The sequence below is a fragment of the Delftia sp. S65 genome, assembly GCF_016516495.1.
Lineage (GTDB): Bacteria > Pseudomonadota > Gammaproteobacteria > Burkholderiales > Burkholderiaceae_C > Comamonas > Comamonas acidovorans.
Window position 1 is genome coordinate 1 of the sequence record NZ_JACVUR010000023.1, and the last position, 56157, is coordinate 56157.

A 56157-nucleotide genomic window follows, 5' to 3' on the forward strand; every position below is an offset into this window, starting at 1 on the left:
CCCCTCTGCCGCCTCCCCTGCCGCCTGCCCTGCCCCGTCCGCGCTGCGCCTGCCTGCCGTGGACAAGGTGCTGCTGAGCGCCGACATGCTCGCGCTGCGCGAGCGCCACGGCCTCGATGCCTGCACCCAGGCCGTGCGCGAATCCCTGGCGCAGATGCGAGCCGATGCGCAGGAGCGGCTGCGGTCCGGCGAGCCCGATGCAGGCGCGCCCGGCATCACTGAGGTGGTCCAGGCGGCCGGCCTGCGCCTGGCGAGGCGCTTTGCGCCCCGGCTGCGCACGGTCTTCAACCTCACGGGCACGGTGCTGCACACCAACCTGGGCCGCGCCCTGCTGCCGCAGGAGGCGGTGGACGCCGTGGTGGCCGCCATGACGGCGCCGGCCAACCTGGAGTACGACCTGGAAGACGGCGGCCGTGGCGACCGCGACGACCTGATCGAATCCCTGGTCTGCGAACTCACGGGCGCCGAGGCCTGCACCGTCGTCAACAACAACGCCGCCGCCGTGCTGCTGACCCTGGCCACGCTGGCGGCCGGGCGCGAGGTCATCGTCTCGCGCGGCGAGCTGGTGGAGATCGGCGGGGCCTTCCGCATTCCCGACGTGATGACGCGCGCAGGCGCCACTCTGGTCGAGGTGGGCACCACCAACCGAACCCATGCGCGCGACTACGAAGGCGCTGTCGGCGAACACACCGGCCTGCTCATGAAGGTGCATTGCAGCAACTACGCCATCACCGGCTTCACCAAGGCCGTGAGCGACGCGGAGGTGGCATCCATTGCCCATGCGCACGGCCTGCAGATGGTGGTGGACCTGGGCAGCGGCACCCTGGTCGATCTGCGCGAATGGGGCCTGCCCTACGAGGTCACGGTGCGCGAGACCATCGAGTCAGGCGCCGACATCGTCACCTTCAGCGGCGACAAGCTGCTGGGCGGCCCGCAGGCCGGCCTGATCGTGGGCCGCAAGGACCTGATCGCCCGCATCAAGAAACACCCGCTCAAGCGCGCACTGCGCGTGAGCAAGCTCACCCTGGCCGCGCTGGAGCCCACGCTGCGCCTGTACCTGCATCCCGAAAAGCTGGCCGAGCGCCTGACCACGCTGCGCCTGTTCACGCGCCCCCAGGCCGACATGCAGGCACGCGCGCAGGCCCTGCAGCCGCTGGTGCAGCAGGCGCTGGGCAGCCGCTATGTGGTGGAAACCGCCGAGATGAACAGCCAGATCGGCAGCGGCGCCCTGCCCGTGGAAAACCTGCCCAGCTGGGGCCTGCGCCTGCATCCGGCCGACGGTCGCCAGGCCGGCCGCCAGCTCACCCAGCTGGAGGCCGGCCTGCGCAGCCTGCCCCGCCCCGTCATCGGCCGGCTGCATGACGACGCTCTGTGGCTGGACCTGCGCTGCCTGGAAGCGGCCGACGAGCCTGCCTTCACCGAACAGCTGCCGCTGCTGCACATCGCCTGAGGACGAACGCATGATCATCGGCACCGCCGGCCACATCGACCACGGCAAGACCACCCTGGTGCGCGCGCTCACGGGCGTGGACACCGACCGCCTCAAGGAAGAGAAGGCGCGCGGCATCTCCATCGAGCTGGGCTATGCCTACACGCCGCTGCCCAATGGCGAGGTGCTGGGCATCATCGACGTGCCCGGCCACGAAAAATTCGTGCACACCATGGCCGCAGGCGCCGTGGGCATAGACCACGCCCTGCTGGTGGTGGCGGCCGACGACGGCGTCATGCCGCAGACGCGCGAGCACCTGGACATCCTGCAGCTGCTGGGCGTGCGCGAAGCCACCGTGGCCCTGACCAAGGCCGACCGCGCCACGCCCGAGCGGCTGCAGCAGGTGCGGGCCGAGATCGGGGCCCTGCTGGCCCCCACGCCACTGGCAGGCGCGCCGGTCTTCCCTACCGCGGCAGCCCTGCCTGACGACGCAGGCGTGGCGCAGTTGCGCGATCACCTCATGGCGCGCGCCCAGTCCATTCCCGCGCGGGCCAGCGACGGGCTGTTCCGCCTGGCCGTGGACCGCAGCTTCACGCTGCCGGGCCAGGGCACCGTGGTCACGGGCACCGTGTTCGGCGGGCAGGTGAAGGTGGGCGACACGCTGGTGCACTCGGCCTCGGGCACCGAGGTGCGCGTGCGCAGCCTGCATGCCCAGAACCAGGCCAGCGAACAGGGCCTGGCCGGCCAGCGCTGCGCGCTCAACCTGTCGGGCATTGCCAAGGAAGCCATCACGCGCGGCGACTGGATCGCCGACGCACGGCTGCTGCAGGCCAGCGACCGGATCGACGTGCGCCTGCAACTGCTGGCCGATGCGCCATCACTGGCCCAATGGACGCCTGTGCATGTGCACATCGGTACGGCGCGCTGCACGGCCCACGTGGCCCTGCTGCAGGACCAGCCGCTGGGCCCGGGCGAACAGGCCATCGTCCAACTGGTGCTGGACATGCCCGTACATGCCCAACCCGGCGACCGGCTCATCGTGCGCAATGCCCAGGCCAGCCGCACCATTGCCGGCGGCAGCGTCATCGACCCCTTTGCACCCGCACGCAAGCGCCGCAGCCCCGAGCGCACGGCCTATCTGCAGGCGCTGGAATCGCTGATTGCCACCGGGGACGCCAGCGCGCTGGTGCAAGGCGCGGCGCACGGCATTGCCACTTCGCAGCTCATGCGCCTGACGGGCCGCGCATCGGTGGCCACGGATGCCCGCCTGCACCGCCTCCCCCTGGCCGAGGGCGATACGCTGCTGCTGGGCGAGGCACGCTTGCAGCAGCTGCGCAACCAGGTGCTGGACAGCATGGCGCGCTTCCACGACAAAAGCCCCGACGAGCCCGGCGTGAACGCCGCACGCCTGCGCCGCATGGCACTGTCGGGCCTGGTACATGCAGGGCATGACGCGCTGTGGAAGGGCCTGCTGCAAGCCCTGCTGCAGGACGGCAGCCTGGCCGCCAGCGGCGCCTGGCTGCACCTGCCCGGCCACAGCGTGCAGCTGTCGGACAGTGAAAAGCAGATCGCCCAGAAACTGCTGCCCGCCATCGAGGCCGGCCGCTACGACCCGCCCTGGGTGCGCGACCTGGCCCGCGACAGCGCCACCGGAGAGGAAACCGTGCGCCAGCTGCTGCGCAAGCTCGCACGCCAGGGCCAATTGTTCCAAGTCACAAAGGACCTGTTCTACACGGCAGCCCGCATGGACGAACTCGCGGCCCTGGTCCGCGAGTTGGCCTCCTCCACCCCCAACGCCGAAATCCAGGCCCACGCCTTCCGCGACGCCACCGGCCTGGGCCGCAAACGCGCCATCCAGATCCTCGAATTCTTCGACCGCATCGGCTACACCCGCCGCCTGCGCGACGCCCACCTGCTGCGCCCCGATGTGCAGTGGACCACTGGTGCCACAGCAAGAATCTGAGGCAAGGGGCCGCTACAATGGCGAGCTTTGCTTCGCCACGGCGCCAGCAACCGGCGCGGCCCAAGGCGAGAGACACCGAGCAAGGGCCGCCCCGCCGCAAGGGTGTCGTCCCCCTCCCCCGCGAAGCGGGTAGAGAGGGGGAAGCGGCGTAAGCCGCTCAGGGGGAGCTTCAAGCCAGAAGGAAAGCATACGCACCCGGTGGTGCGCCCGGGCTTCAAACCCGGTCAGGGGCGTCAGCCGCTCCTGGGTAGGTTCGACTCCTGCTGCTTTCCGCCAATCCCCCGACTCTGATTCCAGCCAGGTTACGGCTATTGCAAGGGCACGACGATGGCCACGCGGCGGTTCTCCGCCGCATCGCTGGGCACCACGGGCATGGCGCGGCCCAGGCCCTTGACCTCGATATCCTGGCGCGCCAGGCCAGCTTCGGCCAGCACATCGGCCACGGCCTCTGCGCGGCGCAGCGACAGGCGCATGTTGTAGGCATCGCTGCCGCGATCGTCCGTATGGCCTTCCACGCGCAGCCGCTCGATGCCCACGCCCTTGAGGGCACGGCCCAGCTCCAGCACCTTGGTGCGCGCCTGGGCGCCGACTTCGGCCGAATCAAAGCCGAACAGCAGCTTGCCCGACATCTGCAGCTCCCAGCCCTGGTCTGCCTGCGCAAAACCCTGGCTGCGCAGCAACTGCTGCTGTTCTTCGGTCAGCCCCGGCGCCTTGGCCGGCGCCTGCGGCACCGTCTGGCAACCTGCCAGCGCAAGGGCCAGCACTGCGGCCGCACCTGCGCCGCACATCCGGATCCAGCTCCGTCGTTTCAACATGTCATCCTCCTGTGATTCGTTCGGCCTGGCGCATGGCCTTGGCCTGGTACATGGCCTGGTCTGCATGGCGCATCAGCGTCTCCATGCTCTGGCCATGCTTGGGAAAAAGGGCGACGCCCGCGCTGACCGAAGGCTGCAGCACCACGCCGTCGCCAACGACCAGAGGCTCGCGCATGGCGGCCTCTATCTTGTCCTGCACCATCTGCGCGTCGCCACCGCCGCCGATGGGATAGAGCAGGATGGCGAATTCGTCGCCACCCAGGCGGGCGACCAGGTCGGTCTCGCGCACCTGCGAGCGCAGCCGGGCGCCCACCGCCTTGAGCAGCACATCGCCCACGGCATGGCCGTAGGCATCGTTGACCTGCTTGAAGCGGTCGTTGTCCAGAAACAGCACGGCCAACTTCTGCCCGCTCTCCGCCGCACTGTCCAGCGCCTGCTGCAGTCGCTGCTCGAAATGCAGGCGGTTGGCCAGCCCCGTGAGGCTGTCGCGCGAAGCCTGCCGCTCCAGGGCCGAATTTTGCTGCTGCAGCCGCTCATGGCGCGTCTGCAGCTCGGCCAGCAGGGCGTTGAAGTTGTCGCCCAACTCGCGCAGCTCGGCAATGCGCGCCAGCGGCACGCGCTGGTCCATGGATCGGTCATGGCGCACAGCCCGGGCCACGCGCGCCAGCTGCTGCAGCGGCTCGGCAATGTCGCGCAGCATGCGGCGCGACTGGCGCAGGCCCACATAGCCGCTGACACCCACGCACAGCACCAGCACGATGAAACCTGCGCCCAGGAAGCGGACCAGGCCCACGCCATCGCTGGCCAGCTGCACACTGCCGACCAGCCTGCCGTCCTGGCGCACATCGGCCTCGGCGCGCGGCAGGCCAATGCCCACGGCCAGCAGCTCCCCGATGCTGGACAGCGCCGAGCCACCATGGCCCGACCACCGCACGAACGGGCGGCCCTCGGCATCGAAGACCTCGGCGTGGGCCACGCCTTCTCCGCGCAGCAGCTGGTCCAGCACGCGGGCGGCCTCGTCGCGGTCCCCGAAGACCAGCGATGCCTCGACCGTATAGGCCAGCGAACGGGCCACCAGATGCAGGTTGTTGGACAGGTACAGGCGCAGGGTGGCCACGCCGACGATGAGCAGCAGCGCCCCCGCCAGCGCGATTGCCACCGCCGCCATGCGCAGGTGCGCGCGGCGGATCACGTTGCGCAGGGAGGCATTGCCGGACAGGGACAACTTCATGGCAAGGTCCTGTGGCGCGCCAGTTGCAGCACCTTGGGATTGACACGCAGGCCGCTGCGGGCCACGGAGTCGAGGCTGACCTCGAAGCCCGCGCCCTCGCCACGGCGGCGCAGGCAGAACATGGCGCCGATGCGGCACAGCTCGCCCCGCTCGCTGATGGTCAGCAGCGGCCGCCCCGCCAGTTGCTCCATGAGCTTGCGCCAGGCAGCCTCATCGAGCTGGCCGGCATAGATGCCCTCGCATTCGACCAGGGCGCGCGCATCGACGGGCACCACGCGCCGCACTTCCAGCCGCTGGCTGCCCACGGTCTGCGGGGCGCCATTGAGCAGGTCGTCGGCATATTCGGTGGAGCCCACCACGCACAGCCGCAGCACGGGGCTTTCCGTGGGCCAGCGCGTGTAGCCCAGGATGCCTACGACGGTGCGGGTCACCCCCAGCTCATGCTCATCGGCCGCCGGCTCCGCATGTGCCGGCCCCACCAGCCCGGCCTGCAAGGCCAGCAGACCCACGACCAGCCAGGCCCCGGCAGACAGGCCTTTGATCCTGCAATCCATGCCCCACCTGCGGTGTGTTTGATGTATGCGATGTGTGCGAGCTGCCAACCAAGGCTCCTTGAACGGAATATCCATGCATTGCGCCACGCTGGCGCACTGAAGCATTTTTTCACATATCGACCCCATCGGGCCGCCGGGACTGTCACGCCGGGGCGCCCGTGATGGGCCAATGCGGCAACACATCAAAGCGCAGAGGCAGGCAGCCGGTAGTGATAGCCGTAGAGTGCCTGAAAGCCCAGGCTTTCATACAGCCCGCGCGCCACCATGTTGGGCGCACGCACCTGCAGTTCGGCCCATTGCGCTCCCTGTGTCTGCCCCCAGTCCATCAGGCCATGCACCAACGCCCGGCCCAGTCCCTGGCCGCGCAGCGCAGGCGTGATGACGATGTCATACAGGCCCACGCAGCCGCGCTCCACGACGGCCAGGCCAAACCCGGCCACCTCGCCGCCCACCTCGCCGCCCACTCCACCGCCCACTTGCAGCGAAGCAAATGCGGCGGGCCAGGCAATGGACTGCAGCATATGGTGGTGCGCCTGCCTGTGCTGCTCCGGCACGGCGCCGGCCTCGGCAAAGCCCTGCAGCCAGGCCATGCCAGGCTGGGCTTGAATGGCAAGGGTCCAGCCCTGGTCGTTCGCTGGCGGCGCCATGTCCGTCAATGCGGCACGCATCACCAGGGAAGGGTCGGCCAGCAGGTAGCCGGCCTGCGCCAACTGCGCATCTGCATCGGGACTTGCCAGGGGCGAGAGGCGAAAGATGGCAGGCAGGCCCTGGCGCTCGTAGAAGGCCTCGATCTGCGGCAGCAAGGCGCCAAGACGGGCGCCGGGCTGCTGGGCATTGGCCGAGTTGGCGCGCTTGGTATGGCCCTGCGCAGCGCGCAGCAGCCAGTCGCCGCAGAGCACGGTGCGCTGGGCTGGCCAGGCGTTGAAGCCGCGCTGCTCCACGCCCACCACCGTCTCGGGATCGCATTCCACGGATGCGCGGTCATGAGTGAAAGACTTGGACATGCCCGCTTGTACCATGGCCGCCCGCCGTGCCCGCCCATAATATGGCGCGCTGCCGCGCTGGCGGCAGGCACTCTTTCCCACTACTGCGATCGCCGCCGATCGCCGGATTGCTCCATGACCACAGACACCTCCCAAGCCCCCCGACTCACCTCGCTGTCCCATGGCGGCGGCTGCGGCTGCAAGATCGCGCCGGGCCTGCTGGCGGAGCTGATCGGCAAGAGCGCGCTGCCCAAGCAGTTCTTCCCGGACTTGCTGGTGGGCACGGAGACCGCCGACGACGCCGCCGTCTACCGCATCAACGACGAGCAGGCCATCGTGGCGACCACGGACTTCTTCATGCCCATCGTGGACGACCCGTATGACTTCGGCCGCATCGCCGCGACGAATGCGCTGTCCGACATCTACGCCATGGGCGGCCAGCCCCTGATGGCCCTGGCCATCGTGGGCATGCCCATCAATGTGCTGCCGCACGACACCATTGCCAAGATCCTGGAAGGTGGCGAATCGGTCTGCCGCGATGCCGGCATTCCGCTGGCCGGGGGCCACTCCATCGACTCGGTCGAGCCCATCTACGGCCTGGTCGGCATCGGCATCGTCAACCCCCGCCAGATGAAGCGCAATGCCGACGCCAGGGCCGGCGACGTGCTGATCCTGGGCAAGCCGCTGGGCGTGGGCATTCTGTCGGCCGCACTCAAGAAGAACCTGCTGGACGGGGCCGGCTACCGCGCCATGGTGGAAGCAACCACCCTGCTCAACCGCCCCGGCACGGCGCTGGGCAAGATGGACGGCGTGCACGCGCTGACCGATGTGACGGGCTTCGGCCTGCTGGGCCACGGCCTGGAACTGGCACGCGGCGCGGGCCTGACGGCACGCATCGACAGCCGCAGCCTGCCCGTGCTGCCCACGGTGCAGGGCTTTGCCGAGCAGGGCGTCATCACGGGCGCCTCGGGCCGCAACTGGGCCTCTTATGGCGCGCAGATTGCGCTGGGCGCCGGCATCACCGATGCGCAGCGCGCGCTGCTGACCGATCCGCAGACCTCGGGCGGCCTGCTCGTGTCCTGCGCGCCGGATGTTGCCGATCAGGTGCTTGCACTGTTTGCCGAGCAGGGCTTTGGCAGTGCCGCCATCGTCGGCCGCATGGAGGCGGGCGAGCCGCGCGTCATCGTGGACTGACGGCCAGCGCATTCCAAAAGCAACGGGGGCCTCGGCCCCCGTCGCTTTTTGCACTCCCGGCGAGCCGCCAGCGAACCGGCGGCCCGTCACCGGGTCACAGGTTGCTTCACTCGCTCACGGTCTGCGTCTTGTAGGCCGGGCTGGCCTGGATGGCGCTGTCGGTGAACGGCAGCTTGAGCCATTGGCGCGCGCCGTAGGCCTTGGTGTAGTCCACGTAGTGGGCCGAGGCCGGGTCGTCCGACAGCGAGAAGGTCAGGAAGGTATGGGCCTCCACACCGGCTGACGGGAAGCTCACCACCTGCATGTAGCTGTTGCCGTGCGGCTGGCCATCCATGCTGTAGCCGCCCTGCTCTATCTTGTTTTCCGAGCAGGTGATGGTGAAGTAGCCCACCTCGCCGCAGCCGCCATACAGCGCGATCTTCTCGCCGCCGCGCTGCGAGAACAGCACGGTGCCGCGCGCCGCATCCATGGCAAAGCCGCTGGCCTGCACGGCCTTCACTGCTTCGGCGAACGCCTTTTGCAGCGCCGCCTTGGCAGTGGGCTTGATGCCACGCGGCGTGTTGACGGGGTCGGCCGCATCAAAGGGCACGGCATACAGGTCGGCCGATTTGATCTGGCTGGCCACGCGCTTCCAGAACTCATCCCAGACATGGGAGCCCCTGGATGCCGCCGTGCCCGTGCCGTCCCAGGCCTGCAGCGCCGTGCAGGCAGCCGATACGTCCACCGTTTCACCCGCCGAGGACACGGGGCCTGGACAGACCTGGGCCAATGCCTCGTCCTTGAAGCGCGCGCTGTAGACACGGCTGTCCAGCACCATCTGGCGCACGATGTCGCTGGTGGCCAGCTTGCCCGGGTAGCCGTCCGTGCCCGCCAGCCGCTGCAGCGCCATGGTGTGGCCCAGGCGCGTGCGCAGGCTCTGGGCAGAAGAGGTGGAGCCGAAGATGGCCGGATAGCCGGTCAGCGGCGCCGAGGCATTGGACAGCCAGTAGCTGTCATTCATGTTGCCCACGTAGTCGCTGCGCAGCAAATTGGGCATACGTGCGGGGCCGATGGCGCCCGCCTGCACCGAATCCGCATCCGAACTCCAGTCGCACTGGCTGCTGCCACCGGCCAGCACCGGCACCTGGGGCAGCGCCGCGTTGATGGCGGCCGAGGCGGGCGTGGCACAGGCCTGCAATTGCGCGGGCGGCACGTTGGGCACGGCGCCTATGTCGGCATACCAGACCTGGGCATTGCCGCGCCCTGCGGCCACGGTGTTGACCCAGGGAATGGCCGACTCCTCCTTCTGGATGCGGATGAACTCGTCCAGCGACTTGGCCTGGTTCCAGCGCAGCCAGTTGCGGAAGGTGCGGTAGTTGTAGGCGTTGATGTCGCGGATGGCGAACACGCTCTGCGTGGTCCAGCCCAGCGCCGGGTCCATGGCGCCCAGGTTGACCACCGGGCCGTGCACGGTCTTGTACAGCGTGCGCGTGACCTGGTCCTGCCCGCCGGAGGCATTGCGCACGCTCACGGTGATCTTGCTGGCCTGCATGGCCTCGGTCTTGCCGTCACGCACATAGCGGGTCGGATCATTGGGCGCCAGCTGGTACATGAACAGGCCGAAGCGCCGCGCCGTGGACACGGTGTGGCTCCAGGCCACGTCGTTGTTGAAGCCGATCAGCACCATCGGGATGCCCAGAAAGCTTGCGCCACTGACATCGATCTCGCCGGGGATCGTGAGCTGCGATTGATAGAAGCGGTCCGGCCCCTTCCAGTACCAGTGCGGATTGCCGAACAGCACGCTGCTGCCGCCGCCCGTGGCCTGCTGGCCAAAGCCGTACATGTTGCTGCCGATGCCCGTGGTGCCGCCCACCTGGAACGATGGCGCCACCACCTGCCCCGGCTTGAGCGCGGCCAGCTGTGTCGCGGCCGGCCGGGCCTTCGCCGGCCTGGCCGAGGCAGTTGCTGCCGCAGCCGCTGCAGGCGGCACGGCATTGGCGATCTGGGCGACGAAGTTGCTGTAGCCGCCGGCCAGATTGGCCGTGTACATGCGCCGCCAGATGTCCTGCGCGGTGATAGCCTGCACCCACGGCTGGCCCGCGCAGGCCGCATTGGTCTTGGCCCCGGCCGGGGTCTCGCGCACCACGCGGTTGTAGCCGGCCACGAAGCCATCGACCAGTTGCTTGAGCTTGTCCGGCTGGGCCTGGATCATGGCGGCCACGGCGTCATCGGAGACGACATGGCGGAAGAAGAAGTCCGAGTCGAGATTGCGCGGCCGGTCGATGGTGCTGTCGTAGACGGCCTGGGCATCGCCGCCAAGGTAGCGCGAGCGCTCCCCGCGGTACGTCAGGAAGGAGTCGGCCATGGTGCACAGGTTGTCCTGCGCCTGGGCATAGCCGGCGCCATAGCCCAGGCCCGTCCAGTCCTTGGCCTTGATGTGCGGAATGCCCATTTCCGTGCGGCGGATCTCCGCGCTGTACTTGCTGCTGGAGCCGTCGCCCGAACCGCCGCAGGCCGCCAAGGCGGCCAGGCAAATCAATGACAGGGGCTTCCATCCACTGCGAACCGCTGGGTACATGCTTTGTCTCCTGGTGTTATGCGTACACAAAGAAAGGCCCCTATTTGTACGGGGGCCCACAACAGCATAGGAGGGCCGCAAGGGACTGCCTACCCGGCAGTTTCACTAGCAGATGTCAGAGACCCGACAGTGGTTGCAAGGGCTGCAGCGCGCCCGTCAGGCAGCGGATTCGCCCGGCTGGCTCAGGGCCGCCGTCGTGCGCCGGTCGATCTTGCGGCTGAGCACCACCGAGGTATAGGTCTGCTGAATGCCGTCGATCAGGCCGATGCGGTCCAGCAGCGCATCGAGCTTTTCATTGCTCTCGCAGCGCACGAACACCATGTAGTCGTACTGGCCGCTGACGGCAGAGACCTCCTCGACCTCGGTGAAGCGGTTGAGCGCCTGCATGACCAACGTGGCCGTCTTGGGCTGCACGCGGATGCCGCAATACGCCCGCACGGCAGACTGCTCCACGCGTGCGCCCAGGCGCACGCCGTAGCCAGCGATCACGCCCTCTTGCTCCAGCCTGGCAATGCGCGCCACCACCGTGGTGCGCGCCAGATTCATCTGCCGAGCCAGATGTGCGGTGGAAGCCCGTGCATTGGTCTGCAGCAGACGCAGCAGCTGGCGGTCGGTTTCATCAAGACGGTATTCCATGCGGTTCCCTGGATTTCAACGGCAAGCACCCATGGAGGCTGCCCGGATGTGGTTCCACATTTCGGCAGAGATCTCCCCCAATCCGGCGATTTTATGCGTTGCGCATCGTCGTTCTATCGACAGGAGTTGCACTTTTCCTGGTACCGCGGCGGCTGGAACGCCTCTCCAACCCTCGCCAGACGGCAGCCGCCCCAGCTGGCACCACCAGCTCTTGGGATATTCATCAGAAACAAAAGTAACTAATTACAAATTCTTGATGCAATAGGACGCAGGGACCACGCAGGGACTTGACTACGGAACCGCATGAATCATTAGCATGCACCCCATCTTTCCTTCACAAAAGCTGCTCCAGGCGCACCGCTGCCACTTGAGGCAGCGCTGATCGGGCGTACCGGCGCCTGCGAAACGCTTTCATAGCTGCCGTATGCAAGATGGATCAGTACTTGCAAATACATGCATTTCCGCTAGATTGGCCCCACAGGCGTAAATTTTGTGTACTCAAGTTACCCCGCACCTCTTGTCTGATCTGCCCCGAGGAGGATTTCCTGTTCCCGCTGCCCGCCGGGCCGCTCGTTCACCACCATGACAAGGGCATGGCCGCCATGCCCGACGAACGCGCGCAGAGTCCGGTGCCTCCATTCGGTCTCCACAGGGGAGACATATGTCACATCGCGCCGCATCCGGAGATCCGTGGAGCCTTCCACAAGCTGCAACGCCCTGGCGGGACAGCTTTGTGCTGGGCGGGGTGCTGTTCCTGTGCTCGGCCGTGGCGCTGGGCCTGCGCTCTCCGGGGCATCTGTCGTCCCTGTGGCTGTCCAACGCCCTGCTCCTGGGCTGGATGCTTCGCAGCCCTGCCTACAGCCATAGACACGGCTGGACGGCTGCCGCCATTGCCATGGCGCTGGCCGAATGGCTTTCCGGCAGTCCGCTGGACCAGACCCTGTGGCTGACCTTTGCCGACCTGGCCGCTGTGGCCTGCGGCTGGGTGATGATGCGGCGCCTGCCGCAGCGGGTGCAGCAGATGCGCTCCCCTTCCTCGGTGCTGCACCTGGTGATGTGCAGCCTGCTGGTGAGCGTGGTCGGAGCCGTGCTGGGCTCGGCGGGCATGCACCATCTCATGCATTGGCCCTGGCAGCCCATGATGGCCATGTGGTTCAGCAGCGAGTTGATGCACATGACCCTGTTGCTACCTGTGCTGCTGAGCCTTCCGGCAAAGCTGGAGCCGCTGTCCTGGCGCAGCCAGCCATTCAAACAAACGGCGCAGGCCTTGCTGCCGCTGCTTGCCCTGGCGATTTCCGAATCCATTGCCATCTACCTGGGCGGACCAGGCGCGCTGTCGCTCACCATGCCGGCCATGCTGCTGTGCGCCATGCGCTATCGGCTGTTCGTGGTCGCCCTGCTCAACCTGGTCAGCTGTGCCATCAAGCTGGCCACGTTTTCCCATGTGTTGTTCAGCTCGCCCGGCACCGAACTGGAGACGACGTTCTCCTTCCGCCTGGGTCTGGCCATGCTGTCGATCGGCCCGCTGGCCGTGGCCTGCACGCTCATGGCTTTCAAGGACATGCTCAGCAAGCTGCGCCATGCAGTGAACCACGATGCGCTGACCGGACTGCTGGCACGCACCAGCTTTCTGGAGCGCGCACAGCGCACGCTGGAGCGCCTGCAGCGCGAGCGCCAGTCAGGCGCCATGCTGATGCTCGACCTGGACCACTTCAAGCACATCAACGACCGCCATGGCCATGCCGCCGGCGACCGGGTGCTGCAGGAAGTCTCGGCCCGCCTGTCGCAGGCGCTGCGCCCGCATGAACTCATAGGCCGCCTGGGCGGCGAGGAGTTTGCGGTGCTGCTGCCCGGTGCCGACTGCGTCACGGCCAGAGCCGTGGCCCAGCGGCTGTGCGAGGCCACGCGCGAAATTCGCATCGACATGAACGATGGCGCAGCCATCTGCCCCACGCTGAGCATTGGCATAGGCTGCACGAACATGGCCTACCCACCGCTGGGTTTGAGTGCCTTGCTGCGCATGGCCGATACCGCGCTGTACCAGGCCAAGGCCAGCGGCCGCGACCGCTACTTCGTGGCCGGCGAGCAGCCGGGCGAGGCCGACTCACCGGCCTTTGCCTGCGAGCATTCCGGGGGCGCCAAAGCGGCCTGACACCAGGCACCGCCTCGGCGTTTTGCCAGCGCTCAGCGCAGGCGGCGGGCGCCGTTTCCTTCGTCGAGCTTGAAGCCCGCCACGGCCTGCGCCAGCTGCACCGCCTGCTGCTGCAGCGACTGCGCTGCGGCCGTGACCTCTTCCACCAGGGCAGCGTTCTGCTGCGTGACCTGGTCCATCTGGCCGATGGCGCTGCCCACCTCGGCAATGCCACGGCTTTGCTCCTGGCTGGCGTTGCTGATCTCGGCCACCAGCGTGCTGAGCTTGCGCACGCCGTCCACGGCCTGGTCGATGGTGGTGCCCGCATTGCGCACCAGGCGGCTGCCCGTGTCGATCTGGCCCACGGAATCATCGATCAGCGCCTTGATCTCCCTGGCCGCCGTGGCGCTGCGTTGCGCCAGCGTGCGCACCTCGCTGGCGACCACGGCAAAGCCCCGACCCTGCTCGCCGGCGCGCGCCGCTTCCACCGCCGCGTTCAGCGCGAGGATGTTGGTCTGGAAGGCAATGGAGTCGATCACGCCGATGATGCTTTCGATCTTGCGTGCGGAGGCCTCGATGCCGCCCATGGTCTGCACCACCTGGCCGACGGCCTCTCCGCCCTGGGTGGCGATCTGCGAGGCGCTGGTGGCCAGCTCGCTGGCCTGGCGGGCATTGGCCGCGTTCTGCTGCACGGTTGCCGTGATCTGCTCCATGGCGGCTGCCGTCTGCTCCAGCGAGCTGGCCTGCTGCTCGGTGCGTGACGACAGGTCCTGGTTGCCACCCGCAATCTCTGCCGACGCCATGCGCACCGATTCCGACGACTCGCGAATGCGCAGCAGCACCGTGGCGATCTTGTCCACGAACTGGTTGAAGGACTGGCCGATCTGCGCCAGCTCATCGCGGCCGGCAGAGGTGAGGCGGCGGGTCAGATCGCCTTCGCCCGAGGCGATGTCCTGCAGCGCATCGCGTGCCACGGCCAGGCGGTTGAGCATGCGGCGCAGCGCCACGGTCAGCAGCACCGCCGCGCCCAGCACGGACAGCACGGTGATGAGGGCGGCCACCTGCAGCAGCGCCCGCACCGAATCCGTGGCCTGTGCGCGGTCGATCACCACGGCCAGCGTCCAGGGCGTGCCCTCGACCTTGGCGGCGTAGAGCATCTGCGGCTCGCCATCGAGCACCAGATCGGCGCGGCCGCCCTGCTCGGCCAGGCGCTTGATCAGCGCGGCATCGAGTTCAGGGGCAATCGCGGAAGCGGGCTTGAGCGCCAGCTCGGGCTTGGCGTAGGCCAGCAGGCGGCCTTCGCCATCAATCAGAAAGGCAAAGCTTTTTTCCTGGGGACGGATGGCGGCCACTTTCCTGGACATGGCGGCCAACCGCACATCAGTGCCGACAACGGCCGTGATGGCGCCCGAGCTGCCGACCGGATCGACAAAGCTGATGGTCAGCTCGCCGGTGCTGGCATCGACATAGGCCGGCGTCACGCCTGGCCGGCCTTCGCGCACGGCCTGCTTGAACCAGTCGCGCTGGGTTCCGTCGTAGTTCTCCGGCATGGGATGGGTGAACACGGCGCGCTTGTCGGCATGGACGAAATAGGCGTCATCGAAGCCGCCAGCCTGCTGGCCGGCCAGCAGGAAGGGGATGGGGTCCGTCTGGTCCACCGCCTTCTTCAATGAGCCGGTGATGCGCTGCTTGTCCTGAACCCAGTCGGTCAGTGTGGATGCATGGGCCCGCGTGAGCTGGCCGATGTTTTCGTCGATATCGGACAGCGTGCTGCTGCGCGCCGTCCAGAAGGTGGCCATGGACAGCGCGAACAGCGCGGCCACGGTGATTGCTACGCAGATGAGGATCAGGCGGGCACGAAGTGTTTGAAACATGATGCGTAGTGAAGGCAAAACGAGGGCTGTGAATGCCCACCGAGCCTATCCGAGACGCATCGGCCGCCAGAGCTCGAAGAGTGCGTACTTGCCCTTGTAATTGCCTGCTTCTGGCGTGCGAAGAAGCCATCTGGCTAGCCCCTTAGCGCAGGCACTGCATTGCTGGCAGCGCCGCCCAAGCCGCAGTCGTCAGCCTTTTGCAAGAACCAGTCACAAGCTTGAAGGATGCGTGCTATAGTGTCAATTTGTAACACAGACACTTGCCGCCCTGGCTGCGGGATTTTTCTGTCGCAAACGCCAGCGCCTTGATTCCAGGACCCTGCCGTTTGCGCCGCGCACCCTGTGTTTTTCCCTCCCTCATATTTTTGGGGTGCACCACGCGGCCTTTTCTTCCCTTGCATGGACTGCCATTGATCGAGAGTGGCTTCCCATCGGGGCCGGCAGGGAGCCGGGCAAGAAAGTGTTTCACCTTGATACAAAAATGCCGATAAGAAGGCAGATCTGTCATTCAAGGGAAGAGAAACATGAAGCGATGCATCATCAAAGTGGCCGGCGCCTGCTACACAGCCCTGTTCCCCAGCACCTGCGCCGCTGTGGCAGACGCGATGGCCCGGTTTCCATACGCTACAAAAATCAGCGTCCGACTCGCCTAGACTCGGGCAAGATGGGAATCCGTTCTCAGACAGGTTCCAGGCAATACGCCTGTCGTCGTCCGGGTGTTGTGCGGCAGTGTAGGCTCACTTTGCCAAAAGTCTCCTAAGATTCCTTTATATTGGCAGATCAACATTCATTGATATACATGACTACCGACTACAAGACACTGCTGCAGCAGAAAGCCCATCTCGAAGCCCAGATCGCCGAAGTGCTCAAGACCGAGAAGTCCGGAGCCATTGCCCAGGTGCGCACCATCATCGACCAATACGGATTGACCGAGGCCGACGTCTTCCCTTCGTCCAAAGCCAAGGCTGGTGGCGGTTTCCGCGTGGTCGGCGTCCCCAAGTACCGCGACCCGGCCACGGGCGCGACCTGGACCGGCCGCGGCAAGCAGCCCCGCTGGATCGAAGGCAAGGACCGCACTCCCTTCGCCATATGAGGTCCGGCGCAGCCCGCCCCCTGGCAGCCGCCAAGCTGCGACAGAGCCCGCCAAGTGCGGGCTTTTTGCTGCAAGAAGCAACGGGTTAACCCTATTGCTCAGAAGTTACAAATTCTTCAATGTAGTGCAGATGCGTGAACCGATGGGTGCCGGCATGTTTCGGTACCCAAGCAATCACAACAAGGGAAACAGCAGGTATCACACAGGGAACTGTCCTACAGCCCTACTCTCCAAAATCATGTTGGCCATGCCTTAGCACAAGCGCAAGCCATGTGGATGCAACCACGCAGCGGCAAAGTCCAGGCGGCCACTGGATCGATCCGCAGCCACCACGAACCATTTTCCAGCCGGGCCAGGGAGACTATCTCCTCCCTCCCCTCTCACTGACTTACCCTGGCAGGCCCGCAAGGGCACCGGCTTTTCTCTTCAAGGACCGCCCTCAGGCGGTCCTTTTTTCTGCGTGTGTTATTGCGCCTTGGTGCTGGTCAGCGCAAGGCTGGCACGGCATGGCCCACCTTGAACACGGCCACCATGCCCGACAGGCGCTGCGCCTGGTCGCTGAGGGCGGCGGCCGCCGCTGCGGACTCCTCCACGAGAGCCGCGTTTTGCTGCGTCATCTGGTCCAGCTGGCTGACTGCCTGGTTGACCTGGCCAATGCCGTCGCGCTGCTCCGTGGAAGATGCCGTGATCTCGCCGATCATGTCCGAGACCTTGCGCACGCTGCCCACGATGTCATCCATCACCTGGCCGGCCTGGGCCACCTGGGCCGAGCCTTCCTGCGCGGCATCGACCGAGGTGCTGATCAGCACCTTGATCTCCTTGGCGGCCTCGGCGCTGCGATGTGCCAGGGCCCGCACTTCACCGGCCACCACGGCAAAGCCGCGGCCCTGCTCGCCTGCGCGGGCCGCTTCCACGGCAGCGTTCAGCGCCAGGATGTTGGTCTGGAAGGCAATGGAGTCGATGACACCGATGATGTCGGAGATGCGGCGTGCGCTGTCGCCGATGCGATCCATGCTGGCCACCACATGACCCACCACGGCGCCGCCGCGCTCGGCGGCCTGGGCGGCGCTGCCGGCCAGATGATTGGCCTGGCGCGCGGTGTCGGCCGCCTGGCCCACGGTGGCGGTCAGTTGCTCCATGCTGGCGGCCGTTTCCTCCAGATTGGACGCCGTCTGCTCGGTGCGCGAAGACAGGTTGTGATTGCCCGCGGCAATCTCGGTGGATGCGGTGGAGATGGAATGCACGCTGTCACGCACCTCCGTCACCAGCCCGCGCAGCCGCGCCGCCATGCCCGAGACCGAGCGCAGCAGGTGGCCGAACTCGTCCTTGCGGCTGTCATCGGCCGACACCGTGAGGTCGCCCTGGGCGATGGCGTCCGTCAGCTGAACGGCGCGTTCCAGGGGGCGGGTGATGGCCCGCGTCAGCGCCAAGGCCAGGGCCAGACCCGCCAGAAGGACCACGCCCTGGACGATCCAGGCCAGCACGCTGGCCTGCTGCCGGGCGGCCTGGGCCTGCTCGCGGGCTGCATCGCGCTGGCTGCGCTGCAGCTGCACGAAGACTTCCAGCGAGTCCACGTAGCGGCCAATAGCGCCCAGGTACTGCTGCTGGACGAACTCGCGGAATGCCGCTGCATCGCCGGTCAACTTGATCTCGCGCGCCCGCTTGTTCAGTGCCAGCACCTCGGTGCGGATGGCGGCAATGCGCTCCAGCGCCGCCTTGTCGGCCTCGCTGGCGCCCTTGACGATCTCGGCCTGCAGCTTGGTGATCAGTGCCGAGCCTTCCTTGACCCGGCCGTCGAGCAGGCGGGTCAGTTCCTCATCGGTGGAGGCATTGCTGGCCAGCACCCGCTCGCCCGTGGTCTCCGTTGCGCCCTTCCATTGAATGGCCAGGCTGATGCGGCTCTCGTACTCGGACAGCGTCTGCATGCCGTGGTCCATGGCGCGAGCCGCCGCAAACTGTGCCCAAAGCGATACCGCAAGCATCATCGCCAGCAAGCCGCCCAGCGTGCCCCAAAGCTTGGCGGACACGCTCCATTGATCAAATTTCATTCGTAGCACTCTCGTCGGAAAAACCGAATACAGGAAAGGTGAAACAACAGGCCGCGCACATCAGCGGCGACCGTTTTCCGGCGCAACGCCTTGCCATATCGGCATAGGCCACCAATCCGGAAAAGATGACCTGCTCTTTCGTCACAAATGCCCGGGACTTGAGGCCGCTGCACGGGTAGGCCCGATATCGCCAGCCGTGCACAACGCGGAACATGCGCCCATGCGGCCGCAAGCGCCGTGGCAACGGATGCAAAATGGACCGGCGCTTCGGAATGCAGCACCATTCAATGCCGCAATCGCGAAGCTGTCGCCACCCGCACCTGCAAGTGCATAACACGCTGTGGATGTGTCACTCGATACCGATCGCCTCTATGTATTGATTGCGCCGCTGAGCATTTTGCTGCTCAGTTGCACGCTGGCCGTGTGCTGGCTGGTGCAGCGGCGCCAGCGCTACCTGCTGTGGATTGCGGGCGGATACGCCCTGGTTTCTCTGGCGCTGGCCTGGCAAAGCCTTGCACCCCGGGAAGAACTGCACCACTGGGCCGTGTTCACGGGCGCCATGTATCTGTTCGGCACCTGGTGCTTCGCGCGCTGCATGGCGGGGCGCTATGGCGTCTCGGCCCATCCCTTGCTGGGGCTGCTCATAGGCGCCGTCGTCCTGGCTGCGCTGTACTACTACAGCCGGGTCCAGGTCGATCTGTGGGTGCGCGTGCACTGGCTCAACACCGGCCTGGGCCTGCTGCAGATGCTGCCGGCGCCCGCCATGCTGCGGCGCCGGCCACCTCAGGATTGGCTGGAGAGAATGCTCTACTGGTCCTACGTGGTGTTTGCCGGCTATACCGCTGCCCGGCCGCTGCTGGTGCTGGCCCTTGGCAGCACCGATCTCAACGAGATTGCACGCTCCACCTACTGGCTGGTGACCCTGGTCAGCACGCTGTCGTTTGCGCTGCTGTTCACCCTCATGCTGCTGGCCTGCACGGTGCGCGATGTCTTCACCGCGCTGCGCGAGGAGCGCAACCACGACTCGCTGACCAACCTGCTCAACCGCCGCGCCTTCCAGGAGGCTGCCGAACTGCGCCTGGCCGATCCGCACATGGCCCCGATCTCCGTGCTGGTAGGCGACATAGACCACTTCAAGCGCATCAATGACAGCTGGGGACATGACTGCGGAGACCGTGTATTGCAGGCCGTGGCCCAGACCCTGCAGCAACACGTGCGCAACGACGATCTGGTGTCACGCTTTGGCGGCGAGGAATTCGTGCTGCTGCTGATGCGCACCACGCCCCAGGAGGCCGAGCGCGTGGCCCAGCGCATACGCGCCCAGCTCAGCGCGGACGGCTATGTGCTGGCGGCCGGCCAGCGGGTGACCATCAGCTTCGGCATCGCACCCGTGGCCGCCAACACCGCCTTGACCGATGCGCTGACACGCGCCGATGGCCTGCTGTATGCCGCCAAGCAGGCGGGCCGCGACCGCGTGCATGTGGCCACGGACCCTGGCCGCAGGGTGCCGCAGGCCGTCTGAAACAGGAAGCGCGCAGCGCCTTCTTCGCACGCCCATTCATCAAAATCCGTGGAAAAGAAAAAGCCCGCCAGGGTGTGGCGGGCTTGTTCGCAAAGGCAGGGTGAATGCCTTATTTTTTCGCGTCCTTCAAGACTTCCTTCACATCACCCAGCTTCTTCTGGGCCGTGCCTTCGACCTGCTTGGCAATGCCCTTGGCCTGTTGCTCGGGGCTGTCGATCAACTCGCCAGCCTTTTGCTGCACCTTGCCTGCGGCATCCTTGAGCGTGCCCTTGATCTGATCCGTGTTCATAGTTGCGTCCTTTGCTGCAAGAGCCTTCAAAAAGGGATAGGTTGTTTAACACCCAACGCAACGATACGCGTGGCAAACCGGGGCGCGCGACAGCGCGCTGCAACGATACGCGTGGTCTGAGGCCTACAGCCTTAGGTCTTCTTGCTGGTGCGACGGGCCTGGACGCTGTCCCCCGTGGCCTTGGGCAAAGACGCGGCCTCACCCGCTTCGGAGCGCAGGCGCTTGAGTGCTTCGGTCACCACGGCCTCCTTGTGCGCCTCGAACAGGCCTGCAGCGGCGTCCTTGTGTTCTTGCAGCAAGCGGCACAGGCGCGCGATTTCCTTTTTCAACTCCGACACATCCAGGTCCGGGCCGGCCTGGTCCATGTCGCCGGCTTCATCCAATTCGAAGCTGCGCCGTATGCGGGCAACGATTTCGGCATTCATGGAACGGTGGCCTGCCTTTGCCACTTCCGAGATGCGATCGCGCATTCCATCCGGGAAACGGACGATGAAGCGCTCCTGGGTTTCGCTGGGAAAGGGTTTTCGTTGCATTGGGCGATGGTACCTGCCAGATGCAAATTCAGATTCATGCCTAGTTGACATGATTCCAAGTTGGCATAACATTTGAATCGGCCCGACCGAGGACCTGGCAAGCCAGCACCCAGGCCTATGCCCGTGCCGATGCTCGTGCGTACGAGCACTGAACCCCAGACCTATTGCGCAAGAACAGAACCATGCCGGACACAGACATGCACGCCTGCGCGCGCCTTGCGCAGGCCCTCGCCAGAGCGCCCGATCCGGAGAGCCTGGCGACCGATGCGCTATGCCACATCAGCGCGGCGCTGAGCGTGCTGGAAATGCATGTGGAAAGATCCAACCGCGCCATGGTGGTCGGTGTCCACGACCTGCTGCGCAGCTACCACCTCAAGGCAGACCGTGCCGCTGCAGAGCAGCCGGTCGAGGCGCTGGCCAGCAGCGTGCTGCCGCAGATGTCGGCCGACCTTCAAGGCCTGCTGGAAATCATTGACCGCGTGAACGACGACGAGATGGACGACCCCATCCTCTATGCCGTGAGCTACCTGCTCAGGGCGGCCAAGAGATTTTCGGATGCGGCGCCGCAGGCATAGCGGCCTGCGCATCGCCGCCTGACCTCACTCCTCGTTGGTCCACTCCACCCGCGCGCCCAGGCTGCGCAGGTTCTCGACGAAGTGCGGATGCGCACGGCGAATCGGCGTGGCGTTGCGGATCTCCGAGCGACCCTCGATGCTGCTGGCGACCATGAACAGCGCAATCGCCACGCGGATGATGTAGGGGCTCTCCACCACGGCCGGCGTCAGCGGATTGCCGCCAAAGGTGACCACGCGGTGCGGGTCCGAAGAAAACACATGGGCACCGAACTTGGACAGCTCGCCCGTCCAGCCCAGCGCGCCGTCGTAGATCTTGTTCCAGAACAGCGCATTGCCCTGCGCATGCACACCCAGCGCAATGAAGATGGGCAGCAGATCCACCGGAAAGTACGGCCAGGGAGCGGCTTCCACCTTGGTGAGCACATTGCTGGTGAAAGGCGTCTGCACCTTCAGCGGCCCCGAGCGCAGCGCGCGCGACCAGCCGTTCTTGTGCTCCACCTGCACGCCAAACTTGGCGAAGGTGCGGTCGATCAGCGGAAAGTTGTCCGGCGTGCTGTTGCGCACCTCTACATCGCCGCCCGTGATCGCGCCCAGCGCGAGAAAGGTGGTGATCTCGTGGAAGTCTTCCTCGAAGGTGAAATCGCCGCCGCCCAGCGGCGCACCGCCGCGTACCGTCAGCCGCGAGGTGCCGATGCCGTCAATATCGGCACCCATCATCACCATGAAGCGGCAGAACTCCTGCACATGCGGCTCGCAGGCCGCATTGGTCAGCATGGATTCGCCCTGCGCAGCCACGGCGCACAGCACGAAGTTCTCCGTGGCCGTGACCGATGCATAGTCCAGCCAGTGGCGCACGGCCTTGAGCGGCGCGGCACTGTGGATCAGCAGAGAGCCGCTGGCGCGCTCCACCTCTCCGCCAAAGGAGCGAAAGATATCCACGTGCGGATCGATCTCGCGCACACCCAGCGTGCAGCCCTTGACGTTGTCCTCCAGCCGCGCCACGCCAAAGCGCGCCAGCAGCGGCGGCACCAGCATGATGGAAGAGCGCATTTCCTCGGGCAGGCGGTGCGAGGACGCGTCGAAGCGCGTGTCGCGGTGGTGCAGCTGCAGCGTGCGCGTGGCCTCGTCCAGCTGCACCTCGCTGCCCAGCGTGCGAAAGATGTCGAGGATCTTGCGCACATCCGTGATGTCCGGCACGCCATGCAGCCGCAGCGGCTGATCGGTCAGCAGCGTGGCGCACAGAATCGGCAGCACGGCATTCTTGTTGGCGGAGGGAACGACGCGGCCGCGCAAAGGCGTGCCGCCGTGGACGATGAGATTGGACATGGGGTGCAGCGCTAGCAGCGATAGGACAACGCGTGATTCTAGGGTTGCCGGGCTGCCCACAGGCCTTGCAGCGGCAGCGCACGCCCGCTGTTTCAACAGGTTTCGTATCCAGGCCGCCTACCCGACAACAAAGCGTCAGCCTCAGCCCTGCACTTCGTGCCCGTAGACGATGAAGCCCCGGTGCTCGGCCACCTGGTCATACAGCGCGCGGCCCGCCTCGTTGGAGGACTGCGTCTGCCAGTACACGCGGCGCGCTCCCGCCTGCGCAGCCTGCGCATAGACCGCACGGATGAGCGACTTGCCAATGCCCTGCTTGCGCCGGCGCGCATCGGCAAACAGATCCTGCAGATAGCACACCGGCTCCAGCCGCGTGGTGCTGCGATGAAACAGGTAGTGCGCCAGGCCGACCAGCTCACCCTCACTCTCCGCCACGAGCGCAAACACCGGCTCCAGCGGATTGAGGAAGCGCTCCCAGGTGGCCTGTGTGATGCCTTCGGGCAGCGCCGTCTCGCCAGCGCGCCCATAGAACGCGTTGTAGCCCTGCCAGAGAGGAACCCATTGGTGGTGGTCCGCCTGTGTGACAGGCCGGATCTGGAGCGGAGGAACAAGAGACGACATGGAACTCCTGGCAAACAAATGAAATGGGGACCAGGAATTCTAGGCACGGCAAGCCGCCGCCAAGAGGTTTGCAGGCCAGTCCCGGCCCCTTCGCAAAGCCTGAGGACGCAGCGCACAGCGCGTCCGCAAAACACATACACGGCGTACAGGCGCGGCCTACATGCGACCTCAGCCTTGGCCCGCACAGAAACACCGCGCAACCAATTGAAATAGAGCCCATAGGAGAGCACGTACCCAGAAACCTCTCCAAATCATGTGACGGAGATACAAGATGAGTCGAGTCGTTCCGACAGAAAGCTTCAACCCGGACCCGGATGCCCGCTACCACCGCAGCCTGCTGGAAGCCTTTCCCGTGCGCGGCAGCCAGCCTTTGCTGCTGCGCATGGAGTCGCGCTCGCCCCTGGGGCGCCTGTACGCGCGGGGCTTGCGCGCATTGCGGGCCGCATTCGCCACCGAACTGCCGAGAACCTTCTGATGCGACACCTCTTCCTCGTCTTTCTGTGGTCTGCCATCTGCGCCATTTCCTTTGCCGTGGCAATGCTGGCCAGCCCCATGCTCAGCCACGCCATCTGACAGTGCTGCCAGCGCGCGTGCCTTTGCCTGCACCACGCCCATAAAACCATCGGCCATCGCCCTGGCCGTCTCCAATGCGGCTTTATCCGACTCTGGATGCAAATGCCTGCCGCCTACACTGCGCCAGTCCATTTGCTTACAAAGGAATTGCCCGTGAAGAAAAGCACATTACAGATTCGTCCCGTTGTGGGCGCATTGCTGGTGGGATTTGCCGGGCTTGCAGCCCTTTCCAGCGCCTGGGCCTGTACTCGCCTTGTCTATTTGGGTGCGAATGGCCAGGTCGTGACGGCACGCTCCATGGACTGGAAAAGCGACATCGTCAGCAATCTCTGGGTACTGCCGCGCGGCATGGAGCGCAGCGGCAAGGCCGGCCCCAATTCCCTGCGCTGGACTTCCAGGTACGGCAGCGTTGTCACCTCGGGCTATGACGTTTCCACCACCGATGGAGTCAATGAGGCCGGCCTGAATGCCAACCTGCTATGGCTCGTGGAATCCCAATACCCCGCTTTCGGCGCAGGCAGCAAACCCGGCCTGACCATTGCGGCTTGGGCGCAGTATGTGCTGGACAACTTCGCCACCGTGAAGGAAGCCGTCGCGGCTTTGGAGAAAGAGCCCTTCACCATCGTCTCGGACAACGTGCCCGGAGAGAACCGCCTGACAACGCTGCACCTCTCGATGTCCGACGCCAGCGGCGACAGCGCGATCGTCGAATACATCAACGGCCGGCAGGTGATACACCACGGCCGTGAATACCAGGTCATGACCAACTCGCCGACCTTTGATCAGCAACTGGCCCTGAACGCCTATTGGAAGCAAGTGGGCGGCACCACCATGCTGCCCGGCACCAACCGGGCCGCCGACCGCTTTGCCCGCGCATCGTTCTACGTCAACGCGATCCCCAAAAGCCCGGACCCCAACAAGGCGCTTGCCAGCGTCTTCAGCGTGATCCGCAACGCCTCGGTCCCCTACGGCCTGAATACGCCGGAGGAGCCCAATATCTCCTCCACCCGCTGGCGGACCGTGTTCGACCACCAGCGCAAGCTCTATTTCTTCGAGTCGGCCCTGACACCGAATACCTTCTGGGTGGACCTCAAGGCACTGGACTTCAGCAAGCAAACAGGCAAGGTGCTCAAGCTCGACCTGGGACCGGATCAGGACCACACATTCTCGGGCGATGCCACGCGGAATTTTCAGGAATCGGTGCCGTTTGAGTTTCTTGGATTGTGAGAATCAACTTCAGGCACAGGCCACGGGCTCGCGCACTGCTGCCTCAATGTTGATTCCGCGTTGTGCTTTTCATAGGAAAAGGCCTCGCATTAATTCAAGGCATTTTCTATTAAAAACCAAAAATAGCAGAGCTAATCTCCGCCGATTAATATCATGACGGTTTATTGGCATTCAGCTGAAAAATAAATCCAAACAAATAAAATACAATAATCTCAAAGTCAATACATTTGAATATTCTATTGATTGATTTATATCAATATATAAACAATATCAACGTGACCTTACAAGCCGAAATCAAGTAATTCCTCAATAGACAATATTCAGGCCATCACATAGCATCGCGCTCGCAAAATATATTCACCAAGGGATGAGGAAAAATGCGAGCAACAACACCGAATCAACAAAGATGGATCGCGCCTTGGCCTGAACTGCGCAAGGGCATATTGAATGCGCGTCTTCTGGCAGCTTGCGCTGCGTGCCTGGCCCCTGCGGCCTGGGCGGCGCCCTGCGTCAGTGGAACGGTGTACACCGCCGCTGGCGGACCCCAGGTTTGCACCGTACCTGCAGGCATCACGACCATGACCGTCACCCTCATCGGCGGTGGCGGCGGGGGCGTTCTCAGCTCATCCATGGTGGCAGGAGGAAACGCCGCCGTTGGCACAGGCAGCTTGGCGGTGACTCCTGCCAATAACCTGCTGATCAGCGTCGGTGGCGGAGGCGCCACGGGAGGGCCTGTCGGCGCAGGGGGCGGTGGAAGCAGCAGCATCATCGACACATCCGCCCTCACCGTTCTGGCCGTGGCGGGCGGCGGAGGCGGCGCCGGCCGCAACGACACCGCTGGAGTTTCCGGTGGCAATGCGGGAGTGGGCGTCGGAGGTGGCAACGGCAGCAACGGAACGATGGGCAACGCGGCACACCCCGGTGGCGCAGGCGGCACGGTGGCTGGCACGGGCGGGGCCGGTGGCATTGGCACCGATGGCACGGGAGGCGCTGGCGGCAGCACCAGCAGCAGGGACGGCAGCACGGCCACAGGCAATGACGGAGGCGGCAGCGGCAGCGGTGTGGGTCCTGCAGGACCAGGAGCCAGTGGCGCCAGCGCCGGCAGCATGGGGCCCGGTTTGGGCGGTGGCGGCGCTGGCGGCGGAGGAGCCGGCGGCTACAACGCCGGTGGCGGCGGCGGCGGCTACGGGGGTGGCGGCGGCGGCGGCGGGAACGCAGGCAACGCTGGCGACATAGGCGGCGCTGGCGGTGGAGGCAGCAGCTACGGCGCCGGAATCACATTCGCAGCAGCCACCAGCGGAGCCGGCATGGGCGGCGCAGGAAATTCGAATGGTGCGGACGGATCCGTTCTGATCACCTTCGCTCCCCCAATCGCGTCAGCCCAGGCCATCCCCACGCTTGGCGAATGGAGCTTGCTGCTGCTGTCGGGCCTTCTGGCCTTGGTCGGCGTAGCCAGAACGCGGCGCCAGCACTGAGCACAGGGGTGGGACGGATTTTTGAGGATCCGCCCCGAAAGGAATGATCACAGCGCGTGCGCGCTGTGATTGCTTCAATGCCTTTCAGCCTGGTAGTAGTTTTTCCCGCCGCCCAAGCACGGCATGGGCGTCAGCATCACGGCTGCACTGCTATGGCAAAAGCCCAGTACCGTTCTGGCCGGTTGGACGAGTTGGCCGGCTGCATCCACCCCGCTCCAATGGAGGTCTTCCCATGGAATGCCTGTTTGCAGCACGAACAAGATGCCGTTGAGGGCGGCTTCATCGCTGAGTGCGAGCTTGCGCGCAGCACCTTTGGCGGAAGGCACGAAGGCTGGGATCAGGGGTTGCAGCTATCGCCACAGTTCGTTGCTTACGGGTCGTCGTGCCATGAGGGCAGCGAGCACAACCGCTGAGCAGCCATCTGGTGAAGTGGGGTTAGCCACTCTTAGAGGAGCTGCAGAAAAAAATCACATCCCTAGCCGCAAGCTAATCTAATCCCAAGCTGACAATATGAATCATTTAATCCTGCGGCACTTTCAGGAATTGACGAGCTTGGGATAAAACCATAAATCACACTCTGACCTAAAAATTTATTAGTTGATTTCCTATAATCAAGCATCTAACCAAGAAATTGAAAGTTATTTAAATCCCTGGATATTACCAGCCATGCAGCACCGAATGATTGGACATCGGCTGCGTGTCCTGCAGCCTTTGCTGCCATGTCCCCATACGCTGCGCGGCAGTCTTCATATACGGCATTTACGGCAGTGGCGTACGCAAGGACGAATGCGGGGGCAGCGCTGACAAGTCTGCGGGCGGCATCTGCAGATTGCTCGCGCAGGCCGTTAGAGACAGCGCGCGTCCAGCTCGACGCGCTCCCACTGCGGCGCCTGTTTCTGCTGCTTGCTCATCCGCCCGAAGCTGGCAGGCTTGGGGCGACCGCCACAGCACCAGGCCGCCCACTCCAAATAACTACCAAGTTTCAGTGATATACACAAAATACACAAATTTCTACAATTTGCAACGAATTCGGCCATCGAACATGGGTTCGGTATAGAGCGCTGCAGGGAGCGAGCCGTTCGCTAAAAAGGAACCAACATGTCATCCGGGAATTTCCGCACATGGGCACTGGGCAGCGCCGTGGCTCTTGTGGCCTTTGCTGGCTCCGCCAGCGCACAGTTGCTCAACGTATCCACATCACATACCAATGTCTCGTGTTACGGAGGAAACAATGGCACAGCCACGGCCCACAGCATCCAGAACGGTGTTGCGCCCTTCTCCTACTCATGGGCACCCACTGGAGGCACAAACGCTACCGCCTCAGGGCTCATGGCTGGCACTTACACCGTCGAAGTTACTGACTCGAACAACTTACAGGGAACTGCGTCTGTCACAGTTGGACAACCTGTAGCAGCCCTATCAGGCACAAAGTCGCAGATCAATCCCACTGGAGGCAACAACGGTAGCGCAGCAGTTGTCGCGAGCGGGGGGACTCCTGGCTACACCTACGTCTGGATCCCCTCCGGGGGCACAGCGGCAACCGCGACAGGACTAGCTCCCGGTCAATATTGGGTGACCATCACAGACGCCAACGCCTGCCAAACCGCGCTGAGCTACATGCTTGCGGCCGCTGCCCCCTCAGTGCAATCAGTAAGCGTTCCTCCCAACGGAACCTATAGTGCTGGACAAAACCTGCAGTTCAATGTGACCTACAGCGCTCCCGTCGCCGTCACAGCTGGCGGCCCACCGTCAATTCCTTTGACGATTGGTTCAACTGTCCGGCAAGCGAACTTCGTAGGTGGCAGCAACACCTCCACCCTGACTTTCATATACACCGTGCAGCCAGGTGACTTTGATGCAAATGGAGTGGCGTTAGGGACAGCCATCAATCTCAATGGGAGCACGATGACGAGCGGAGGCACCAACGTTGTACTGAATTTGGCAAACGTAGCCGCCACGACCGGCGTACTGGTGAATGGACAGCAAACCCAGAGCATCACGTTCACAAACCCCGGCGACCAAACTTTCGGCACAACGCCAACACTGACCGCGACGGCCAGTTCCAGCCTGCCCGTGGCCTTCAGTGCAACCACAACTGCCGTGTGCACGGTCACCTCGGGCGGCACGCTGACTTTTGTGAACACAGGCTCTTGCACCGTCGATGCGAACCAAAGTGGTAACGCAAGCTATCTGCCTGCATCGCAGGTGTCTCAAACCTTCATGGTGAATGCAGCAGCACCCGGAGCCCCCACCATCGGCAACGTCACTGCAGCCGACGGGCAGGCTACGGTGACCTTCACTGCACCTGCATCTAACGGCGGCACCCCCATCACAGGCTATACCGTGACCGCGACCCCCGTGGCCGTGCCCGGTGCGCCTGGTGTGATCACTCAGCAAGGAACGACATCCCCCATCGTCGTGGCTGGCCTGAGCAATGGCTTCACCTACAACTTCATGGTCGTGGCATCCAATGGGACAACCGGTGCAGCCTCTGCAAGCACACAAGCCACGCCGCGCAAGCTGCAACTGTTGAGCGCGCCCGGCAGTGTGCCTGGCATGACAGGCATACCGTCTGCCACGATGTCCGGCGGCGGCACCACCTGCACGCTGCAACCTGGCGGCGGCTTCGGACCTGTGACCTCCACCCCTCCGAACCTCCAAGCGCCCAGCGGTCAATTCGCTTTCAGCGCCGAAAACTGCACCGGATCTGTGACGATGACTCTCACCTATCCCAGCGCTCTCCCCGAAGGCGTGCAGTTCCGCAAGCCCGATGGAGCCGGCGGATGGTTCGACCCTGCGACCGCGTTGAACGTGATCGTGAACGGTGCGCGCACCACGGTGACCTACACCATCACCGACAACGGCCCGGGTGATACCAACCCTGCCTTGGGCGTGATCGCAGACCCACTCGTGCCCGTGCTGGCAGCAGCTCCAGCCGGCGGCGCTGCAGCCATTCCTACGCTCAGCGAGTGGGGTGTCATTCTGATGTCTGCCCTGATGGCGATGTTCGGCCTGCGTCGCATACGCCGCCAGCGTTGATGCAGCCCTGACCTAAAAACAAGGCCCGCAACTGCGGGCCTTTTCTTCGTCTGCGTGTCTACAGGCGGCGCGCGGCGATCTGCAGGCGCTCGGCCAGCGTGGGCTTTGCAGCCAAGCGCTCTGCCGTTCCCAGAACACCATCGCGGCCCGTTACCGCCCGCGCTATCAGTGCTGTGCCCAGCGCACCACTCACGACACGGCCCATGCCACTTTCCGTGCGCCGGGCGTGGCGCAAAGCCAATAGGCCAGCACCGAGCACCAGCCAGTGCTCTCCCGTGAATCCCTTGCGAGAGTCATCCCACTTGCGCAGGTCCTGGATCTTTTCTGAAATCGCCATTCATTGCTCCTGTTTCTTCAGAGCTTGCATGGTGCCCCGCCAGCGGGTTGCAGGCTGTCGGTCCCTGAGCAAGATTCCGGTGGCGAGAGTCCTACGGGCGCGTTGTGGGGGCCAGCCCCTGTAGTCCAGCTCAATGCGCTCCCACTGGGGGGCTTGCTTCTGTTCCTTGCTCATCCTGCCGAACGTGGCAGGCTTGGGGCGGCACCGTCATCTCTGCGAGGCGGCTCGTCGGAGGCTGTCGCACAATGCGCCCGATCGTCTGGTAGCCTGTATGTGAACGGGGCGATATGCGCCTCCTAAAAAGGACCTGCATGCTTTCCAGAATTTGCACAGCTGCATTTGTCGCCTGCCTCACGGTCGTGCAAGTGCCAGCGATGGCTCAGGCGGATGTTCCCTCTACTGCGGTGAACTTCAAGAAAGGCACGTCGAGCGCCACCGTCCAGGGCAAGCTCCAAGGCAACAAGGTGGAGACGCGCGACTACGTGGTCCGCGCGGGCGCCGGGCAGACGATGACCGTGCAGATGGAGACAAAATCCACCTCGACCTACTTCAACGTGCTCCCACCTGGCAGCGATGAAGCGCTGTTCCGCGGCGAAATGGCAGACGGGCCCACTTGGACCGGCGCCTTGCCCGCCAGCGGTGACTACCGTGTGCGAGTCTTCCTCAATCGTGCGGCCGCCCGGAAGGGCAAGTCGTCCGCGTACACGCTCAAAATTTCAGTCGTGAATTGAAGTGACGCCGCGCCCTCAGACAGCGCGGGCGCAGCACTATCTGCGTATGAAAAACCTTCCTCGCATTGCACTGGCGACTCTGCTCGCTCTGCCGATTGCCTCCTTTGCCCAGTCGAGCGTGCAGGTAGGGTTCTCACCCGAAGGTTCCGCCCACAAGTTGGTGCTGGACACAATCGCCAGCGCCAAGACAAGCATTCAGGTGCTGGCCTACGCCTTCCAGGCTCCTGACATTGCACAGGCACTTGTGGCTGTTCATCAGCGCGGCGTGGACGTGCGCGCAAAGCGTTCAAGGCTGGCGCGCGAGCGGCCGGCTACAGCCATGCCCGGCTGCATGACCTGCGGCACAGCACAGCCAGCGAGATGATCAACGCCGGCGTGGATCTGTACACCATGGGCGGCGTGCTGGTGCACAAGTCTGCAGTGAGCACGAAGCGGTCCAGCCATCTGGCGACGAAGACGCTGAAAAGTGCTGTTGCGTTGGTTGGCAAAAAACCCCGCACAACGGCCAAGAAAAAAGCGGCCTGAACGCCACTCTTGCTACTTCTTCGATAGCAAAGAAAAAAGGCCCCGTATTGCTACGGGGCCTTGTGTTCTTTGGTGGGTCCTGGGAGATTCGAACTCTCGACCAACGGATTAAAAGTCCGATATATCGAAATAGGCATAAGAGAAAATACCTTTCGTATCAATCACTTGCAACGATAGCCACTCATCTGGTGTTTTCGAAATCATGCCTTTTTCACACTATTTCACCCTATTTCACCCTATTTCACCCTATTTCACCCTATTTCACCCTATTTTTGGCAGGTTTTGGTCATAGCACACCGCCTGCCTGAACCCTCCACTATCAGCGCATCGCCGGTGTCAGAAATCTCCACTTTGGTCTAACCCAGCAGGGCATAGATCATGGCTTGCGGCGGGGGACCAGTTGAATGGGCTCCGTGCCATGCTCACGCCGCGGCGAGATCCAGTAGACCCACAGCCCCCGGGCCCACGCGCCAGCATAGATGATCGACACGGCGAAGATGCCCCACTGCTCGGCCTGCCAGCTGGCATAAAACCAGAACGGCTGCCCCAGCATTCCGAAAACCGGCGCCCATTTGCGCCAGCTCTTTCCCCGGGCTTGGGAGAGCCAAGCTGCCAGGGACCCCAGCAGGGCAATTGCGATCTGATCGAACGTCATTTCTACATATTATGTGAAACCAGAAACCTATTCAGGTCCATTTTTACCCTAAAAAATAAAAGCCTTTCGGCACGCTGCTTACACATTAAATAATCATTAGCCTATTTGACTACAGCAGAAAATTAGGAAAAGGAGCATCGTTAGACCTCAGGAGCCGATCTTGGCTTTTGATAACCAAGGAGCTCTTCATGGCCGTTTTCCAAAATACCCCTGGCAACAACCAGCAACAAGGCAACAAGCCGCAACCCTCGCCCGAGCAGCAAAAAAAGCGGTCTGAGCAAGAACAGGCTCAGCAATAAATCTGCTGGATAAAAAATCTAAAGGGCCAACAGGCCCTTTTTTCTTCAGCGAGCAGGTAAGCCGCATTGAAAGTCACCGCATGAACACCGGAGACAAGGCACTTATATGAAATTCGATGACTGGGCAAAAGCTCTACCAGATGAGATACGCACAACCCTAACCGTTTCGGAAGCATGGAATGCAGGGGCCTTATCTATGCTGGAGACATTAATAAAGCTGGGCTATATCGGCGAAGGATACGCGGAGAAAGCTAGAAACGACGTGAAGGATCTTCTAGGAGGTCTGACCTGCAGGGCCGAGTGGGTAGATGAAGCATGGCTCCAGTGTTCGCCCGTATCGCGCTCTGGGCAAACCCTGGGCATGGACCGGACGGCTGAACATTAAACCGGCCGCTGCCGCACCTCTGCGCGCCAAGGAGTCAGCCCCTTGGGTTGCAATGACTTGCCCTCAGCTGCAGCGATATGAAGATAGTTGCTCCCCGTCAACGCCCGAGCCTCCTGTGACAGCCGCTCACGAACATCAACAGATTCAGCACGCAACATGTTAATGACCAGCTTGTTCACTTTGAACTCACGACAACAGGGACACACAAAATGCGTCCACTTGGCATAGTTTTCCAAGTAGGCTGTACTGGTCAGGCTGCACAGAGGACAGGGAGCTTGGATGGAATTTTTCATGTTTTCTACTCCAAAAAAGTGCAGAGCATGTGGTTGACGTTGTGAGCTACTGCCGGTTTTGATGACACCTTGCTAAGGTGGAAGATGAAACCGGCAGCAGCCCAGACCTCTATTCCTCAATTGGGGATAAAACGAAAGCCGCGCTATTTTTACGATAGCGCGGCTTCCGCGTTTTTGTTGTTGGGTCCTTCGAGATTTTAACTCGCGACCAACAGATTAAAAATCCGTTTCGCTGAAATAGACAAAAAAGAAAACACATTTTTAATCATCCACGCTTCTGGTGTTTTCGAAATCATTCCTCTTTCACCCTATTTCTGCATACTTTGGACAGTTTTCGGTCATGGCTCAGATCCTTTCTGATTCATCAGACATCCGCTTCAGGTAGGCACGACGACAATGGCTATGAATTGGCGACAACGATTCATGCCCCCGGCCTTCGCCAAAATTGTCAGATGATGGTCATCCTGTCAAATACTTGGCGGACACCCGGGCTTCCCCAGGCAGAATGAACTACGAGATCACGCTCCGTCCAACTACGGACGGTCCCTGTTAACGTCACATCGCCACCCGTGACATCAACAACAATCGTTTTCGTATCAGAAGTCGCACGACGCTTGATGGCATCCTCGATTTCTGACTTTACGACGATGGCTGAAGCCCTGGGTTTGATGGAAATTTGGTTGCTCACACCGCGCACTCCCGGCAAGAGGCGCACTCTGTCGGCAGCATCGCTACGCTGATAGTTCCAAACCACTTCCCCAGACAAGGTAATCCAACCATCTTCTACAAGGACCTGAACGGTGTCGATAGGAACCGAATTCGTCCAGCTAAGCACGTTTCGCGCGGATGCCGCGATATCGGTATCAGTCCTCTTTCCCATTTGCGACAACTTGACAGTCATGTCGATCGCCAAGGCTCTAACACCTACCACACGTTGCACGGCCCTTTCAGCTCCCCATTTTTCCAAATAGCTACTGACCTCTCCAGCCAAAGTGACAACTCCATCCTTGACCTCTACACCAATCTGGGATGCGTGCACAGAAGGCTCCCACTTCAACTCCGCCATTACATCTTGCTGTAATTGTGTGTCAGTTTTCATGGTAATTCCTAGATGATTCAACAATCAGAATAATATGTCCAACCTAAAATCATGTCTGTGCGCCAGCACACACTTGAAATATTTCCAGAGAAATTTCTGCATCAAGGGTGTTAGGGTTAAAAAACCACTGTACGTTCGCGTACAGACAGAGCTACTTGATAAGTATAAAAGCGATAAAACGTACACCAAACATCCAACACCCGATGTGGTACGTTTTGGAGAACCTCATCATGAAAAATCAACATTCACACCATTTTCTTGCCGTTCTGGCATTAGCCGCTGTCTTAGCTTCTGCTGCAACAGCAAGGGCACAAATTGCAGGATCAACTACCACAATGGATGTTAAGACCTCCCAAACCACCAGCGCCGCCCTGGGATGGAGCGCAAAGAAATCACTGATAGGGAAGTTTATATTTAACGACACTGGGGGAAAAGTTGGCAGAGTAGATGATCTTATTATTTCACCTGACAAGAACGTGACTTATGCCATCGTGAGTGCAGGAGGGTTTGTCGGAATAGGACAGCATGATGTGGCCATTCCAATCCGTGAAATTAATGAAATATCAGGAAAACTGATTATCATGGGGGCTACAAAACAAAGTCTGAAGGACATGCCAGCATTCACCTACACCAACGAGGCAATGGTTCGCGAGCAGTTCTTAGCAAATGCCGGAAAGGAGATATCCAAAGGGAAGGCAGCGGTATCAGAACTTGAGAAGAAATATGACTTGGCAAGCTCCGATGCCAAAGTAAATATTCAGATGCACATTAATAGAATGCATACCGAGATTAAATCCGCAGATGAGAAAATGAATGAAATGCGTCACTCTGGCGTAAAAAAATGGAGAGATTTTGAGGCGGGCGTAGTTGCGGCGATCGATCGAATAAAAAAATCCATGGCATTATCCGAAGGCTGATAAAGCTTAATGGAAATTTATTCCACACTAGAGAAGCCATGAAAATAATCACTACATCCCACACGACAACACGCTGCCGCATACTGCTTGGCGCTCCTCGCGTTGACGAAAAGATGCCTATGAAGTCATTCCACTATCGAACGCATCCTGAGCGCCATGAACCGCTCACGTAGGTTGGCTGCGCGCTGCAGTGCTGGGCACCAACGACGGCATCATCTCGATGGCGAGCCTTGTCGTGTTCTGGCAGGTCGCCTCTACGGGAACACGCGCGGCGCCAACGGCCAGAGCAACGCCCACCACGAGAACCTTAAGCGGATCCACATCAGCGAGAGCGAGTTCAAAGCCCGGGTTCAGCGCGGAGAGGATGCTGATGGAGTGTTGGCAGATGTGCCGCTGGCCAGGGCTCAGGGCGCAGCGAAGGCTCTGGACAAGAAGATCTCGGACCTTCGAAAGTTCCGACAAACGCTACAGACCGCAGATGTCCCGGACAAACGCGAACAGGTAAACACCGTGAGAGTTTCCTGATGATTTCCTGATAACCGGAAGCACAGGGAGTGCCTTGCGCCCTCTTCTAATGTCCTTCGACGCCATGAAACGCTACTACATATAGGTAATTATTGTTACGCAAACGGTTTTACCGCGCAAATCAGAGTAGTGTGAAAAGTCAGTCATCTTTGACCAACGATCCAAACCGGAGGTTCACATGAAATTAAGAAAAAAATCTGATTCAATCATCCACATCGAAAGTTTTTCGCTACCTGATGTTGATAGCCATTCCGTATCAAGAGATGATTACTCCCACACTCCTGATCCACCGCACAAAATAATGCGCAGCTGGTGGAATACAGCATCTCTGGTCGCTCTTAAATCTGCCATATTGCGCGAACGACAGATATGCCCGCCCGCTCTAAATGGCTTGCGCACTGGAGGCCAATATGTTCTTACTCCCTCGTACCCCTTTTGAAAAATTCTGGGATTCTATAAAAACCGTATTTTCTCCCAAAGCTCACCTAGATCCCATGGAAACCACTGAGCAAGATTACCCCTTGTCTAAAGAAGATATATTAATATACGAAGAAGAGCTTCAAAACAATCTCAACACCCCGTCGTACAGCCAAGCATCTTCTCAGCATGAACACATCAATAGGCACAATGCACATATAGAGGGACGCGAGGATAAATATCACAGACCGATATAATGATAATCGTAGAAAAGCCCGCTTAATGCGGGCTCTTCTTCATCCATCTGAACCACTCTGTTTTTATAATCTCTCCCCTAAACCTCTTCATAGAGGCCTTTTTGGGATCGCACTTCCCCGCAAGGCTGTTACGTACAGCTCGCAAAAGCAGCCGTGATCATCTACCAGGGAACAAGCGTAACCAGAAGAGCAACAATTACCACAGCGATGCCGATGTAGAGTGTCCTGCGCGTAGAAAACCTGTTACGAGAAGAGGATGTGGGCACTTGGCCAGGGGATTTTTTACTAGGTGTGGTCATTAACACAGCATGAGCTTCTGTACTGGTGAGCGCTGTAAGACAAATGCAATTCAACATCTAGGCCCATTAGCCATTTCACATCTATCACAAGCATTGTGGTTATTGCATGCACCAGAAAAGGGATTTTTTTGGCAACATGTCATTTATACGACAAAACGGCGAGAGTCTGAGTGTTTTAAACGCAGACGAGCCTATGCCGTAAACCTGCTAAGGCTCGCGCGAATGCGATTTTGGGTGGACACATCCCAAGGATCGTCTACCTCTATCACTAGCATATGATATGGGGACTCACAGCGTGCGGCTAGACTTGCGATCGCAGGCGCTTCATATACAGAAATTCCAAGCATCTCGCCACGGCGTGCCAGCAGCACCATGCTTGCATGCCAAACGTGCAATGCCCCTAGCTCGGGCTCACTTATTCTTTGATCCATAACATTTTCTCCCGAATTTCAAATTAAGGAACGCCTCTGGAGGAAACGAAATTGCCAATGAGCAGTTTCATTGGGCGCCTATCTTTGTTCCTTTGGAAGCTGTATTACATCCGCGTACACATATCGAGAAGCATGAGCGCAGCGCGTGCAGCACTCTGTCTTGGTACCTTCTCGCGCAGCCAAGCCTGCCTGCGGCCTGGAGATACCGCAAGGTCCGGAAGCAGCGTCTTATAAGAACGGCCAACAGTTAAGCAACGACCGGCCCATACACCACTCAAAGGGGTGCGCGCCAAGTCTAGGGCTCCCCAAGCCCCTGGATGCGAGACTGCCAGGGGTCTTTTTCCTTCATAACAGCCCCCGAGATGGATCGTTTGCAAAGACCGCGAGCAGTTCCTGACATTTCCTGAGGGCATGGATGCGGGGCGCGAGACGCGCCCTCTCGCGACGGGCTTCGCTGCCCTGATCCGCTTCTACATATAGGTAATTGTTGTTACCCAAACGGTTTTCCGCTGGAAATCAGAGTAGTGTGAAAAAAGTTGGTCATTTTCGGTCAACACACAGGACCGGAGGTCCACATGAAAGTCAAAGACACAAAAGGTTCATTTAGCCGATCAAATAAATATTCTTTTCCAGATGTTGATAGTCATGCTGTATCTAACGATGACTATTTCCGGACGCCTGACCCACCACGCAAGAAAAAAATCAGCGATTGGGACACAGAATTTACTATAAATTTGGATTCTGCTGAACTGCGGGACACACCTCCTCCCTACCTCAACGGAAGATAATTGGAGTTTAATATGCTTTCACAACCTAGCACCCCATGGGAAGTCTTTTGGGATTCCGTCAAGAGTATCTTTTCTCCAGGAGTTCAGATAGAAGCACTTGATAGCAAAAGAAAGAATGACCCTTTATCCAGAGAGGAACGAAGGATTTATGAAGAAGAAAAGCAAATAAATCGAGATGCTTAGCTAGGCAAACCTTCGTCAACCAAATTAAAGCCACTCCACAGTGGCTTTTTTCCGTGCGTGAGCACAGCGCGTCAAGTGCGCTGTCCTGATCTCTCCTTCTTCAAAAAGCCAGCCACAGAGCTGGCTTTCTGTGTTCTGGACCAGCATGAGCCAAGTCACTCCCCCCGCATTGCGCCCTCAGGCAAGTTGGACTACCGGCTCAGACGATTCCGGATTCCATCGGCCAGGTGCGCGCCAATCGGGAGAAGTCCCTGTTCTCGCACATGTGGAACTTTGCTCGGGAACAGGGCCTCACGAAGGCCTCCAACCCCTGCGCAGGCATGCGAGGCTTCCGGGAGGATGGGCGGGATGTCGTAGTCGGCGACGACCTGATGGCTCGGCTGTTGGAGAAGGCCGCAGTATCCCTGCGGTTCGCTGTCCACTTGGCGCTCCTCACTGGCCAGCGCCCGGCCGACGTGCTTCGCATGAGCACCGACCACATCGCCGGCGGCATGCTCCACGTCCGCCAGGGCAAGACAGCCAAGCTGCGCATCGAGGTAACAGGCGCACTTCAGGAGCTGCTGGCCAAGATCCAAGCGTACAAAGCCCAGGTCAAAGCAGACACCGCGCAGCTGCTTGTGAACGAGGCGGGTCAGCCGCTGACAAAGAACATGCTCCGCGACCGCTTCGACGCCGCTCGGGATGCCGCCGGCATTCCCAAGGCGCAATTCCAGTTTCGGGACCTGCGCGCCACGGCCGCCACCACTGTGGATGACGACGGCGGGATACGCCATGCCCAGGCGCTGCTGGGGCATACAACGGAGGGCATGACAGCGCAGTACATCCGCCACAAGGTGGGCGCATTGCGGAACACGCCCAGAATTGCGGAACACGGGCCGCAAATCTCTGCTCCGTTTGCTACATCTTCGATAGCAAAGAAAAAGGCCCCGTATTGCTACGGGGCCTTGTGTTCTTTGGTGGGTCCTGCGAGATTCGAACTCGCGACCAACGGATTAAAAGTCCGCTGCTCTACCGACTGAGCTAAAGACCCGAACCACGCTTTGCATGCATCAGATGCTGCTTAGCGAAGACATAGATTCTAGCACCAAAATTTACGCTTCAATTCTTGATGCGACTCAGTTGATCGATGACCCAACCTGCGGCGCACTGGCCGAAGGTGGCGGTGACAGCCACTACCGAGCCGTAGCCGTGGCAGTTGAGCGTGCCGTCGCCTTCAATGGCGCAAGAGGCATCGGGCGGGGCGACGGCCTCGCGGCTGAAGACGCAGGCGATGCCGATGCGCTTGCCTTCCTTGGGTGCGCCGTGCTCGCGGCGCAGGCGGTAGCGCAGTTGTGCCAGCAGCGGGTCGTGCGTGGTGGCGCTGAGGTCGTCGATATCGACCTTGTGAGCCAGGCGCTTGCCGCCCGCTGCACCCACGGAGATGAAGCATTGCCGTGTGGCGCGCGCATGGGCTGCCATGGCGGTCTTGGCCTTGACCTGGTCGCAGGCGTCGATGACGGCGTCGGCGCCCGGGGGCAGCAGGCGCAGCCAGTTGTCCGGGTCAACGAAGTCGTCGATGCAGTGCACGCGGCAGGCGGGGTTGATCTGGGCGATGCGCTCGCGCATGGCTTCGATCTTGGCCTGGCCCACGGTGGTGGTGAGTGCATGGATCTGGCGGTTGATGTTGGACTCGGCGACATGGTCCATGTCGATGAGGGTGAGCTCGCCCACGCCGCTGCGCGCCAGCGCCTCGGCGGTCCAGGAGCCCACGCCGCCGATGCCCACCACGACGACGTGCGCGGCGCGGATGCGCGCGGCGCCCGGCACGCCATACAGGCGCTCCAGGCCGCCGAAGCGGCGCTGCAGGTCGGCATCAGAAAAAACAGCGCCTGCTTCAGGCGCTGTCTTGTCTTCTTCCGGAAGGGATGAAGAGACCGTGTCGTTCATCACTTGAGGCTGGCGAGACGGTTCTTGGCCGCAGCCGTGGCTTCGGCGTTGGGATAGGCCTTGATGAGGTCTTCCAACGTCTTGCGCGCGCCCTTGGTGTCCTTCATCTCGATCTGGCAGTTGGCGATGGACAGTGCCGCCTCCGGCGCCCGGCCGTGCATGGGGGCTGCTGCCAGCAGCGCGCGGAAGTTGGTGATCGCGTCCTTGTAGTTGCGATTGGCGTACTGCGCGTTGCCCAGCCAAAAGCGTGCCGAGGGCACGTAGCCGCTCTTGGGCCACTGGTTCAGGAAGGACGAGAACGCCGTGCCGGCTTCGGCAAAGCTGCCTGCGCGGAACTGCGCCAGCGCGGCTTCGAAGTCGCGCTTCTCTGTCGGGTCGGCTGCGAATTCCTGGCCGTCCACCGTCACCGTGACGGGCTCGAACTGGCGCAGGCGCTCGTCCACGCCCTTGGCGATGTCGCGCTGGCCGCGCTGCAGCTCGGCCACATCGCGCAGCAGCTGCTCGTTCTGGCCGCGCAGCTTGGCTTGCTCGGACTTGAGCTGCTCGATCTGCGACTGCAGTTCGAGCAGGCCACGGCGCGTTTGCGAGCTTTCCTCGGTCATGCGCTGCTGCGACTGCTGCATGCTGTCGACGCGCTGGCGCATTTCCAGGATGGCGCGGCGCGCCTCGTCATCGCCGAACAGTGCGGCATGGCCGCTGGCGGCGTAGCCGGCCATCAGGCCGGCCGCCAGCAGCGTACGCAGCGCGGTGCGATGCAGGATCGGGGAGCGCTGCATGTTCATCAACGGTAGGACAGTTCAGCGCGGCGGTTTTGCGCGTAGGCGTCTTCGGAATGGCCTTCGGAGGCAGGCTTTTCCTTGCCGTAGCTCACGGCTTCCATTTGCGCATCGCTGACGCCCAGCAGGCCCAGCGAGCGGCGCACGGCTTCGGCGCGCTTTTGGCCCAGGGCCAGGTTGTATTCGCGGCCGCCGCGCTCGTCGGTGTGGCCTTCGATCTGGACCTTGCGAGCGGAAGATGCCTTCAGGAAGCGTGCGTGGGCTTCGATCTGAGGCTGGGCGTCGGCCTTGACGACGTAGCTGTCGAAGTCGAAGTAGACGACGCGGCTGACGCCCTGGGGACCTGCCTTGTCGGCAGCCGAGCCGGTCAGGTCCACGCCCGAGATGCCGCTTTGCGAGGTGCTGCCGGTGCCGGCGCCGCTGCCCTGGCCCGTGCTGGTGGCGCCCGCGTCGGTGACCGGGGTTTCGTCAAGCTTGACGCCCGAGCTGCAACCTGCCATGAGTGCGGTGACTGCAAGTGCCAGGGAAAGTCGTTTGATGGTGATCATGAAAAATCTCCGTATGTCCGGGTGGACTTCGTGCTGAGTTGACTGGTTGACTGAAAAGAAATCGGGGAAGCCGGCTGTCACTGGCGCTGGAACGGACCCCAGTCGGGCTCGCGGATGTCACCGCCCTGCCCTGCCAGCCGCGCCTTGATCTTGCCGTCGAGCGTGGTGGTCATCAGGGACTCGCGGCCCTGCTGCAGGGTGGCGTAGACGATCAGGCGGCTGTTCGGGGCGAAGCTGGGGCTTTCGTCGGCCGTGGTGTCGGTGATGGCATTCACTGTGCCGGTGCCCAGGTCCATGACGTGGAGCTTGAAGCCGCCGCCCACGCGCGAGACGTAGGCAAGCCACTTTCCATCGGGGCTGACGCTGGGCGAGATGTTGTAGTTGCCGGTGAAGGTGACGCGTTCCGCACTGCCGCCCGAGGCCGGCACCTTGTAGATCTGCGGGGCGCCGCCACGGTCGCTGACGAAGTAGATGGAGCGGCCATCGCTGGAAAAGTTCGGCTCGGTGTCGATGCCGCTGCTTTGCATCAGTCGGCGCGGCTCGCCGCCCTGGGCGCTGATCAGGTACAGCTGCGAGCCGCCGTCGCGGCTGAGCGTGACGGCCAGGGAGCTGCCGTCAGGCGACCAGGCAGGTGCGCTGTTGGAGCCACGGAAGTTGGCAACGAGGCGGCGGCGGCCACTGGCCACATCGTGCACATAGACCACGGGCTTGCGCGACTCGAAGGACACGTAGGCCAGCTGGGTGCCGGTGGGCGACCAGGCAGGCGAGATGATGGGTTCGGGGCTCGACAGGGCCGACTGGGCGTTCTCGCCATCGGCATCGGCCACCCACAGGCGGTAGTTGCTGCCTGCCTTGGTCACATAGGCGATGCGCGTGGAGAACACGCCCTTCTCGCCCGTGAGTTTTTCGTAGATGTAGTCGGAGATGCGGTGGGCCACCAGGCGCAGGTCGCCGGTGGTGACGGCAAAGCCCTGGCCGCCCAGGTCCTGGCCCTTGACCACGTCCCAGAGGCGAAAGCGCACGTCGTAGCGGCCATCGGCCAGGCGCGTGATGCTGCCCACGGCCAGCGAGTCAGCGCTCTTTTGGCGCCACATGGCAACGTCGGGGCGCGAGGTTTCGTCCAGTTGGACGCCGGCCGTGTCCACGGCGCGGAACTGACCGCTGCGCTCCAGGTCAGCCTGGATGATGGCCGAGATCTTCTGGGGCGCCTGCCCTTCTCCCTTGAATGCTGCAATGGCGATGGGCAACTGGGTCAGGCCCACGCCCGTCACTTCGACGCGGAACTGGGCCAGCGCGGGAATTGCGGGGGTTGAGGCGAGAGCGGCCAGCAGGGTTCGGCGCGAAGTGCGCGGCACGGCCGCCAGGGAGGAGGGAGAAAGGAGTCGGTCAATAGTCATTGGCATTCATCAATATCTACGGGAAGACCCCGGTACTTGCACAGGTGCGAATGTTACACACACTGGATGCGTCACGATGTAAGAACGTGCACTGTAGGGTCTGTCGGCCCAGGCTTTCTCGATCCCCGGCAGCCGCATCAGTTCCCCATGAGGCAGCCCCAGGCAAGCCCGCCGTAAAATCCGCGCTTCATGCAAGCACCATCCTCACCGCCGCCGGCCCCTGCGCCGTCCGCCGCACCGGCGGCCCTTGATCTCGCCAGCACCCTGACCCTGTCGCAGCGCCTCAAGCGCCTGTCACCCTACTTTGGTGGCCAGCGCCTGGCCTGGACGCTGGCCGTGGCTGCCACGCTGGTGGGCGCGGTTACCGAGCCATTGATCCCCGCCCTGCTGCAGCCGCTGCTGGACAGCGGCTTCACCGACGGCACGCTGCCGCTGTGGTCGGTGCCGCTGGCCATCATCGGCGTGTTCCTGGTGCGGGGCCTGTCGCAGTTCGTGGGCCAGTACGCGCTGGCGCGCATTGCCAACGAGGGCATGCTGGCGCTGCGCAAGCGCCTGTTCGAGCGGCTGCTGGCGGCCGATATGGCGCTGTTCTCGCGCCAGTCGGCCTCATCGCTGTCCAACACCGTGGTCTATGAGGTGCAGACTGGCTCCACGCTGCTGGTGCAGGCCATGCTGGGCATCTCGCGCGACGGTTTCACGCTGGTGGCGCTGCTGGGCTACCTGCTGTATCTGAACTGGCAGCTGACGCTGGTGGTGGCGGCCGTGGTGCCGGGCGTGGCCTGGATCATGAAGACGCTGTCGCGCCGCCTGTACCGCATCACCAAGATCAGCCAGGAGGCCACCGATTCCCTGGCCTATGTGGTGGAAGAGAACGTGCTGGCCCACCGCATGGTGCGTCTGCATGGCGCGCAACAGGGCCAGCAAAAGCGCTTTGGCGGCCTGAGCGGGCAGCTGCGCAAGCTAGCCATCAAGGCCACCATCGCCTCGGCGGCCATGACGCCGCTGACCCAGCTGCTGGCCGCTGCCGCCCTGTCGGCCGTGATCTGCATCGCGCTGTGGCAAAGCCGGGGCACGGGCGCTGCTGCGGCCAATGTGCAGGATGTGACGGTGGGCAGCTTTGCGGCCTTCATCACGGCCATGCTGATGCTGATTGCCCCTATCCGCCGCCTGGCCGATGTGGCCAACCCCATCACGCGTGGCGTGGCGGCGCTGGAGCGGGGCCTGCATCTGCTGGAGGGCTCGGGCGACGAGACCGGCGGCACGCAGGTGCCCGGCAAGGCGCGTGGCGAGATCGAGTTGCGCGACGTGTCCGTGCAGTTTGGCGAGGACAAGGCACCCGCACTGAGCCATGTGGACTTGCGCGTGCGCCCGGGCGAGGTGGTGGCCCTGGTCGGCCCCTCCGGCGCGGGCAAGACCACGCTGGTGAACCTGCTGCCACGCTTTTTGCAGCCCACGGGCGGCCAGTTGCTGCTGGACGGCACGCCCCTGCCCGAATGGGATCTGGCCGCGCTGCGCCAGCAGTTCGCCATGGTCAGCCAGGACGTCGTGATGTTCAACGACACCATTGCCGCCAACGTGGCGCTGGGCGGGGTGGAAGACGAGGCCCAGCTGTGGGCTGCGCTGGATGCCGCCAATCTGGGCTCCCATGTGCGCGGCCTGTCCAACGGCCTGCAGACGGTGGTGGGCCACAACGCCAGCCAGCTGTCGGGGGGCCAGCGCCAGCGGCTGGCGATTGCACGGGCGCTGTACAAGGATGCGCCCATCCTGATCCTGGACGAGGCCACCTCGGCCCTGGACAACGAATCCGAGCGCCTGGTGCAGGAGGCGCTGACGCGGCTGATGCAGGGTCGCACGACCCTGGTCATCGCCCACCGGCTCTCGACCATCGAGCATGCCGACCGCGTGGTGGTGATGGAGCGCGGCCGCATTGCCGAGCAGGGAACGCATGCCGAGCTGCTGGCGCGGGACGGCCTGTACGCCCGATTGAGCAGGAATCACACAACCTGAGCTGGACAGCAGCGGCACCGGCAGTGCCACCCACCTGGCTTGCTGCTACCAGCTTCCGCGCGAAGGCTGGGTCTTGCGCTCGGCCTTGATGGCCTTGGTGAGTTTGTCCACCATGTACTGGCGGTCCACCTGCCGGGCAAAGTCGGCTGCGGTGAAGCCACGCTGGTTGCGCAGGACGACGTCGGCGCCCTCCTTGATCAGCAGCTCCACCACGGCTTCGCTGCTGTATTGGGCGGCCAGCATCAGAGGGGTGGTGCCGTTGGGCGAGTCGGCGTCGATGTAGGCGCTGTTGTCCAGCAGCAGCTTGACGATGTCCAGCGTCTTGGGCAGGTCGGCCGAGGTGGCGTAGTGCAGCGGCGTCCAGCCGGGGCGGTTAACATCGGCGCCCCGGCGTATGAGTTCCTTTGCCAGGTCCAGGTGGCCCTTGATGCAGGCCATCATCAGCGGCGTTTCGCCCTGCTGGGAGGCTTCGTTGACCTTGATGCCCGGGGATTTGAGCAGCACGTCGAAGACACCCAGCGAGCCTTGGTGCAAGGCGGCCACCAGCCCCGGGCGGCCGCGCGTGTCGCGGGTGTTGGGGTCGAAGCCGCGAAAGATCAGGTTGACCATGGCGCGCTCGTTGTCGCTGATGATGGCGCGCACGTAGTCGTCGTACTGGCTGGCATGCGCCAGCCCGCCGCTGGCTGCGGCCAGGGCCACTACGGCCTGGCCGGCCTGGGCCAGCCAGTGGCGCCGGTGCACGTCCACGCCCATGCCCACGCGGCCACTGGCCGCAGCATTCAGTCGCATGCGACAACCCCCTTGAACAGCTGGTCGAAGTTGGTACTGGTCAGGGCCGCCACGTCCTCCACGGACATGCCGCGCACCTGCGCAATCTGCTGTGCCACGTAAGGCACGTAGGACGGATTGTTGGTCTTGCCGCGATAGGGAACGGGCGCCAGGTAGGGGCTGTCGGTCTCGATCAGCAGGCGGTCGGCCGGCACGAAGACGGCCACGTCGCGCAGGTGCTGGGCGTTCTTGAAGGTAACGATGCCCGACATGGAGATGTAGTAGCCCAGGTCCAGCGCCGCACGCGCGACCTCCATGGTCTCGGTGAAGCAGTGAAAGACACCGCCGGCCTGGCCTGCCGAGCCGTCCTCGCCTTCTTCGCGCAGGATGGCCAGCGTGTCATCAGAGGCGCTGCGCGTGTGGATGACCAGGGGCTTTTGCGTCTGGCGCGCCGCGCGGATGTGCACGCGAAAGCGCTCGCGCTGCCATTCCAGGTCGGCAATGGTGCGCCCGCCCTTGCGGTCTTCCATGCCGTAGTAGTCCAGTCCCGTTTCGCCGATGGCCACCACGCGCGCCAGTGCGGCGCGCTCGACCAGGTCGGCCACGCTGGGCTCGGTCATGTGTTCCGTATCGGGGTGCACGCCCACCGTGGCCCAGAAATTGTCGTGGTCCAGCGCCAGCTGGTGCACATCGCCGAATTCCTCCATCGTGGTGCAGATGCACAGCGCACGCGTGACGCGCGCGGCCGCCATGGCCTCGCGGATCTCGGGCAGGCGGCTTTGCAGCTCGGGGAAATTCAGATGGCAGTGGGAATCGGTAAACATGGAATCTCGTGGTTCAGAAACAGGCATGCCGACCGGAGAGCATTTCCTCCGTGTCGGCATGCGGGCAGAGGCAGGGGCAGGACTCAGACCGTCTGCGTGGCCTTGTCCGAGGCCAGGGCCGAGCCCAGGATGTTCTCGATCTTGGCCTTGAGCTCGGCGGACTTCTCGTCCTTGGGGAACTGTATGCCTATGCCCTGCGTGCGGTTGCCCGAGGCGCGCGCGGGCGTGATCCACGCCACGCGGCCGGCCACGGGATAGCGCTGCGGCTCGTCGGGCAGGGTCAGCAGCACGTAGACATCATCGCCAAGACGGTACTCACGCTGCGTGGGCACGAAAACGCCCCCTTCGGCGAACATGGGAATGTAGGCGGCGTACAGCGCGGCCTTTTCCTTGATCGCCAGTTGCATCACGCTGGGACGGGGTGTGGTGGGTGCGGTGCTCATGGATGGTTTGCAGACATTGGTTCGGTGAGCGGCCGGCGCGATCGGCACCGGGCCCAGGGCCGTAGGTTAACAGGACGGGCTTTCATGTGGCGAAAAGCACCCCGCCGCGCTGCTGCGCTGCTGCGCTGCTGCGCTGCCGCCACGCCCCCCGCGCCTCATCCCCGGCGTTGGCGGGCAGGCTGGCCGGACATGAGCACGCGCCGGGCCTCGGCGGCCAGGGCCTCGGTCATGAGCCCGGCGTTGAAGGGGTGGTCCGCCGTGCGCGCAGCCTGGGCCAGGGCACGTGACCATTCGGCCAGCAGGCCCATGTCCAGCGGCCGCGACGGCAGGTCGGCTGGCGTGAAGTAGCGCGGCGCGGCGCCTGCGGCCAGGGCCATCAGGTCGTGGCAGATCTTCTGCAAAGCCTCCACGGCATGGGGCGGAGCATAGGCGGCCAGGGCCGCCACATCGCCCTTGGCCAGCGCACGCGGCAACTGGGACCATGCGGCCATGTCCTTGCCGCCACCGCTGTGCGCCAATGCCAGCGCGTCGCCGGGCCGCCCGCCTGCGGCGCGCAGCGCCACGGCAGCCGCTTCCGGGGCCACGCCCTGCCCCTGCAGCCAGTCCAGGGCCTCTTGCTGATCGGGCCAGGCCATGGTGTGGGTCAGGCAACGGCTGCGGATGGTGGGCAGCAGCTGGTGGGCCGCCTCGCTGGCCAGCACGAAGCGGGCATCGCCCGGCGGCTCCTCCAGCGTCTTGAGCAGCGCATTGGCCGTGATGGCGTTCATCTGCTCGGCCGGGTAGACCAGCACGGCCTTGCCGCGCCCGCGCGCGCTGGTGCGCTGGCAGAACTCCACGGCGTCGCGCATGGCCTCGACGCGGATTTCCTTGCTGGGCTTGCGTTTCTTGTCGTCAATATCGGCCTGGGCCTTCTCGGGCAGCGGCCAGCCCAGCGCCATCATCTGCACCTCGGGCATGAGCACGCACAGGTCGGCATGGGCGCGCACATCGATGGCGTGGCAGCTGCCGCAGTGGCCGCAGGCTCCCTGGGGCGACGGCGATTCGCACAGCCAGGCGCGCACCAGCGACAGCGACAGCGCGTACTGGCCCAGGCCGGAAGGCCCCTGCAGCAGCCAGGCGTGGCCGCGCTGGGCCAGCAGGCGCGTGCGTTGCCCGGCGATCCAGGCGGTGTCGGTCTCGGCCGGTTGTGGCAGGGCCTCGCTCATGCCGCACCTGCCTGTCCGCCGACCATGATGGCCAGCCAGCCCCGGCGCACCATGACCTGGGTGATCTGCTGCCAGACCGCATGCCGGCTGGCGTTGGAGTCGATGCGCGCAAAGCGCTGGGGCGCGGCGGCAGCGCGCGCCGCATAGCCCTGGGCCACGCGTGCGAAAAAGCTGCCGGGCTCGGACTCGAAGCGGTCCGGGACACGGGCCGAGGCCAGGCGCTCGGCGGCCACCTCGGCGGGCAGGTCGAACCAGAGCGTGAGGTGGGGCTCGCGCAGCAGATCGGGCTGGGGGGCGGTGCCCGTCTGCACCATGCGCTCCAGCGTGGCCAGCGGCTGCAGGTCGAAGCCCCGGCCCGCACCCTGGTAGGCAAAGGTGGCATCGGTGAAGCGGTCGCAGAGCACGACTTCGCCGCGCGCCAGCGCAGGCTCGATCACCTGCACCAGGTGGTCGCGTCGCGCGGCAAAGGCGATCAGGGCCTCGGTCAGCGGGTCCATGGCGTCGTGCAGCATCAGCGCGCGCAGCTTTTCGGCCAGCGGCGTGCCGCCGGGCTCGCGGGTGAGCGTCACCGTGCGGCCCTGGTCACGGAAAGCCTGGGCCAGCGACGCGATGTGCGAGGACTTGCCGGCGCCATCGATGCCTTCGAAGCTGATGAACAGGCCGGCGGGAGTTGCAGTGGTCATATGGAAAGAGAGGATACGCAAGCGCTGCGCAAAGCGCAGCAGCCCTGGGGGAATATCTCAGGGCTTTTGCCCAGGGCTTTGCTGGCCGCGCTGGTAGCGGTTCACGGCGCGGTTGTGCTCGTCCAGCGAGGCGCTGAAATGGCTGGTGCCGTCGCCACGCGCCACAAAGTACAGCGCCTTGGTCTGTCCGGGCTGCACGGCGGCCATGAGGGCGGCCTTGCCGGGCATGGCGATGGGCGTGGGCGGCAGGCCCGCACGGGTGTAGGTGTTCCAGGGAGTATCGGTCTGCAGGTCGCGGCGGCGCAGGTTGCCGTCGAATTTCTCGCCCAGGCCGTAGATCACGGTGGGATCGGTCTGCAGCAGCATGCCGATGCGCAGGCGGTTGCTGAAGACACCCGCAATCTGTGCGCGGTCGGCCGCGCGGCCGGTCTCCTTCTCGACGATGCTGGCCAGGATCAGCGCTTCGTCGGGCGTCTTGAGCGGCGTGTCGGCCGAGCGCAGCGCCCAGACATCGGCCAGGCGCCGGTCCATGGCGTGCAGGGCGCGGCGCAGCACGGCCAGGTCGGAGCTGCCCTTGGCATAGGTATAGGTATCGGGGAAGAAGCGGCCCTCGGGCGCCACGCCCGCGCGGCCCAGGGCCTGCATGAGGGCAGCGTCGTCCATGCCTGCGCTTTCCTGGCGCAGGAATTCCTCGCGGGCCAGGGCGGCGCGCACCTGCCGCCAGTTCCAGCCTTCCACCAGGGTCAGGGCCTTGAGCGATTCCTCGCCGCGCGCGAGTTTTTGCAGCAGCACATAGGGAGTCAGGCCCGTGGTCAGCTCATAGTTGCCGGCCTTGATCTGCCGGTCCAGCCCCGAGACGCGGAACCAGGCGTACAGCAGCCGCGCATCGGTCTGCACGCCGGCCTTGACCACTTCGCGGGCCACGCCACGCGGCGTGGTGCCGGGCTCGACCTCCAGCTCCAGCGTGGGCTGGGCCAGCGGCAGCGGCTGGTTCAGCCACCACCAGCCGGCACCGGCCAGCACGGCGGCCAGCACCAGCAACATCATCAAAGCGCGAAAGATAAAGCGCACAACCTCGGTCCAAGCAAGCAATAGAGCGGCTGATCATAATTCAGCCATGACCCAGCCTTTACTGAACGGCATTGCTTCCGTTTCCCATCTCGGCGTGATACGCGCCCTCGGCGAAGACGCCGCCCAGTTCCTGCATGGACAGCTGACCAACGACTTCGCACTGCTGGATCTGCAGCATGCGCGTCTGTCGGCGTTCTGCACGGCCAAGGGCCGCATGCTGGCCAGCTTCATCGGCTTCAAGCGCAGCAAGGACGAGATCCTGCTGCTGTGCGACCGCAGCCTGCTGGCGCCCACGCTCAAGCGCCTGTCCATGTTCGTGCTGCGCGCCAAGTGCAAGCTCAGCGACGCCACGGCCGAATTCACGCTGCACGGGCTGGCTGGCGATGCCGCCGCGCAGGCCCTGGGCCCGGCAGCCGTGCCCTGGACCAAGACCGATGACGGCGACGCCAGCCTGATTGCCCTGTACCCGGCCGCAGGCCAGCCGCGCGCCCTGCGCGTGGCGCCCGTGGGCGCACCCCTGCCCGAAGGCCCTGCACTCAGCGAGGCCGACTGGCTCTGGAGCGAAGTCGCCAGCGGCATTGCCACGCTGTCGGCGCCTGTGGTGGATGCCTTTGTGCCGCAGATGCTCAACTACGAATCGGTGGAAGGCGTGAACTTCAAGAAGGGCTGCTACCCAGGGCAGGAGGTGGTGGCCCGCAGCCAGTTCCGGGGCACGCTCAAGCGCCGCGCCTACCTTGCCCATGCACAGCAGCCGCTGGCCACCGGCATGGAGGTCTTCACGCCCGAGGACCTGGAGCAGGCCACCGGCACCGTGGTCCAGGCCGCCCCGGCGCCCGGCGGGGGCTGGGACGCCATCGTCTCCATGCAGACCAGCTCGGCCGACCAGCCCCTGCTGGCCCACGCCGCACTGGGCGAAGGCCAGCGCGCCGATGCCGCACAGGCCGTGGCGCTGCAGCTCAAGCCCCTGCCCTACGCGTTGCGCGAGGACATCTGAGATTTGAGCCTTGCACCGCCTGAGCTGCATGCAGCTCAGGCGGTGAGCACTTTCCTCATGGTGATGTGGGGAATGCCGGCCTCTTCATAGGGCTCGCCTTCCGGCGTGAAGCCCGCGCGCAGGTAGAACGACTCGGCATGGCGCTGCGCATGCAGCACGACTTCGCGGTCGCCGCGCTGGCGGGAGGCTTCGACCAGGCTGTCCAGCACGATGCGGCCCCAGCGGCCGCCGCGCACGCTGCGGTCCACGGCCATGCGGCCGATCCTGCCCGCGCCGGGGCTGTCGCTGACCAGGCGGCCGGTGGCGATCGGCTGGCCCAGGCCGTTGTAGACCACGGCGTGGCGGGCCACGGGGTCGAATTCGTCGATCTCGATCTCGCGCGGCACGCCCTGCTCGTGCACGAACACGGCCAGGCGCAGGCGCTCGGCGTCGCGGCCCAGGTCGTTCCAGCTGCCCGATGCCACGCGCACCACGCTCTGGCCGGCCTCATAGGCCGTGAGCACGTCGCGCAGCTGCTGCGGCACGGGCAGCGGCTGGCGCGTGGTGGCATCGGCGAACACATAGACCAGTTCCACGGTATTGAGCAGTTCCATGCCGCGGAAGATGCCGGCCTCGAACAGCAGAGAGGTATTGCCCTGCCTGGCACAGCGTATGCCCACATGCAGCACATCGCCCAGCGTGGCCGATGCGTGGTAGGTGGTGGTGGCCTTCTTGACGAACAGCTCGCCGCCCAGGGCCGCGAAGGACGATTCATAGGGCAGGCCCAGCTGGCGCCAGTAGTCGGTGACGGCCACGTCGGCGTACATCAGGTAGTGGGCGTTGAAGACGATCTTCTGGGCGTCCACTTCGGACCAGCGCACTTCGATGCGTTGCAGCGTGCGGAAATCTTGGCGTTGCATGGGGGTGTTTCTCTCCTGTTGTCTTGGGGTGTCTTGGGGTGTCTTGGTGTGCTTTGGTGCGTCTTGGCCTTCAGGCCGCGAAGGCGTCGGCCAAGGCGCGCGCCATGTCGGCATGTGCACGGCGCGCTTCGGCAATGGCGCGGCCCATCTTGACGAATTCATGGGTCACGCCCCGGTAGATCTCCAGGTCCACGGGCACGCCGGACATGCGCAGCTTGTCGGCGTATTCCACGCCCTCGTCCACCAGCGGGTCGCATTCGGCCAGGCCTATCCAGGCCGGGGCCACGCCGTCCACGTCAGGCGCCAGCAGCGGGGCAAAGCGCCAGTCCTCGCGGTCGGCGGGGCTGTTGAGGTACTGGGCGAAGAACCAGGTGATGGCAGGCTCGTCGATCACCAGCCCGTGGGCGAAGCGGCGGTGCGAGTCGGTGTCCTGGTTCGCCGTCGTGCCCGGGTAGATCAGCAGTTGCAGGGCCAGCTTGAGGCCGGTGTCGCGCGCATGGATGGCGCAGGCTGCGGCCAGCGTGCCGCCCGCGCTGTCGCCGCCCACGGCCAGGCGCGCAGGGTCGGCGCCCAGCGAGGCCGCCTGCGCGGCCAGCCACTGCAGCGCGTCCCAGGCGTCGTTGTGGGCCGTGGGGAATTTGTGCTCTGGCGCGCGCCGATAGTCCAGCGAGACCACCATGGCGCCCGACAGATGGGCCAGCTGGCGGCACAGCACGTCGTGCGTGGCCACGCTGCCCACGGTGAAGCCGCCGCCGTGCAGGTACAGCAGCACGGGCAGGCCCGTGGCCGACGCCTGGCTGCGCTCCACGGGCGCATAGAGCCGAGCAGGCAGCAAGGCGCCATCGCGCGCGGGAATCTGCAGATCCTCGACACGCGGCAGAACCGGCTTGGGAATTTCGAGCACGCCGGCCCCCGCCTCGTAGGCGGCACGTGCGCCCTCGGCGCCCAGCTGGTGCAGGGGCGTGCGCGCGGCGCGCTCCATGCGGCGCAGCACATCGCGCATCTGGTGGGTCAGGGACGCCGGCAGCGGCGTGGCATGGGAGGAGGATTCAGTCTGGGGCACGTTCAGGAGCACGTTCAGGGACAGGTTCGGTAGCGACTATCGGGCAAGGCAATTCGGTGCGGCCGGCAAGGTGCAGCCGGCGAGGTGCGGCCGGCGAGGTGCGGCCGGCGAGGTGCGGCCGGCGAGGTGCGGCCGACCAGGCACGGCGCAGCAGGCATTGTGCCGCGAGCACAAGGCCTTGGCAGCCATGCGATGGCAGCGCATGCCCGCGCTGTCGCCCCCGTGACCGCCGCAGCGCCCTCTCAGGGTTTGCTTTGTTTGCAGTGCAGCACGCGCGGTCTAGATTCGGCGCACTCCCCCTGATCCCCACCATGGGCCGCAACGGCCCGCAACGAGTCACCGACCATGGCCTTCATCAACTACGTCACCCAGATCCAGTTTGACTTCGGCGCCGTGCGCCTGTTGCGCCAGGAGTGCGAGCGCGTGGGCATCACGCGGCCGCTGATCGTCACCGACCAGGGCGTCAAGGCTGCTGGCGTGCTGCAAAAGGCGCTGGATGCGCTGGGCGGCATGCCGCATGCGGTGTTCGACCAGACGCCCTCCAACCCCACCGAGGCCGCCGTGCGCGCGGCCGCTGCCATCTACCAGGAGCAGCGCTGCGACGGCCTGATCGCCGTGGGCGGCGGCAGCGCCATCGACTGCGCCAAGGGCGTGGCGATTGCAGCCACGCACGAAGGGCCGCTGTCGCACTACGCCACCATCGAGGGAGGCTCGCCGCGCATCAGCGAGCGTGTGGCCCCGCTGATCGCCGTGCCCACCACCAGCGGCACGGGCAGCGAGGTGGCGCGCGGCGCCATCATCATCGTGGACGACCACCGCAAGCTGGGCTTTCACAGCTGGCACCTGGTGCCCCGTGCCGCCATCTGCGACCCGGAACTGACCTACGGCCTGCCCGCCATGCTGACGGCCGCCACGGGCATGGACGCCATCGCCCATTGCATGGAGACCTTCATGGCGGCGGCCTTCAACCCGCCTGCCGACGGCATTGCGCTCGATGGCCTCACGCGCGGCTGGGCCCACATCGAGCGTGCCACGCGCAACGGCCAGGACGCCGAGGCGCGCCGCCAGCTGATGAGCGCCAGCATGCAGGGCGCCATGGCCTTCCAGAAGGGCCTGGGCTGCGTGCACAGCCTCAGCCACAGCCTGGGCGGCGTGAACCCGCGCCTGCACCATGGCACGCTGAACGCCATGTTCCTGCCCGCCGTGGTGCGCTTCAATGCCGAGGCCGAGAGCGTGCGCGCCGAACAGCGCCTGCAGCGCATGGCCCACGCCATGGGCCTGGACTCGGGCAGCGACATTCCCGAAGCCATACGCGACATGAACGCCCGCCTGGGCCTGCCCACGGGCCTGGCCGCCATGGGCGTGGAGCGCGCGCAGTTCGCGGCCGTGATCGGCGGCGCGCTCAAGGACCATTGCCACGGCACGAACCCGCGCCTGGCCAGCGCCGACGACTACGAGCAGATGCTGGCCACCTCGCTGTAAGCGGGACTCAGCCGCCAGCACTCGGCTGGGGTGTTGTCGATGGTGACGACGATGGTGGCTGGGGTGTCGTTTGGGAGGTCAATTGCGCCGAAGTTTGTGCAGGAGTCTGCACCGGAGCCGGTGCAGCGCCAGCTTCCATCATCCGGCGCACCTCCACGTTCTGCATCAACTGCTCGGCCATGACGCCCAGCAGTTCCAGATCGGCCGCCGAGACCTCGCGCGGCGCGTCGTCCATGATGCAAAAGCTGCCCAGCACCGTGCCGTGGCGGTTCTTGAGCGGCACGCCCGCGTAAAAGCGCAGCCGCATGGCCTGCAACGCGGGGTTGCCGGCAAATCGGGGGTCGCGCGCGGCGTCATGCACCACCAGGGCGTCACCGCCATGGACCACATAGGAGCAGATGGACTGCGCACGCGGCATGCCGGCGGAAGCCGGGTCGCCCTGGTCCGCCACCAGCAGGCTGCCGGGCGTGTGCACGCGGTCGGCATCGACCCATGAGACCTGGGCCCATTTCACATCGAAGGCATTGGCCGCCTGCTGGGCTGCCTCGTGGTACAGCGGCGGCAGGCCGGGCCCGAGCACGCCGCTGTCGTGCAGCTGGCGCACGCGCTGCTCATCGTCATCGGGAATGGGCGCGGCCAGGCCCTGGCCTGCCGCGTCAGGCAGGCGCAAGGCGTCCACCCACAACTGCAGCTCGCGCAGGCCGGACACGCAGGCGGCGGCGCCGCAGCGGCGCGCGAACTCGGGGTCGGACACCACGGCCGGCGCATTCCACAGCGCCAGCACCACGCGCAGGTGCGGCCAATGGCGGCGCACGCGGCGCATCAGTTGGCGCACCACGGTCTGGGGCTGGGTGCTGAAGACGGACAGCACCAGCAACTGCGCCTCGGCCAGGGCCTGCGCTCCTGCGTGGCCTTGCGGCAGGCCGCCCTGCCCCGGTCCCAGCTGGCGCCATTGCGGGTCGGCGGCCAGGGCCCAGTCCGAGCAGCTGACCACGTGGCCGCGCAGCGCCTCGCTGTGCGCCACCATGGCGGCTGCCAGGGCATCGACCTCCCAGCGCGCGCCCACGCAATGGATGCGCAGGGCGCGTGTGGCCAGGGCCGAAGCGGGCGGCGGATGGCTTTCGCGCAGTTCCTCGATCAGGGCATCCATGCCGCTGGACAGGCGCAGCCGGTGTTCGGCCGTGGCCGATTCCAGGTGCTGCTGCGTGGCCAGGCGCAGTGCGGGGATGGCCACCTCGTCATAGAAACCGGCAACTGCGGCCGAGCGTTCGTCCGCCGAGGCGCGCGCCGGCAGCCTTGCGTCCACCAGTTCATGCGCCAGCGTGACCGCGTCTTCCACGTCGTCGGCCAGCAGGCGCTGGTACAGGCGCTGGGCCGGCCCCAGCACGGGCGAGCTGCCCAGCAGCACTTCCATGAATTGCAGCGCCGGGATGTAGCGCCCCAGCACCAGCAGGCAGACTGTCAGCGGGGTGGACAGGATCAGCCCTATCGGCCCCCACAGCGCCGTCCAGAAGGTCGCGGCCGCAATGATGGACAGCGTGGACAGGCCCGTGCTGCTGCCATACAGCCAGGGCTCGATGAGGTTGTTGCTGATCAGCTCCAGCGCCATGATCAGCCCCAGCGTCATCAGCAGCATCTGCCAGCCCGGATCCACCGCAAAGGCCAGCGCCAGCGGGAAGGCGGCCGAGATCATGGCCCCCACATAGGGCACGAAACGCATGATGGCCGCCAGCACCCCCCAGAGAATGGCGCCCGGCACGCCAATGAACCACAGCCCCGCCGCCATGGGCAGTCCGTAGGTGATGTTGACGACGAACTGCATGCGCAGGTACTTGCCTATGCGCTGCGAGGCCTCGTCCAGCGCGTCGGTGGCCACGTGCAGGTTGCCGCCCATCAGGCGCAGCAGCCGGTCGCGCAGGTCATCGCGGTCCAGCAGGATGAGGATCACGAACAGCAGCACGATGCCGGCCATGGTCACGGGCTCGGCCACGCGGCCCAGCCACTGCAGCATGCGCGCCGTGGGCTTTTGCTCGGGCGACTGGATCTCCACCTTCTGCACGCGGGGCGTGGTGGCGCCGCGCGATATCTCGCGCTCCACGGTGTCATAGGTGCGCAGCGCGCCGTCCCAGGCACTGGGCATGTTGGCGTTCCTGCGCAGGCTGCGCAGCTTGTCGCGGATGGTGTTCTGGTAGGTGGGCAGATCGGCGCTGAGCTGCTGCACCTGGCTGCCCAGATAGGTACCCAT

Annotated in this window: 50 protein-coding genes, 2 tRNA genes and 4 pseudogenes (1 of these 56 only partly in view); 24 read left to right on the top strand and 32 right to left on the bottom strand. The window is 64.1% G+C overall.

The genetic code is table 11. From position 1 onward, the window contains the following. The 3 genes from selA to IAE24_RS18065 form a co-directional block, all read left to right on the top strand. Positions 1-1450: L-seryl-tRNA(Sec) selenium transferase (selA, locus tag IAE24_RS18055; protein ID WP_442778813.1), on the top strand; the 1450-nt coding region annotated here is incomplete at its 5' end. Between the two features lie 10 nt (positions 1451-1460). After that, a complete protein-coding gene (gene selB, locus IAE24_RS18060; protein WP_199960815.1) occupies positions 1461-3392 on the top strand; it encodes a selenocysteine-specific translation elongation factor in 1932 nt (643 codons plus the stop codon). A gap of 180 nt (positions 3393-3572) precedes the next feature. Continuing rightward, positions 3573-3668 (top strand) — tRNA-Sec (locus tag IAE24_RS18065). A 32-nt stretch (positions 3669-3700) separates the two neighbouring features. Here the strand turns inward: IAE24_RS18065 and IAE24_RS18070 are convergent. From IAE24_RS18070 to IAE24_RS18085, 4 genes are all read right to left on the bottom strand, one after another. Next, positions 3701-4207, bottom strand: coding sequence for an OmpA family protein (locus IAE24_RS18070; protein ID WP_065345702.1), 507 nt, complete (start codon positions 4205-4207; stop codon positions 3701-3703). Between the two features lies 1 nt (position 4208). Continuing rightward, complete coding sequence (locus IAE24_RS18075) at positions 4209-5438, bottom strand: sensor domain-containing diguanylate cyclase (RefSeq protein ID WP_013802667.1); 1230 nt, start codon at positions 5436-5438, stop codon at positions 4209-4211. Further along, the gene (locus tag IAE24_RS18080) at positions 5435-5992 is read right to left on the bottom strand and encodes a YfiR family protein (RefSeq protein WP_199960814.1); all 558 of its coding nucleotides are present in this window, start codon (positions 5990-5992) and stop codon (positions 5435-5437) included. The genes IAE24_RS18075 and IAE24_RS18080 overlap by 4 nt, the downstream gene beginning before the upstream one ends. A gap of 182 nt (positions 5993-6174) precedes the next feature. Continuing rightward, entirely contained in the window at positions 6175-6996 is an 822-nt protein-coding gene (locus IAE24_RS18085; protein WP_442778737.1) for a GNAT family N-acetyltransferase, read from the bottom strand. Positions 6997-7110: 114 nt separating this feature from the next. Between IAE24_RS18085 and selD the strand changes: the two genes are divergently transcribed. Beyond that, complete coding sequence (selD, locus tag IAE24_RS18090; RefSeq protein WP_199960812.1) at positions 7111-8169, top strand: selenide, water dikinase SelD; 1059 nt, start codon at positions 7111-7113, stop codon at positions 8167-8169. 106 nt (positions 8170-8275) lie between these two features. Here selD and IAE24_RS18095 read toward each other — a convergent pair whose 3' ends face one another. Together IAE24_RS18095 and IAE24_RS18100 are read right to left on the bottom strand one after the other, a co-directional pair. Further along, positions 8276-10726 carry a penicillin acylase family protein gene (locus IAE24_RS18095; RefSeq protein ID WP_199960811.1) on the bottom strand — a complete coding sequence of 817 codons (2451 nt, stop codon included), beginning with the start codon at positions 10724-10726 and terminating at the stop codon, positions 8276-8278. A gap of 156 nt (positions 10727-10882) precedes the next feature. After that, positions 10883-11362, bottom strand: a complete 480-nt coding sequence (locus IAE24_RS18100) for an Lrp/AsnC family transcriptional regulator (RefSeq protein ID WP_012205315.1) — start codon at positions 11360-11362, stop codon at positions 10883-10885. A gap of 661 nt (positions 11363-12023) precedes the next feature. Between IAE24_RS18100 and IAE24_RS18105 the strand changes: the two genes are divergently transcribed. Then, positions 12024-13514, top strand: a complete 1491-nt coding sequence (locus tag IAE24_RS18105) for a GGDEF domain-containing protein (protein WP_199960810.1) — start codon at positions 12024-12026, stop codon at positions 13512-13514. Between the two features lie 32 nt (positions 13515-13546). Here the strand turns inward: IAE24_RS18105 and IAE24_RS18110 are convergent, their stop codons facing one another. Beyond that, positions 13547-15367, bottom strand: coding sequence for a methyl-accepting chemotaxis protein (locus IAE24_RS18110; protein ID WP_199960809.1), 1821 nt, complete (start codon positions 15365-15367; stop codon positions 13547-13549). A 799-nt stretch (positions 15368-16166) separates the two neighbouring features. Between IAE24_RS18110 and IAE24_RS18115 the strand changes: the two genes are divergently transcribed. Beyond that, the gene (locus IAE24_RS18115; protein ID WP_012205312.1) at positions 16167-16460 is read left to right on the top strand and encodes an H-NS histone family protein; all 294 of its coding nucleotides are present in this window, start codon (positions 16167-16169) and stop codon (positions 16458-16460) included. 485 nt (positions 16461-16945) lie between these two features. On the opposite strand, the gene IAE24_RS18120 is transcribed toward IAE24_RS18115, so the two are convergent. After that, positions 16946-18508 (bottom strand): methyl-accepting chemotaxis protein, encoded by a 1563-nt coding sequence (locus IAE24_RS18120; protein WP_192367764.1) that lies wholly within the window; start codon positions 18506-18508, stop codon positions 16946-16948. Further along, positions 18498-18722 carry a hypothetical protein gene (locus IAE24_RS18125; RefSeq protein WP_199960808.1) on the bottom strand — a complete coding sequence of 75 codons (225 nt, stop codon included), beginning with the start codon at positions 18720-18722 and terminating at the stop codon, positions 18498-18500. Before IAE24_RS18125 ends, IAE24_RS18120 begins: the two co-directional genes overlap by 11 nt. A 126-nt stretch (positions 18723-18848) precedes the next feature. Between IAE24_RS18125 and IAE24_RS18130 the strand changes: the two genes are divergently transcribed. Then, complete coding sequence (locus IAE24_RS18130) at positions 18849-20030, top strand: GGDEF domain-containing protein (RefSeq protein WP_199960807.1); 1182 nt, start codon at positions 18849-18851, stop codon at positions 20028-20030. Positions 20031-20139: 109 nt separating this feature from the next. On the opposite strand, the gene IAE24_RS18135 is transcribed toward IAE24_RS18130, so the two are convergent. Beyond that, positions 20140-20319 (bottom strand): CsbD family protein, encoded by a 180-nt coding sequence (locus IAE24_RS18135; RefSeq protein WP_012205309.1) that lies wholly within the window; start codon positions 20317-20319, stop codon positions 20140-20142. A gap of 131 nt (positions 20320-20450) precedes the next feature. Then, entirely contained in the window at positions 20451-20852 is a 402-nt protein-coding gene (locus tag IAE24_RS18140; protein WP_199960806.1) for an Arc family DNA-binding protein, read from the bottom strand. Positions 20853-21034: 182 nt separating this feature from the next. Here IAE24_RS18140 and IAE24_RS18145 point away from each other — a divergent pair, with 182 nt between their 5' ends. Continuing rightward, on the top strand, positions 21035-21427 hold the full coding sequence (locus IAE24_RS18145; protein WP_012205307.1) for a hypothetical protein: 393 nt from the start codon (positions 21035-21037) through the stop codon (positions 21425-21427). Between the two features lie 24 nt (positions 21428-21451). On the opposite strand, the gene IAE24_RS18150 is transcribed toward IAE24_RS18145, so the two are convergent. Together IAE24_RS18150 and IAE24_RS18155 are read right to left on the bottom strand one after the other, a co-directional pair. Continuing rightward, the gene (locus IAE24_RS18150) at positions 21452-22753 is read right to left on the bottom strand and encodes a UDP-N-acetylglucosamine 1-carboxyvinyltransferase (RefSeq protein WP_013802678.1); all 1302 of its coding nucleotides are present in this window, start codon (positions 22751-22753) and stop codon (positions 21452-21454) included. Between the two features lie 141 nt (positions 22754-22894). Next, a complete protein-coding gene (locus IAE24_RS18155) occupies positions 22895-23371 on the bottom strand; it encodes a GNAT family N-acetyltransferase (protein ID WP_199960804.1) in 477 nt (158 codons plus the stop codon). A 271-nt stretch (positions 23372-23642) separates the two neighbouring features. On the opposite strand from IAE24_RS18155, the gene IAE24_RS18160 reads away from it, so the two are divergent. The 3 genes from IAE24_RS18160 to IAE24_RS30600 all read left to right on the top strand — a co-directional run bounded on the left by IAE24_RS18160 (position 23643) and on the right by IAE24_RS30600 (position 26646). Continuing rightward, on the top strand, positions 23643-23846 hold the full coding sequence (locus IAE24_RS18160; RefSeq protein WP_199960802.1) for a hypothetical protein: 204 nt from the start codon (positions 23643-23645) through the stop codon (positions 23844-23846). Positions 23847-24097: 251 nt separating this feature from the next. After that, on the top strand, positions 24098-25171 hold the full coding sequence (locus IAE24_RS18165; protein WP_071955551.1) for a linear amide C-N hydrolase: 1074 nt from the start codon (positions 24098-24100) through the stop codon (positions 25169-25171). A gap of 578 nt (positions 25172-25749) precedes the next feature. Further along, positions 25750-26646 carry an IPTL-CTERM sorting domain-containing protein gene (locus IAE24_RS30600; RefSeq protein ID WP_267908925.1) on the top strand — a complete coding sequence of 299 codons (897 nt, stop codon included), beginning with the start codon at positions 25750-25752 and terminating at the stop codon, positions 26644-26646. 221 nt (positions 26647-26867) lie between these two features. Here IAE24_RS30600 and IAE24_RS18175 read toward each other — a convergent pair. Next, positions 26868-26996 (bottom strand): annotated as a pseudogene (locus IAE24_RS18175) (transposase); the annotation flags it as partial. A 748-nt stretch (positions 26997-27744) separates the two neighbouring features. Here IAE24_RS18175 and IAE24_RS30725 point away from each other — a divergent pair. Together IAE24_RS30725 and IAE24_RS30670 are read left to right on the top strand one after the other, a co-directional pair. After that, a pseudogene (locus IAE24_RS30725) lies at positions 27745-28158 on the top strand (hypothetical protein); the annotation flags it as partial. A gap of 60 nt (positions 28159-28218) precedes the next feature. Beyond that, positions 28219-29685: an IPTL-CTERM sorting domain-containing protein gene (locus IAE24_RS30670; RefSeq protein ID WP_325100547.1), complete on the top strand. Its 1467-nt coding sequence runs from the start codon at positions 28219-28221 to the stop codon at positions 29683-29685. A 58-nt stretch (positions 29686-29743) separates the two neighbouring features. Here IAE24_RS30670 and IAE24_RS18185 read toward each other — a convergent pair whose 3' ends face one another. After that, positions 29744-30022: a hypothetical protein gene (locus IAE24_RS18185; protein WP_034392940.1), complete on the bottom strand. Its 279-nt coding sequence runs from the start codon at positions 30020-30022 to the stop codon at positions 29744-29746. A gap of 311 nt (positions 30023-30333) precedes the next feature. Here IAE24_RS18185 and IAE24_RS18190 point away from each other — a divergent pair, with 311 nt between their 5' ends. Genes IAE24_RS18190 through IAE24_RS18195 form a run of 3 tightly spaced genes read left to right on the top strand, consistent with a single transcriptional unit; the run spans position 30334 to position 31278 of the window. Beyond that, a complete protein-coding gene (locus IAE24_RS18190) occupies positions 30334-30753 on the top strand; it encodes a hypothetical protein (RefSeq protein ID WP_199960797.1) in 420 nt (139 codons plus the stop codon). 46 nt (positions 30754-30799) lie between these two features. Next, positions 30800-31117, top strand: coding sequence for a phospholipase D-like domain-containing protein (locus IAE24_RS30675; protein ID WP_311317738.1), 318 nt, complete (start codon positions 30800-30802; stop codon positions 31115-31117). Beyond that, positions 31081-31278, top strand: coding sequence for a hypothetical protein (locus IAE24_RS18195; RefSeq protein ID WP_311317741.1), 198 nt, complete (start codon positions 31081-31083; stop codon positions 31276-31278). The genes IAE24_RS30675 and IAE24_RS18195 overlap by 37 nt, the downstream gene beginning before the upstream one ends. 376 nt (positions 31279-31654) lie before the next feature. Here IAE24_RS18195 and IAE24_RS18200 read toward each other — a convergent pair whose 3' ends face one another. Beyond that, on the bottom strand, positions 31655-31933 hold the full coding sequence (locus IAE24_RS18200) for a hypothetical protein (RefSeq protein WP_071955545.1): 279 nt from the start codon (positions 31931-31933) through the stop codon (positions 31655-31657). A gap of 405 nt (positions 31934-32338) precedes the next feature. Between IAE24_RS18200 and IAE24_RS30295 the strand changes: the two genes are divergently transcribed. Beyond that, complete coding sequence (locus tag IAE24_RS30295) at positions 32339-32617, top strand: hypothetical protein (RefSeq protein ID WP_199960795.1); 279 nt, start codon at positions 32339-32341, stop codon at positions 32615-32617. Here IAE24_RS30295 and IAE24_RS18205 read toward each other — a convergent pair. Together IAE24_RS18205 and IAE24_RS18210 are read right to left on the bottom strand one after the other, a co-directional pair. Further along, complete coding sequence (locus tag IAE24_RS18205; RefSeq protein ID WP_225614168.1) at positions 32614-32910, bottom strand: hypothetical protein; 297 nt, start codon at positions 32908-32910, stop codon at positions 32614-32616. The two genes, IAE24_RS30295 and IAE24_RS18205, sit on opposite strands and share 4 nt — an antisense overlap. 448 nt (positions 32911-33358) lie before the next feature. Then, positions 33359-34009 (bottom strand): BON domain-containing protein, encoded by a 651-nt coding sequence (locus tag IAE24_RS18210; protein WP_013802689.1) that lies wholly within the window; start codon positions 34007-34009, stop codon positions 33359-33361. Between the two features lie 230 nt (positions 34010-34239). On the opposite strand from IAE24_RS18210, the gene IAE24_RS18215 reads away from it, so the two are divergent. The 4 genes and pseudogenes from IAE24_RS18215 to IAE24_RS30730 all read left to right on the top strand — a co-directional run. Then, positions 34240-34926, top strand: coding sequence for a PRC-barrel domain-containing protein (locus IAE24_RS18215; protein WP_199960794.1), 687 nt, complete (start codon positions 34240-34242; stop codon positions 34924-34926). A gap of 119 nt (positions 34927-35045) precedes the next feature. Next, positions 35046-35164 (top strand): annotated as a pseudogene (locus IAE24_RS30300) (VIT1/CCC1 transporter family protein); the annotation flags it as partial. Positions 35165-37430: 2266 nt separating this feature from the next. Then, a complete protein-coding gene (locus IAE24_RS18225) occupies positions 37431-37643 on the top strand; it encodes a hypothetical protein (protein ID WP_199960792.1) in 213 nt (70 codons plus the stop codon). A 554-nt stretch (positions 37644-38197) separates the two neighbouring features. Next, positions 38198-38599: pseudogene (locus tag IAE24_RS30730) on the top strand (tyrosine-type recombinase/integrase); the annotation flags it as partial. A 181-nt stretch (positions 38600-38780) separates the two neighbouring features. Here the strand turns inward: IAE24_RS30730 and IAE24_RS18235 are convergent. From IAE24_RS18235 to tolB, 5 genes are all read right to left on the bottom strand, one after another. After that, positions 38781-38856: transfer RNA gene (locus IAE24_RS18235), tRNA-Lys, on the bottom strand. A gap of 68 nt (positions 38857-38924) precedes the next feature. Beyond that, a complete protein-coding gene (locus IAE24_RS18240; protein ID WP_198820807.1) occupies positions 38925-39752 on the bottom strand; it encodes a tRNA threonylcarbamoyladenosine dehydratase in 828 nt (275 codons plus the stop codon). Next, positions 39752-40534: a tol-pal system protein YbgF gene (ybgF, locus tag IAE24_RS18245; protein WP_199960790.1), complete on the bottom strand. Its 783-nt coding sequence runs from the start codon at positions 40532-40534 to the stop codon at positions 39752-39754. Before ybgF ends, IAE24_RS18240 begins: the two co-directional genes overlap by 1 nt. Next, on the bottom strand, positions 40534-41076 hold the full coding sequence (gene pal, locus IAE24_RS18250) for a peptidoglycan-associated lipoprotein Pal (protein ID WP_013802696.1): 543 nt from the start codon (positions 41074-41076) through the stop codon (positions 40534-40536). Before pal ends, ybgF begins: the two co-directional genes overlap by 1 nt. A 77-nt stretch (positions 41077-41153) precedes the next feature. Then, entirely contained in the window at positions 41154-42473 is a 1320-nt protein-coding gene (gene tolB / locus IAE24_RS18255; protein ID WP_199960788.1) for a Tol-Pal system beta propeller repeat protein TolB, read from the bottom strand. A gap of 189 nt (positions 42474-42662) precedes the next feature. Between tolB and msbA the strand changes: the two genes are divergently transcribed. Continuing rightward, positions 42663-44480: a lipid A export permease/ATP-binding protein MsbA gene (msbA, locus tag IAE24_RS18260; protein ID WP_013802698.1), complete on the top strand. Its 1818-nt coding sequence runs from the start codon at positions 42663-42665 to the stop codon at positions 44478-44480. A 45-nt stretch (positions 44481-44525) separates the two neighbouring features. Here msbA and IAE24_RS18265 read toward each other — a convergent pair whose 3' ends face one another. From IAE24_RS18265 to mltG, 6 genes are all read right to left on the bottom strand, one after another. Further along, entirely contained in the window at positions 44526-45269 is a 744-nt protein-coding gene (locus IAE24_RS18265; RefSeq protein ID WP_199960787.1) for an ankyrin repeat domain-containing protein, read from the bottom strand. Further along, positions 45260-46072, bottom strand: a complete 813-nt coding sequence (locus tag IAE24_RS18270) for a TatD family hydrolase (protein WP_199960785.1) — start codon at positions 46070-46072, stop codon at positions 45260-45262. Before IAE24_RS18270 ends, IAE24_RS18265 begins: the two co-directional genes overlap by 10 nt. A gap of 83 nt (positions 46073-46155) precedes the next feature. Then, positions 46156-46515: a PilZ domain-containing protein gene (locus tag IAE24_RS18275; protein ID WP_012205228.1), complete on the bottom strand. Its 360-nt coding sequence runs from the start codon at positions 46513-46515 to the stop codon at positions 46156-46158. Between the two features lie 155 nt (positions 46516-46670). Beyond that, the gene (locus tag IAE24_RS18280; RefSeq protein ID WP_123691283.1) at positions 46671-47720 is read right to left on the bottom strand and encodes a DNA polymerase III subunit delta'; all 1050 of its coding nucleotides are present in this window, start codon (positions 47718-47720) and stop codon (positions 46671-46673) included. Continuing rightward, positions 47717-48403 carry a dTMP kinase gene (gene tmk, locus IAE24_RS18285; protein WP_012205226.1) on the bottom strand — a complete coding sequence of 229 codons (687 nt, stop codon included), beginning with the start codon at positions 48401-48403 and terminating at the stop codon, positions 47717-47719. Before tmk ends, IAE24_RS18280 begins: the two co-directional genes overlap by 4 nt. Before the next feature lie 57 nt (positions 48404-48460). Next, complete coding sequence (gene mltG, locus IAE24_RS18290; protein WP_123691289.1) at positions 48461-49474, bottom strand: endolytic transglycosylase MltG; 1014 nt, start codon at positions 49472-49474, stop codon at positions 48461-48463. A gap of 46 nt (positions 49475-49520) precedes the next feature. Between mltG and ygfZ the strand changes: the two genes are divergently transcribed. Beyond that, a complete protein-coding gene (ygfZ, locus tag IAE24_RS18295) occupies positions 49521-50468 on the top strand; it encodes a CAF17-like 4Fe-4S cluster assembly/insertion protein YgfZ (protein ID WP_034392833.1) in 948 nt (315 codons plus the stop codon). A gap of 35 nt (positions 50469-50503) precedes the next feature. On the opposite strand, the gene IAE24_RS18300 is transcribed toward ygfZ, so the two are convergent. Continuing rightward, complete coding sequence (locus IAE24_RS18300; protein ID WP_063326323.1) at positions 50504-51367, bottom strand: YbgC/FadM family acyl-CoA thioesterase; 864 nt, start codon at positions 51365-51367, stop codon at positions 50504-50506. A 70-nt stretch (positions 51368-51437) separates the two neighbouring features. Then, entirely contained in the window at positions 51438-52442 is a 1005-nt protein-coding gene (locus IAE24_RS18305; protein ID WP_325100548.1) for an alpha/beta hydrolase, read from the bottom strand. A gap of 333 nt (positions 52443-52775) precedes the next feature. Here IAE24_RS18305 and IAE24_RS18310 point away from each other — a divergent pair, with 333 nt between their 5' ends. Next, positions 52776-53912 (top strand): iron-containing alcohol dehydrogenase, encoded by a 1137-nt coding sequence (locus IAE24_RS18310; RefSeq protein WP_012205221.1) that lies wholly within the window; start codon positions 52776-52778, stop codon positions 53910-53912. Between the two features lie 7 nt (positions 53913-53919). Here the strand turns inward: IAE24_RS18310 and IAE24_RS18315 are convergent, their stop codons facing one another. After that, a protein-coding gene (locus IAE24_RS18315; RefSeq protein ID WP_199960782.1) for an AI-2E family transporter crosses the window boundary here: on the bottom strand, positions 53920-56157 show its 3' portion. Its footprint extends 390 nt past the window's final position; only the last 2238 of its 2628 coding nucleotides appear in the window; the start codon falls outside the window, past its right edge; it ends in the stop codon at positions 53920-53922.

Coding starts and splice junctions, on each gene's coding strand:
- IAE24_RS18300 (WP_063326323.1), bottom strand. CDS start 51,367: ATGCAACGCCAAGATTTCCGCACGCTGCAACGCATCGAAGTGCGCTGG.
- IAE24_RS18155 (WP_199960804.1), bottom strand. CDS start 23,371: ATGTCGTCTCTTGTTCCTCCGCTCCAGATCCGGCCTGTCACACAGGCG.
- pal (WP_013802696.1), bottom strand. CDS start 41,076: ATGATCACCATCAAACGACTTTCCCTGGCACTTGCAGTCACCGCACTC.
- IAE24_RS18085 (WP_442778737.1), bottom strand. CDS start 6,996: ATGTCCAAGTCTTTCACTCATGACCGCGCATCCGTGGAATGCGATCCC.
- IAE24_RS18140 (WP_199960806.1), bottom strand. CDS start 20,852: ATGCAACGAAAACCCTTTCCCAGCGAAACCCAGGAGCGCTTCATCGTC.
- IAE24_RS18075 (WP_013802667.1), bottom strand. CDS start 5,438: ATGAAGTTGTCCCTGTCCGGCAATGCCTCCCTGCGCAACGTGATCCGC.
- IAE24_RS18265 (WP_199960787.1), bottom strand. CDS start 45,269: ATGCGACTGAATGCTGCGGCCAGTGGCCGCGTGGGCATGGGCGTGGAC.
- IAE24_RS18095 (WP_199960811.1), bottom strand. CDS start 10,726: ATGTACCCAGCGGTTCGCAGTGGATGGAAGCCCCTGTCATTGATTTGC.
- IAE24_RS18185 (WP_034392940.1), bottom strand. CDS start 30,022: ATGGCGATTTCAGAAAAGATCCAGGACCTGCGCAAGTGGGATGACTCT.
- IAE24_RS18270 (WP_199960785.1), bottom strand. CDS start 46,072: ATGTTTACCGATTCCCACTGCCATCTGAATTTCCCCGAGCTGCAAAGC.
- IAE24_RS18190 (WP_199960797.1), top strand. CDS start 30,334: ATGCTTTCCAGAATTTGCACAGCTGCATTTGTCGCCTGCCTCACGGTC.
- IAE24_RS18080 (WP_199960814.1), bottom strand. CDS start 5,992: ATGGATTGCAGGATCAAAGGCCTGTCTGCCGGGGCCTGGCTGGTCGTG.
- IAE24_RS18070 (WP_065345702.1), bottom strand. CDS start 4,207: ATGTTGAAACGACGGAGCTGGATCCGGATGTGCGGCGCAGGTGCGGCC.
- IAE24_RS18240 (WP_198820807.1), bottom strand. CDS start 39,752: ATGAACGACACGGTCTCTTCATCCCTTCCGGAAGAAGACAAGACAGCG.
- IAE24_RS18215 (WP_199960794.1), top strand. CDS start 34,240: ATGAAAAATCAACATTCACACCATTTTCTTGCCGTTCTGGCATTAGCC.
- ygfZ (WP_034392833.1), top strand. CDS start 49,521: ATGACCCAGCCTTTACTGAACGGCATTGCTTCCGTTTCCCATCTCGGC.
- IAE24_RS18125 (WP_199960808.1), bottom strand. CDS start 18,722: ATGTTCCGCGTTGTGCACGGCTGGCGATATCGGGCCTACCCGTGCAGC.
- selB (WP_199960815.1), top strand. CDS start 1,461: ATGATCATCGGCACCGCCGGCCACATCGACCACGGCAAGACCACCCTG.
- IAE24_RS18160 (WP_199960802.1), top strand. CDS start 23,643: ATGAGTCGAGTCGTTCCGACAGAAAGCTTCAACCCGGACCCGGATGCC.
- IAE24_RS18200 (WP_071955545.1), bottom strand. CDS start 31,933: ATGACGTTCGATCAGATCGCAATTGCCCTGCTGGGGTCCCTGGCAGCT.
- IAE24_RS18120 (WP_192367764.1), bottom strand. CDS start 18,508: ATGAAATTTGATCAATGGAGCGTGTCCGCCAAGCTTTGGGGCACGCTG.
- msbA (WP_013802698.1), top strand. CDS start 42,663: ATGCAAGCACCATCCTCACCGCCGCCGGCCCCTGCGCCGTCCGCCGCA.
- IAE24_RS18145 (WP_012205307.1), top strand. CDS start 21,035: ATGCCGGACACAGACATGCACGCCTGCGCGCGCCTTGCGCAGGCCCTC.
- IAE24_RS18210 (WP_013802689.1), bottom strand. CDS start 34,009: ATGAAAACTGACACACAATTACAGCAAGATGTAATGGCGGAGTTGAAG.
- ybgF (WP_199960790.1), bottom strand. CDS start 40,534: ATGAACATGCAGCGCTCCCCGATCCTGCATCGCACCGCGCTGCGTACG.
- IAE24_RS18275 (WP_012205228.1), bottom strand. CDS start 46,515: ATGAGCACCGCACCCACCACACCCCGTCCCAGCGTGATGCAACTGGCG.
- selD (WP_199960812.1), top strand. CDS start 7,111: ATGACCACAGACACCTCCCAAGCCCCCCGACTCACCTCGCTGTCCCAT.
- IAE24_RS18225 (WP_199960792.1), top strand. CDS start 37,431: ATGAAAGTCAAAGACACAAAAGGTTCATTTAGCCGATCAAATAAATAT.
- IAE24_RS18205 (WP_225614168.1), bottom strand. CDS start 32,910: ATGAAAAATTCCATCCAAGCTCCCTGTCCTCTGTGCAGCCTGACCAGT.
- IAE24_RS18115 (WP_012205312.1), top strand. CDS start 16,167: ATGACTACCGACTACAAGACACTGCTGCAGCAGAAAGCCCATCTCGAA.
- IAE24_RS18110 (WP_199960809.1), bottom strand. CDS start 15,367: ATGTTTCAAACACTTCGTGCCCGCCTGATCCTCATCTGCGTAGCAATC.
- IAE24_RS30295 (WP_199960795.1), top strand. CDS start 32,339: ATGAAATTCGATGACTGGGCAAAAGCTCTACCAGATGAGATACGCACA.
- IAE24_RS30600 (WP_267908925.1), top strand. CDS start 25,750: ATGACCGTCACCCTCATCGGCGGTGGCGGCGGGGGCGTTCTCAGCTCA.
- IAE24_RS30675 (WP_311317738.1), top strand. CDS start 30,800: ATGAAAAACCTTCCTCGCATTGCACTGGCGACTCTGCTCGCTCTGCCG.
- tolB (WP_199960788.1), bottom strand. CDS start 42,473: ATGACTATTGACCGACTCCTTTCTCCCTCCTCCCTGGCGGCCGTGCCG.
- tmk (WP_012205226.1), bottom strand. CDS start 48,403: ATGACCACTGCAACTCCCGCCGGCCTGTTCATCAGCTTCGAAGGCATC.
- IAE24_RS18150 (WP_013802678.1), bottom strand. CDS start 22,753: ATGTCCAATCTCATCGTCCACGGCGGCACGCCTTTGCGCGGCCGCGTC.
- IAE24_RS18310 (WP_012205221.1), top strand. CDS start 52,776: ATGGCCTTCATCAACTACGTCACCCAGATCCAGTTTGACTTCGGCGCC.
- IAE24_RS18100 (WP_012205315.1), bottom strand. CDS start 11,362: ATGGAATACCGTCTTGATGAAACCGACCGCCAGCTGCTGCGTCTGCTG.
- IAE24_RS18280 (WP_123691283.1), bottom strand. CDS start 47,720: ATGAGCGAGGCCCTGCCACAACCGGCCGAGACCGACACCGCCTGGATC.
- IAE24_RS18135 (WP_012205309.1), bottom strand. CDS start 20,319: ATGAACACGGATCAGATCAAGGGCACGCTCAAGGATGCCGCAGGCAAG.
- IAE24_RS18105 (WP_199960810.1), top strand. CDS start 12,024: ATGTCACATCGCGCCGCATCCGGAGATCCGTGGAGCCTTCCACAAGCT.